This window comes from Catellatospora paridis (assembly GCF_009720365.1).
In the GTDB taxonomy this organism is placed as follows: domain Bacteria; phylum Actinomycetota; class Actinomycetes; order Mycobacteriales; family Micromonosporaceae; genus Catellatospora; species Catellatospora paridis.
On record NZ_ML769315.1, the window covers coordinates 89292 to 146962 of the forward strand.

Annotated in this window: 49 protein-coding genes, 5 tRNA genes and 1 pseudogene (1 of these 55 only partly in view); 26 read left to right on the top strand and 29 right to left on the bottom strand. The window is 70.3% G+C overall.

Features of this window, described 5'->3' with window-relative positions; genetic code table 11:
• Positions 1-57: 57 nt before the first annotated feature.
• The 3 genes from F9C41_RS13205 to F9C41_RS13215 all read left to right on the top strand — a co-directional run bounded on the left by F9C41_RS13205 (position 58) and on the right by F9C41_RS13215 (position 3135).
• Positions 58-768, top strand: coding sequence for a hypothetical protein (locus F9C41_RS13205; RefSeq protein WP_155387083.1), 711 nt, complete (start codon positions 58-60; stop codon positions 766-768).
• Between the two features lie 101 nt (positions 769-869).
• The gene (locus tag F9C41_RS13210) at positions 870-1457 is read left to right on the top strand and encodes a hypothetical protein (RefSeq protein WP_155387084.1); all 588 of its coding nucleotides are present in this window, start codon (positions 870-872) and stop codon (positions 1455-1457) included.
• A gap of 400 nt (positions 1458-1857) precedes the next feature.
• Complete coding sequence (locus tag F9C41_RS13215) at positions 1858-3135, top strand: EAL domain-containing protein (protein WP_196279747.1); 1278 nt, start codon at positions 1858-1860, stop codon at positions 3133-3135.
• A gap of 848 nt (positions 3136-3983) precedes the next feature.
• Here the strand turns inward: F9C41_RS13215 and F9C41_RS13220 are convergent.
• Positions 3984-4892 carry a GGDEF domain-containing protein gene (locus F9C41_RS13220; RefSeq protein ID WP_155387086.1) on the bottom strand — a complete coding sequence of 303 codons (909 nt, stop codon included), beginning with the start codon at positions 4890-4892 and terminating at the stop codon, positions 3984-3986.
• A 14-nt stretch (positions 4893-4906) separates the two neighbouring features.
• Positions 4907-5530 carry a hypothetical protein gene (locus F9C41_RS13225; protein ID WP_155387087.1) on the bottom strand — a complete coding sequence of 208 codons (624 nt, stop codon included), beginning with the start codon at positions 5528-5530 and terminating at the stop codon, positions 4907-4909.
• 676 nt (positions 5531-6206) lie between these two features.
• Between F9C41_RS13225 and F9C41_RS13230 the strand changes: the two genes are divergently transcribed.
• The gene (locus F9C41_RS13230; RefSeq protein ID WP_155387088.1) at positions 6207-7571 is read left to right on the top strand and encodes a flavin monoamine oxidase family protein; all 1365 of its coding nucleotides are present in this window, start codon (positions 6207-6209) and stop codon (positions 7569-7571) included.
• Between the two features lie 222 nt (positions 7572-7793).
• Here the strand turns inward: F9C41_RS13230 and F9C41_RS41205 are convergent, their stop codons facing one another.
• The 5 genes from F9C41_RS41205 to F9C41_RS13255 form a co-directional block, all read right to left on the bottom strand.
• On the bottom strand, positions 7794-7961 hold the full coding sequence (locus F9C41_RS41205) for a hypothetical protein (protein ID WP_230689554.1): 168 nt from the start codon (positions 7959-7961) through the stop codon (positions 7794-7796).
• Between the two features lie 1028 nt (positions 7962-8989).
• The gene (locus F9C41_RS13240) at positions 8990-14392 is read right to left on the bottom strand and encodes an RHS repeat-associated core domain-containing protein (protein WP_155387089.1); all 5403 of its coding nucleotides are present in this window, start codon (positions 14390-14392) and stop codon (positions 8990-8992) included.
• A 54-nt stretch (positions 14393-14446) separates the two neighbouring features.
• On the bottom strand, positions 14447-16777 hold the full coding sequence (locus tag F9C41_RS13245; RefSeq protein ID WP_155387090.1) for an Ig-like domain-containing protein: 2331 nt from the start codon (positions 16775-16777) through the stop codon (positions 14447-14449).
• Between the two features lie 541 nt (positions 16778-17318).
• Positions 17319-17390: transfer RNA gene (locus tag F9C41_RS13250), tRNA-Val, on the bottom strand.
• 206 nt (positions 17391-17596) lie between these two features.
• The gene (locus F9C41_RS13255) at positions 17597-18028 is read right to left on the bottom strand and encodes an SsgA family sporulation/cell division regulator (protein WP_120318938.1); all 432 of its coding nucleotides are present in this window, start codon (positions 18026-18028) and stop codon (positions 17597-17599) included.
• A gap of 293 nt (positions 18029-18321) precedes the next feature.
• Here F9C41_RS13255 and F9C41_RS13260 point away from each other — a divergent pair, with 293 nt between their 5' ends.
• A complete protein-coding gene (locus F9C41_RS13260; protein ID WP_230689555.1) occupies positions 18322-18750 on the top strand; it encodes a TIGR02611 family protein in 429 nt (142 codons plus the stop codon).
• 197 nt (positions 18751-18947) lie between these two features.
• Here the strand turns inward: F9C41_RS13260 and F9C41_RS13265 are convergent, their stop codons facing one another.
• From F9C41_RS13265 to F9C41_RS13285, 6 genes are all read right to left on the bottom strand, one after another.
• Positions 18948-20099 carry a VWA domain-containing protein gene (locus tag F9C41_RS13265; RefSeq protein ID WP_155387092.1) on the bottom strand — a complete coding sequence of 384 codons (1152 nt, stop codon included), beginning with the start codon at positions 20097-20099 and terminating at the stop codon, positions 18948-18950.
• Positions 20096-22501 (bottom strand): DUF5682 family protein, encoded by a 2406-nt coding sequence (locus F9C41_RS13270; protein WP_230689556.1) that lies wholly within the window; start codon positions 22499-22501, stop codon positions 20096-20098. The genes F9C41_RS13265 and F9C41_RS13270 overlap by 4 nt, the downstream gene beginning before the upstream one ends.
• Positions 22498-23586 carry an ATP-binding protein gene (locus F9C41_RS13275; protein ID WP_230689557.1) on the bottom strand — a complete coding sequence of 363 codons (1089 nt, stop codon included), beginning with the start codon at positions 23584-23586 and terminating at the stop codon, positions 22498-22500. Before F9C41_RS13275 ends, F9C41_RS13270 begins: the two co-directional genes overlap by 4 nt.
• Positions 23583-25070 carry a DUF5691 domain-containing protein gene (locus F9C41_RS41210; RefSeq protein WP_230689558.1) on the bottom strand — a complete coding sequence of 496 codons (1488 nt, stop codon included), beginning with the start codon at positions 25068-25070 and terminating at the stop codon, positions 23583-23585. The genes F9C41_RS13275 and F9C41_RS41210 overlap by 4 nt, the downstream gene beginning before the upstream one ends.
• 40 nt (positions 25071-25110) lie before the next feature.
• Complete coding sequence (locus tag F9C41_RS13280; protein ID WP_155387094.1) at positions 25111-26436, bottom strand: SWIM zinc finger family protein; 1326 nt, start codon at positions 26434-26436, stop codon at positions 25111-25113.
• Positions 26437-26531: 95 nt separating this feature from the next.
• Positions 26532-27335, bottom strand: a complete 804-nt coding sequence (locus F9C41_RS13285) for a hypothetical protein (RefSeq protein WP_155387095.1) — start codon at positions 27333-27335, stop codon at positions 26532-26534.
• Positions 27336-27658: 323 nt separating this feature from the next.
• On the opposite strand from F9C41_RS13285, the gene F9C41_RS13290 reads away from it, so the two are divergent.
• The 4 genes from F9C41_RS13290 to F9C41_RS13305 are packed head-to-tail and all read left to right on the top strand — an operon-like array spanning position 27659 to position 31276.
• The gene (locus F9C41_RS13290) at positions 27659-29917 is read left to right on the top strand and encodes a sensor histidine kinase (RefSeq protein ID WP_155387096.1); all 2259 of its coding nucleotides are present in this window, start codon (positions 27659-27661) and stop codon (positions 29915-29917) included.
• Between the two features lies 1 nt (position 29918).
• Positions 29919-30329: a roadblock/LC7 domain-containing protein gene (locus tag F9C41_RS13295; protein ID WP_230689625.1), complete on the top strand. Its 411-nt coding sequence runs from the start codon at positions 29919-29921 to the stop codon at positions 30327-30329.
• Positions 30319-30708: a DUF742 domain-containing protein gene (locus tag F9C41_RS13300; protein WP_155387098.1), complete on the top strand. Its 390-nt coding sequence runs from the start codon at positions 30319-30321 to the stop codon at positions 30706-30708. The genes F9C41_RS13295 and F9C41_RS13300 overlap by 11 nt, the downstream gene beginning before the upstream one ends.
• Complete coding sequence (locus F9C41_RS13305) at positions 30689-31276, top strand: GTP-binding protein (RefSeq protein WP_120318925.1); 588 nt, start codon at positions 30689-30691, stop codon at positions 31274-31276. The genes F9C41_RS13300 and F9C41_RS13305 overlap by 20 nt, the downstream gene beginning before the upstream one ends.
• 57 nt (positions 31277-31333) lie before the next feature.
• On the opposite strand, the gene F9C41_RS13310 is transcribed toward F9C41_RS13305, so the two are convergent.
• Complete coding sequence (locus tag F9C41_RS13310; RefSeq protein WP_155387099.1) at positions 31334-31558, bottom strand: hypothetical protein; 225 nt, start codon at positions 31556-31558, stop codon at positions 31334-31336.
• 139 nt (positions 31559-31697) lie between these two features.
• Between F9C41_RS13310 and F9C41_RS13315 the strand changes: the two genes are divergently transcribed.
• Complete coding sequence (locus tag F9C41_RS13315; protein WP_155387100.1) at positions 31698-32150, top strand: GNAT family N-acetyltransferase; 453 nt, start codon at positions 31698-31700, stop codon at positions 32148-32150.
• Positions 32147-32539: an NTP pyrophosphohydrolase gene (locus tag F9C41_RS13320; RefSeq protein WP_196279749.1), complete on the top strand. Its 393-nt coding sequence runs from the start codon at positions 32147-32149 to the stop codon at positions 32537-32539. Before F9C41_RS13315 ends, F9C41_RS13320 begins: the two co-directional genes overlap by 4 nt.
• Here the strand turns inward: F9C41_RS13320 and F9C41_RS13325 are convergent.
• Positions 32474-33808: a PD40 domain-containing protein gene (locus F9C41_RS13325; RefSeq protein ID WP_155387101.1), complete on the bottom strand. Its 1335-nt coding sequence runs from the start codon at positions 33806-33808 to the stop codon at positions 32474-32476. The two genes, F9C41_RS13320 and F9C41_RS13325, sit on opposite strands and share 66 nt — an antisense overlap.
• A complete protein-coding gene (locus F9C41_RS13330; RefSeq protein WP_155387102.1) occupies positions 33805-34314 on the bottom strand; it encodes a SigE family RNA polymerase sigma factor in 510 nt (169 codons plus the stop codon). Before F9C41_RS13330 ends, F9C41_RS13325 begins: the two co-directional genes overlap by 4 nt.
• 106 nt (positions 34315-34420) lie before the next feature.
• On the opposite strand from F9C41_RS13330, the gene F9C41_RS13335 reads away from it, so the two are divergent.
• Positions 34421-34963 (top strand): RNA 2'-phosphotransferase, encoded by a 543-nt coding sequence (locus F9C41_RS13335; RefSeq protein WP_155387103.1) that lies wholly within the window; start codon positions 34421-34423, stop codon positions 34961-34963.
• A 183-nt stretch (positions 34964-35146) separates the two neighbouring features.
• Here the strand turns inward: F9C41_RS13335 and F9C41_RS13340 are convergent.
• Positions 35147-35219, bottom strand: a tRNA-Gly gene (locus tag F9C41_RS13340).
• A gap of 152 nt (positions 35220-35371) precedes the next feature.
• Here F9C41_RS13340 and F9C41_RS13345 point away from each other — a divergent pair.
• The 7 genes from F9C41_RS13345 to F9C41_RS13375 all read left to right on the top strand — a co-directional run bounded on the left by F9C41_RS13345 (position 35372) and on the right by F9C41_RS13375 (position 39062).
• A complete protein-coding gene (locus tag F9C41_RS13345; RefSeq protein ID WP_230689559.1) occupies positions 35372-36463 on the top strand; it encodes a CapA family protein in 1092 nt (363 codons plus the stop codon).
• A 95-nt stretch (positions 36464-36558) separates the two neighbouring features.
• Positions 36559-36631: transfer RNA gene (locus tag F9C41_RS13350), tRNA-Gly, on the top strand.
• A 27-nt stretch (positions 36632-36658) separates the two neighbouring features.
• Positions 36659-36729, top strand: a tRNA-Cys gene (locus tag F9C41_RS13355).
• A gap of 21 nt (positions 36730-36750) precedes the next feature.
• Positions 36751-36825: transfer RNA gene (locus tag F9C41_RS13360), tRNA-Val, on the top strand.
• 407 nt (positions 36826-37232) lie between these two features.
• The gene (locus tag F9C41_RS13365; protein WP_155387105.1) at positions 37233-37556 is read left to right on the top strand and encodes a hypothetical protein; all 324 of its coding nucleotides are present in this window, start codon (positions 37233-37235) and stop codon (positions 37554-37556) included.
• A gap of 522 nt (positions 37557-38078) precedes the next feature.
• Positions 38079-38489, top strand: a complete 411-nt coding sequence (locus tag F9C41_RS13370; protein WP_155387106.1) for an NUDIX hydrolase — start codon at positions 38079-38081, stop codon at positions 38487-38489.
• A gap of 96 nt (positions 38490-38585) precedes the next feature.
• Positions 38586-39062 carry an HIT family protein gene (locus F9C41_RS13375; protein ID WP_155387107.1) on the top strand — a complete coding sequence of 159 codons (477 nt, stop codon included), beginning with the start codon at positions 38586-38588 and terminating at the stop codon, positions 39060-39062.
• A gap of 77 nt (positions 39063-39139) precedes the next feature.
• On the opposite strand, the gene F9C41_RS13380 is transcribed toward F9C41_RS13375, so the two are convergent.
• Positions 39140-39646 (bottom strand): hypothetical protein, encoded by a 507-nt coding sequence (locus tag F9C41_RS13380; RefSeq protein WP_230689560.1) that lies wholly within the window; start codon positions 39644-39646, stop codon positions 39140-39142.
• 135 nt (positions 39647-39781) lie between these two features.
• Between F9C41_RS13380 and F9C41_RS13385 the strand changes: the two genes are divergently transcribed.
• The 3 genes from F9C41_RS13385 (at position 39782) to F9C41_RS13395 (ending at position 41526) form a co-directional block, all read left to right on the top strand.
• A complete protein-coding gene (locus F9C41_RS13385; protein ID WP_155387108.1) occupies positions 39782-40276 on the top strand; it encodes a hypothetical protein in 495 nt (164 codons plus the stop codon).
• A gap of 74 nt (positions 40277-40350) precedes the next feature.
• The gene (locus F9C41_RS13390) at positions 40351-40542 is read left to right on the top strand and encodes a hypothetical protein (RefSeq protein WP_155387109.1); all 192 of its coding nucleotides are present in this window, start codon (positions 40351-40353) and stop codon (positions 40540-40542) included.
• Positions 40543-40596: 54 nt separating this feature from the next.
• Positions 40597-41526, top strand: coding sequence for a hypothetical protein (locus tag F9C41_RS13395; protein WP_155387110.1), 930 nt, complete (start codon positions 40597-40599; stop codon positions 41524-41526).
• Between the two features lie 1185 nt (positions 41527-42711).
• On the opposite strand, the pseudogene F9C41_RS42165 reads toward F9C41_RS13395, so the two are convergent.
• A pseudogene (locus F9C41_RS42165) lies at positions 42712-43191 on the bottom strand (SigE family RNA polymerase sigma factor); the annotation flags it as partial.
• 204 nt (positions 43192-43395) lie between these two features.
• Between F9C41_RS42165 and F9C41_RS13405 the strand changes: the two are divergent.
• Positions 43396-43770 (top strand): MmpS family transport accessory protein, encoded by a 375-nt coding sequence (locus tag F9C41_RS13405; RefSeq protein WP_155387111.1) that lies wholly within the window; start codon positions 43396-43398, stop codon positions 43768-43770.
• Positions 43771-43800: 30 nt separating this feature from the next.
• On the opposite strand, the gene F9C41_RS13410 is transcribed toward F9C41_RS13405, so the two are convergent.
• From F9C41_RS13410 to F9C41_RS13430, 5 genes are all read right to left on the bottom strand, one after another.
• Complete coding sequence (locus F9C41_RS13410) at positions 43801-44094, bottom strand: hypothetical protein (protein WP_155387112.1); 294 nt, start codon at positions 44092-44094, stop codon at positions 43801-43803.
• A gap of 116 nt (positions 44095-44210) precedes the next feature.
• Complete coding sequence (locus F9C41_RS13415) at positions 44211-45068, bottom strand: isocitrate lyase/PEP mutase family protein (protein WP_155387113.1); 858 nt, start codon at positions 45066-45068, stop codon at positions 44211-44213.
• 127 nt (positions 45069-45195) lie between these two features.
• Entirely contained in the window at positions 45196-45903 is a 708-nt protein-coding gene (locus F9C41_RS13420; protein ID WP_155387114.1) for a DUF998 domain-containing protein, read from the bottom strand.
• A 22-nt stretch (positions 45904-45925) separates the two neighbouring features.
• Positions 45926-46330, bottom strand: a complete 405-nt coding sequence (locus F9C41_RS13425) for a VOC family protein (protein ID WP_155387115.1) — start codon at positions 46328-46330, stop codon at positions 45926-45928.
• The gene (locus F9C41_RS13430) at positions 46330-46689 is read right to left on the bottom strand and encodes a DUF1801 domain-containing protein (protein WP_155387116.1); all 360 of its coding nucleotides are present in this window, start codon (positions 46687-46689) and stop codon (positions 46330-46332) included. The genes F9C41_RS13425 and F9C41_RS13430 overlap by 1 nt, the downstream gene beginning before the upstream one ends.
• Before the next feature lie 162 nt (positions 46690-46851).
• Between F9C41_RS13430 and F9C41_RS13435 the strand changes: the two genes are divergently transcribed.
• Positions 46852-47751, top strand: coding sequence for a LysR family transcriptional regulator (locus F9C41_RS13435; protein WP_155387117.1), 900 nt, complete (start codon positions 46852-46854; stop codon positions 47749-47751).
• A 36-nt stretch (positions 47752-47787) separates the two neighbouring features.
• Here the strand turns inward: F9C41_RS13435 and F9C41_RS13440 are convergent, their stop codons facing one another.
• Positions 47788-48504 carry a FadR/GntR family transcriptional regulator gene (locus tag F9C41_RS13440; RefSeq protein ID WP_155387118.1) on the bottom strand — a complete coding sequence of 239 codons (717 nt, stop codon included), beginning with the start codon at positions 48502-48504 and terminating at the stop codon, positions 47788-47790.
• A 59-nt stretch (positions 48505-48563) separates the two neighbouring features.
• Here F9C41_RS13440 and manD point away from each other — a divergent pair, with 59 nt between their 5' ends.
• Positions 48564-49829 (top strand): D-mannonate dehydratase ManD, encoded by a 1266-nt coding sequence (gene manD, locus F9C41_RS13445; protein ID WP_155387119.1) that lies wholly within the window; start codon positions 48564-48566, stop codon positions 49827-49829.
• A complete protein-coding gene (locus F9C41_RS13450) occupies positions 49819-51924 on the top strand; it encodes an alpha-glucuronidase (protein WP_155387120.1) in 2106 nt (701 codons plus the stop codon). The genes manD and F9C41_RS13450 overlap by 11 nt, the downstream gene beginning before the upstream one ends.
• A 97-nt stretch (positions 51925-52021) precedes the next feature.
• Here F9C41_RS13450 and F9C41_RS13455 read toward each other — a convergent pair whose 3' ends face one another.
• The 4 genes from F9C41_RS13455 to F9C41_RS13470 all read right to left on the bottom strand — a co-directional run.
• On the bottom strand, positions 52022-54055 hold the full coding sequence (locus F9C41_RS13455; protein WP_155387121.1) for a beta-galactosidase: 2034 nt from the start codon (positions 54053-54055) through the stop codon (positions 52022-52024).
• Positions 54052-54735, bottom strand: coding sequence for a YesL family protein (locus F9C41_RS13460; protein ID WP_155387122.1), 684 nt, complete (start codon positions 54733-54735; stop codon positions 54052-54054). The genes F9C41_RS13455 and F9C41_RS13460 overlap by 4 nt, the downstream gene beginning before the upstream one ends.
• Positions 54728-56275 (bottom strand): GH39 family glycosyl hydrolase, encoded by a 1548-nt coding sequence (locus F9C41_RS13465; protein WP_155387123.1) that lies wholly within the window; start codon positions 56273-56275, stop codon positions 54728-54730. Before F9C41_RS13465 ends, F9C41_RS13460 begins: the two co-directional genes overlap by 8 nt.
• A gap of 72 nt (positions 56276-56347) precedes the next feature.
• Positions 56348-57671 carry the 3' portion of an ABC transporter substrate-binding protein gene (locus tag F9C41_RS13470; protein ID WP_155387124.1) on the bottom strand. 311 nt of this gene lie beyond the right edge of the window, so only the last 1324 of its 1635 coding nucleotides appear in the window; the start codon falls outside the window, past its right edge; it ends in the stop codon at positions 56348-56350.

Genomic DNA, 57671 nt, shown 5'->3' on the forward strand with positions numbered 1-57671 from the left:
GGTGCACGCAAGCGGCGGCCACGTCCCAGCGTGACCCCTACGCGAAGGAGGTCAGCAATGGCCACCACCACAGGTCAGGCTGAGCACGCCGGCACTGACTATTCCCGCACCGAGCGGGTCGGCTTCGCCATCTACATGATCGTCGGCCCGCTCATCGTCCTCGCCGCGACGATCATCCATCCGCCGCACGGCATCCGGGTCACGAGCGGCTCGGAGTACTACGGCGCCGCCCACGACCACACGACCCGCTTCTACATCGCGCACACGCTGTTCTTCCTCGGCGGGGTCTTCCTGCTCCCAGCAGTCATCGGGCTGACCCGGCTCGTACGGCGCACCCATCCCAAGGCGGCCTTCTGGGGCCTCGTGCTCTCAGCCATGGGCTTCGTGAGCTGGGGGGCGTTCGACGGCATGGACTTCATGACCTACGTCGCCGGTTCGGAGAAGAACCTCAACACGACCATGATGCAGGGCTACATCGACGACGCGCTGGCCAACACCGCCGTCACGATCCCGACCGGCATCATCTTCCTGCTGCTCGTCACCGGACTCGTCGTCACCTGCGTCGGACTGCACCGCGCGGGCATCTTGCATCTCGGGCTCGCGCTGCTGCTGCCCATCGGCGTGCTCGGCGTACTCAGCTTCCTCAACTATCCGCCGCTGCTGATCGCCTCCGGCCTGTGCCTGTGCGCCAGCGTCGGAACCGTCGGCGTACGCCAACTCCGGACACCGGACGCGGCGATACCCGGGCAGCCGGCACCGGCGTCATGAACGCCCGGCACACGGACTTCCACGCCGAGCAGCCGCCCGCATCAGTCGACAATGCGCCGAGCAACGCCCAGCCAGACTCCGTTGGTGGGCGAGGGCTGAGGATGTCCGGCGGGGCGGTGGTGGTCCGATACTGGGCTGGGTTCGCCTCGTTGGGAGCCGGGCTCATCCACCTCACCGTCGTCTCGGAGCACGTCGCCCAGTGGTGGCTGTACGGCGTCTTCTTCATCCTGCTCGGTGTCGCGCAGATGGGATGGGCCGTGGACGCGCTGGCAGGAGACCTGTTGCCGATCCCGCGCCCGTTCGCGGCGGTGAACGCCGCGGTCGTCGGCCTCTGGCTGCTCACCCGCACGACCGGGCTACCGATCGGACCCGAGCCGTGGCGGGCCGAAACGGTCGGTGCGGCCGACCTGCTGTGCAGCGTCCTGGAGGTGCTCGTGGTCGCGTTGCTCGTGCTCGCGATCCACCGCCCTTCCGTTCAGGAGCCGAGGGCTCTCAGCAAAGAACAGATCGGCTTGATCGCCGTGGGCGCGGTAGCGATAGCTGCCATCACCGTTGCCGCCCTGGCGACCAGCCCACCTCGCGTCGGAGGACACGCCCCCCATCACGGCGCTGCCTCACCCACCCCCGACAGCTCAGCGACGACCAGACCTCCTGCACCAGGCAGCAGGCAACACCAGCCCCCGGTCTGAACGCTCAGCTGGCGGCTCGGCGCGTACATGATGCCGCGTCACCGGCCAGGCAGATCGCGGCACCGATCATGTCGTAGCGGCCGGGTCGGACTCGTCCACGACCATGCCCCCGCCAGGGAGCCGGCGACGAACACCCCTCCATGGGCGGCCAGGTCGACCTCTACCTGTACACCGCAACGAGCGGCGGCTGCGAGTCCGCCCGCTCTTGGCTCGGTGATCCGCTGAAGACCTGGTACCGGGTCGGCACCGAACCCCACGCCCCACGTTCATCGGGGCCTCGGTCTGGGACAACCGGGGACGTCAACGACGAGCCTAACCGTGGGCGATTTGCGACTATTATGTGGCTGGGGCGGGAACGCTTAGTGGTTCATGTCCGATTGGTGTCCTTGCGGAGGTGGCTGTGAGTGTCCCCCAAGCCCGGCCGGACGGGGGCACCGAGTTCGATCAGATCCTGTCCCAGCGTTTGATCCGGCCTGTCTTCCAGCCGGTCGTGGCGCTCGAGGACGGGCTGCCGGTCGGTTATGAGGCGCTGGCTCGGGGGCCTGAGGGGAGCCGGTTCGTCAGCCCGGATGCGCTGTTCACTGAAGCCGAACGGCGCGGGGTGGTGACGCACCTCGACTGGATCTGCTGCTCGGTGGCGTGTGAGGCGGCCTTGCGCGCCGGCGGTCAGAGGTTCCCGCTGTTCCTCAACGTGGAGCCGCAGACGGTCGGGTCCGCGTGTCCGCCCGAACTGGTCGGCATCTATGAGGAGGTGCTCAGCCGGCTCGATTTGGTGATCGAGTTGACCGAGCGGGAGGTCAGGAACCCGGCCGAGCTGATCCGGTTTGTGATCGGTGCGCGCACCAACCACAACCGCCTAGCCCTCGATGACGTCGGAGCCGACCCCGCCAGCCTGAACATGATGGCGCTGGTACGCCCCGACGTCATCAAACTTGACCGTGCTGTGGTCCAGGGCGGGGCGACGTGGGCGCAGTCCTACGTGGTCAACGCCGTGCTTACCGAAGCCGGCCGCACCGGCGCGGTCGTGCTGGCCGAGGGCATCGAGACCCGCGAGCATCTCGACGCCGCCCGCGCCGTGGGCGCACGCCTGGGCCAGGGGTGGCTGTTCGGCAGGCCCGGTCCGCTGCCGGATGTCGTCGAACTTTCGCCCGTGCAGCTTCCCCGCGTCAGTCCCCTTCCGTCGACGAACACCACTCCTTTCGCTGTCGTGGAACAGACAAGCTCGCTCAGCCCGGCGACCCTCGCGATGCTCACGCCCATGCGCCGCCTACTGGAGCAGACGGCGCTGCATACTGATGACGCGACCATGCTGTTCGCCGTCGTACAGGACCGCGACCTCGACGCCGAGACGCGCATGGCCTACAGCCACATCGCCAACCGCGGCGTCGCGGTCACCGCATACGGCCCGGGTTTGCCGCCACTGCCCGGTCCCGGCATCCAGGGTGTGTCGCTAGCCGCCGACGACCCACTGGCAGAGGAACTGGCGGTGCTAGTCATCGGCAGCTACTTCGCCGCCGGACTCATCGCCAGAGCGCGTCCACATGCCGCCGACGACGAAGCGGGGCCGACCTACGACTTCGTGCTGACCTACGATCGGCTGCTGGTGACCGAGGCAGGGTGCACGCTGATCAACCGGATCCCGGAGCTGACCTATGGATTCGGCTCTCCACACAGCTGACCGGCCCGCCAGCAGCTGCGCGGCCTGGCGCATCGCGGCGACGGTCGGGGCGGCGAACAGTCTGTGCTCGACGCCCAGGTCCTCGATGTCGGTGCCGTACTGGTCGCCCCAGTTGTGCTCGGTGGCAGCCCGGCGGTGACCAGCTCCGCCAGCTCAGGATGCTGCTCGGATGGGGCGTGCAGGCCTTCGCGGTGCTGGCCGTACTGCTCGTAGGTGGCCTGTGGGTGCAGGCCGAGCAGGTCGCCCAGCCGCCAACCGTTCACGTCGGCGCCGAGCGTGTCGCGGACCACCGTGGTGTGCCGGGCGTGGGTGGAGTGGGGGCTGGCCAAAGCCGATGACATCGATCCTACGGTTGGCGAGGCCACTCAGGTGAAGACCTCGTTCGACGCGACCCGCGCCCGACCACCTGCGGCCGTTCGTGGACCGGTGAAGTCTGAACGGGCCGTACTGCGGCACCGCGTCGATCCGGGCGATCGACGTACTGTCGACGAGCCTCGCCGGCGCTTATGGCCTCCGGGGCTGCGGATCGGGACGTATTTGTGGCGGCGGTGACTGCAGCGAGTTTTCACCGTCCGTTGGGATCGCGGATCCAGCCACCGAGGTGTGGACCTGATGCCGGCCGGCACTGGTCGCGACGTCGCCGAACACCCTGAGGCCGTACTAACCCCGGGCCTTGGGCTAGCCGAGGGATCCATTGCCTGGAACGTGTCATGGCCGTCCGGACCGAGGTGGATCGGCCTAGCCGTCCTAAACCGTACGCTCGTACGTGCTTGCGACGGACGTCAAGGCGGTCCCTGCAGGTGCAGTGAACCGCCCTTGCCCAGGTATTCGTTCCGACTGACCGAGGATCAGGCCACACCGTCACCGACCGGCCGAGAAGTGTTTTCGGCGTCGGCCGGCGACGTCTCCGATTCCTGCGGGGTGCGGTCGATGACGTACAGACCCGAGCCCGACTCCGCGGGCTTGGCCCGGTACATCGCCAGGTCCGCGTCCCGCAGCAAGGCGTCGAACTGCTCGCCCGAGCCGACCGCCACCCCGATGCTGCCCCCCGGCGACAGCTGGTGACCTTCCACCGCCAGGGGCTGTGACAACGCGGCGTGGATGCGCCGAGCGGTGGCGACGGCACCGGCTGGCGTCGTGCCTGCCAGCAGCACCACGAACTCGTCACCACCCAGGCGGGCCACGGTGTCGGACGGACGGACGCACGCCCGTAGACGGTCCGCGACGGCGACGAGCAGCTGATCGCCTGCCTGGTGGCCGAACTCGTCGTTGACGGCCTTGAAGTCGTCGAGATCAAGTAGCAGCACCGCCTCGTGCCGCATGGACCGGGTGGCATCGTGCATGAACTCCTGCGCACGTTCCTTGAGCAGCGCCCGGTTGGGCAGCCCGGTGAGATGGTCATGGGTGGCCTCGTGCCGCAACCGTTCCTGCAGCACGGCGTTGTCCTGGAAGGCCAGACGCAGACGGGACATCGCCAGTGCCACGACGACGACCGACCCCAGGATCATCCCCCACCCGCGAATGGTCAGGCCCTCATCCCAGAGCTCGACCACGAGCAGGGCTTGAGCGGCCGCGACGGCGATGTAGGGCAGCCGGCTGTAGGCCGGAGGTTCCCGCACGGTCAAGCCGCTGGGCTGCCCGGCGCGCATCTGCAGCCACTGCACCCGGGCGGCCACGGCGATCAGGAACGCCGATAACAGTGGCGCGGCATTCAGCGGCCAGGCATTGGCTTGCCTGAGGCTGAGCAGGTTGAACATCGTCCAGGACCCGATCAGCAAAGCGGCCCGATGCTCAGCCCTGCCCCCAGCGTGAATGGGGCTGAACCGCTCAACAGCAGCTTCACCGCTCCGCACACCGCGATCAGGGCCAGCACGCTACCCACGGTGTTGACGGCGATCTGGCCGGTGCTGCCAGGTGGTGAGCCCCGGGGCAGACACAGATACCAAGCCAACATGGCGAAGGGGCCGACGACCGTGGCCACGTCCAGTCGCAGCCGCACCCGGGCCCCATCGCTGGCCTTGAGTGGGAACGCGAACGTCGCCCAGCCCAGGGCGGCGATACCTATGACGCCGAGGCCCTCCCAGGCGAACTCGAAGGGTTCAGCGCCGGGTTTACGGAGATAACCGCTGAGCAGGACCACGTTGGCCGCCGCGAGGAACGCGGCACCCACGCTCACCGTACGCCAGAACCGGCGTGCGGTCGGGGCGATCTGCGCGCTGGAGGCGACCCGCTGGCACAGCCAGACCCCGACTGCCCACACGCCGGCTTTGACGACCTCCGTGGCGTAGGAGGCCGCGGGCACCGCCACGACGGACACCATCGCTCCGACCACCAGCACGGCAAGGACCGGATCCGGCGTCCAGCGCGCTTGCCCTGCCGGCACGGAACCGCTCATCCATACGCCTCCAACCCGTAGCAAGACTCAACGGTACGCGGGCGACCGTCCGCTGGGATCGCACATAACCCCTGTTGTCGTGACTCATCACCTCGCACCATCACCGATTAGTGAGAACCGTGCATAACTCGCCGAGGCAGCGATCATGTTGTTTGAGGCCAGGCACGACAAGAGAACCGCCCGCAGGCTTTGATCAAACCGGGGCCGACTGAGCTATCGCCTTGTTCGGAGTCCTGTGCAACCTCACGCCGATCGTCCCGAAGCTGGCGAGCAGGAACAGAGCCAAGATGACCAGCGCGACGGGGTAGGCCAAGAGGCTGCCGCGCGAATATGCCTACGAGTATCAAGGCAGCGAGCCATCCGGGAAGTAAGCCGGCACGGGTGAGTCCGACGGCCAGCACGACGAGTCCGGCGATGAGCGCAGGGCGACCACCAGCATGGTCGGAGGCGTGATGGCCTCTGTGTCGAGGGCGAGAGCGCACGTGGAACATGCTGATTCGACGGGACCGGCCGAAGATCCAGGCGACCTTCGCCGGAGAATCCGGCAATCGACGGCGATAAAGCTTCATCCGTCGTAGTCTGGGACATCTCACCGCAGTTCGGCCAAGGATGACCGCCCGCCACGCAGTCGGCAGGGCCGGGCCGACGACGCGCATCTGGCGCAAGGAGAACCACCGTGAACAGCCAGTCCTCGCATGTCGATGTTGTCGTGGTCGGTGCCGGATTCGCCGGCCTGACCGTCGCCCGCACCCTCACGAAGGCCGGTGTTTCCGTGGTCGTCCTGGAGGCCGACGATCGGGTGGGCGGTCGGACCATGCCCGGACGGGTCGCGGAGCAGGTCGTGGACCTCGGCGGGCAATGGGTGGGACCCGACCAGCTCCACCTGCTGGCCCTGGCCGAGGAACTGGGAGTCAGGACCATCCCTCAGTACCTTGAGGGCGAGCACATCCTCGACATCGCGGGGCGGCAGGCCCGCCACACCGAGGACCAGGACCTGCCGCTGCAGCCCGCAGATCTTGCGGAGTTCGACAAGGTGACCGCCGAGCTGGACGCCCTGACCGCCAAGACCGATGTCGCAGCACCCTGGAACATCGAAGGCGCCGGTGCCCTGGACGGCCAGACCTTCGAGACCTGGCTGCGGGGTGCGACGGAGTCGGCGGCGGCGCGGTCGGTCTACCGGCAGTTCGTCAAGACGTTGTTCTGTGTCGAGCCCGGTCAGGTCTCGGTGTTGACCTTCCTTCAGTACGCTGCCGGCAGCCACGGGGTCATCCACATGATGAGCAGCCGCGGCGGCAGCCAGGACAGCATCTTCGAGGGCGGCGTCTGGCAGCTGGCCGGCAAGATGGCCCAGGAGCTCGGCGACGCCGTCGTCATCAACGCTCCCGTGCGGTCGATCGCGCAGACCTCCGACGAGGTGACGGTGACCTCCGACGCCGGAGTCTGGACCGCGAACCTGGCAGTGGTCACGGCTGCCCCGCCGATGGCGGCTCGGATCTCCTACACCCCCGCCCTGTCGGCGCTGCGTGATGGGCTAACCCAGCGCATGCCCATGGGCAGCGTCATCAAGCTGCACGTCGCCTATGCCACGCCCTTCTGGCGCGCGCAGGGCCTGAGCGGACAGATCATCTCCGACCGCACGGTGACCGGCCCGTGGTTCGACAGGTCGTTCCCGGGCGTGGAGACCGGATGCCTGGTGGGCTTCTTCGTCGCCGGTCCCGCCCAAGCCTGGGCGGACCGTTCGCCGGAGGACCGGCGTGCTCGCGCGCTGGAGGATCTCACCACCTATCTCGGCCCGGAAGCGAACGCGCCGATCGACTACGTCGAACGGGTGTGGCCCGCCGCCCCATGGCAACGGGGCGGGTACACGACCGCCGCCGGCCCGGGCGTGCTCACCGCGTTCGGGCCGGCCCTCCGAGGGCCGGCCGGCCGCGTCCACTGGGCAGGCACCGAAACTGCCGACGTCACGCCGGGCTACATCAACGGCGCGATCCAATCCGGCAAGCGAGCCGCCGCCGACTGCATCGAACACCTCAAGCCCTAAAGCCAAATCCGCAGTTCAGCGCGCCGGGCATCGAGCGAAGGCCACCAACGGAAGCAGACCCACCGCGCTCGCTACTCGCGGGTCATGGCGATGCCGTGGCGCTCCTCGGGTGCCGGCAGATGGTGGAATCGGCGACAGCCTCGTCGATGTCGATCTGGATCCCGCAGGGTCTGCAGGTTCACCCCGGCCGCGTCGGCCAGTTCCCCGCTGCGCAGGCCGGCGTCACGGCCTGCCGCGCAGGGTGTCGGCACGGGCGGCGAGAGCAGCCAGCACGTCGGTGTAGGCAGCCGGGACCTCGATGTCGAGAACTGCCTGCCCGGGTGCGGAGACGGTGGTCGTAAAGGCGAAGAACGAGCAGCAGCGGCTTTCGCGAGCGGCCAGATCGCACACGGTCGCCTCCAGGTCGGCTCTGCCAGACAGCGTCAGCCGAAGGTGCGTCGGGCCGACGCGTTCGCCTGGCGCGGACCGCAGCGGCGAACAGTTCGTCGAACTCGGCCAGGCGCAGCGGCTGCTGCGCGGTCGGCAGGGTGCACGCCTGCGGGACCCACGCCAGACCAGGCGTTTGTTCGTTCATGACCCCACGGTAAGCCTGTACTCGGGTACTGAATGCAAGCCCCGAATTGGCCAACGAAGGACTCTTCCCGCCCAAGGAAGCGCGCTCCGCGCCTGAGCCTCCCAAAGGCAGGCCGTTGACCAGGGGCAGCGCACCGGGCATGTAAGGATCAACACCGAGTTGACTCATTGATGCGGGGCAATCGTGGAGCAGATTTGCCCACCGACAATCGAAGAAGCTCGCTAGCGTTGATCGCTAGCGAGCTTCTGACCTGCGTATATCCGTGGACCATACCCGGCAGAATCCGAACCACATTTCAGCAGTTCAGGGACCAGGTATCACCGTCCCTGCCGTCCGGTCGCGCGTACCCGAACGGCGGTGACGTCGCCGGTCGCACTCTGCCTCACCATGTTAGGCGGCAACAGACGACGGGCACCCCAGGTCGACACGGTTGCGGCGCAGTCGCGGGCCACGCCAAGCCCTCGGACCCACTGCACAATGCATAACGCTCAGCCCCCAAACCCAAGCCGAGCGTTATTGCATATGCGATCACATGTTGTGACGATCTTTACGGACGGGCAGCGCGGCCACCGCCGAGCGCCCACCTTTCACTCCGAGAGCTTTCCTCGACCGGAGATACGCCTTGTACTCCGCATTTGGCACGCAAAACCTCAATCTTTGTTGCGTCTTCGCATAGCGAGACTGTGGATTAAGTCCGCAAGATAGGCACCCGCAATCCACCCACCCAGAACAATTAGCGCCTGAGCCCACCATGCGTAATCACCGCTCGGAAGAATTAATACCGCTACCGCTACAACGAATACGAATCCGGCGATTTGTGCCCATACCGGCGTAGAGTTTGACTTCACGACAGAATCCAGCCCCTGTCCTTTGCGAAAGTTCCAGCAGCAGCGACAAAGCAACCCGCTGCTCCCACCCAGCCCCACTTGCCCTTCATCCCCTTAGGGCCCTTGTTCTTGATCGTGTCACCAGTCGTCGTAATGCCCGCGCCCACGGCACACGCTCTAACGTAGCGGTTCTTGGCCATCCCCCGATGCGATGTAGCAAGGATTGCCGAAGCAGCAACAGCGAAAGCGCAAGCACGTGAGCTTCTGCACGAGTTCTTCGCTTTGTGCCATACAGTCATTGCGGCAACGGTGAACAGACATAGGCCAATGCTCCAGACACGGCAACGACCATCCAGGTCGAACTGATTTGCTGGATCCTGACATACATAGTCATACGGGTTGCAGTTTCCACCGACGATGGGATCAACAGAAAGGAAGCGCCCTAAGCGTGGATCATACAGGCGTGCGCCCATTGTGATGACGCCGCTGAGTGCCTCAGCGGAGCGCTGCTTTGCGCCGAGCCAGGCGTATCGTCCTGCGTCCCGTTCGGTCTTGTTTCCGTACTCGTCGTAGTCGTAGAGGATCACGTCGGCGGCGGTGTCGAGGTTGACGCTGAACGCGATGTCCCCGTGCAGGTTTGCGCCCAGAAGGAGTCGCACGCCCGCTTGGGTGACCGTCACGGCGAGGTCTCCGTCAGGTCCGCTGACATTGCGGGTCCAGTTGCCTCCAGCGCCGTCGGTGATCCACCGCGGCATGTCGGAGCTGCCGCCGTAGTGGTTAGTCGTCACTGAGGATTGCGTCCAGGTCGTGCCGTCGAGGGTTTCCGTGGTTGAAGTGCGCAGCCGCTGTGCCGGGTCCAGAGTCCAGCCCTGTCGGACATCTCCGACTGCCTGGGAGGCGATCATGTCGTTGACGTGGAACACGTTCGTCAGCCCGCCTGGCAGGGTCGTTGCACGGCCGAACGCGTCGTAGACGTAGGCACCGAGGGTGTCGGAGACCAACCGGTCTGCCGAATCGTAGGCATAGCTGGTTGTGGTGTCCGCGTCTCCGCTCTGGTCGCATTCGCCGTCGGCGCCTGGTTGCCACACCTTGCTGGCGCTGCGGTTGGTGCGGTCGCCAGAAGTGCCGCTGAACTCGTAGGTGCGTACGGTGCAGTCGCCGTCCCCGTCGACGTGCGCGGCCCTGGTCAGACGGCCGAGTCGGTCATAGGTGAACGCCTTCGACCGGCCACCGGTGTAGGTGTGGGTTGCCCACTGGCCGTGGGCGTTCTCGGTGACCTGCTCAGCGTAGATGACCGTGCTGTCGGACGTGCGGGTGTAAGTCCGCGCTACCGGCTGCAGGTTGGCGTCCAGTGTGTCCTGCCTCGCGATTCCGCCCGGGTAGCCGACAGTGGTCAGCTGCCCGTCCGCCGAGTATCCGGCGGTGAACGTACCCGCGTTGTTGTCGGTCAGCGACGTGAGCATGCCTCGCGGCTCGATAGACCTGTCATAGCCATACGTGACGGTGCCGGTCGGATCAAGTGTCCGTGCCGGGCGGCCGAATCGATCAAACTCCGAGGCGGTTACATAACCATCGGCGTTCGTGTACTTCATTAGTCGGCCCAGGTCGTCATATTCCCGAACGATCGACGCGGCACCCGCCGTCGTCTGGGTGGCCCGCCCGGTGGCCGGGTCATAGGCCGTCGTCACCGTCGGCACGGCTGTCGAGCCATCGTCTGAGTTGAGGCTGACCGTTATGGCTCGTCCCGCCAAGTCGAACATGGTGGTCGTGGTGCGCGTCTTGCCGGCGTTGGCCTCCGTCACCGTCGCCGCGTCGCCCCACCGGTTGTAGGCGGTCACACGGCGTACCGGCAGCGTGCCGGGCATGTTCGCCGGATCATGCCCGGTCACCACGCCGACCGACCTCGACACACAGAGCTGGCCGGCATACTCCGGTCTGTTCCCGCAGGCCGCATCATCGGCGTTGGCCCCTGCGGTGTAGTAGATCGTCTGCTTCGCGGCAGCGTCGTTGCCGTCCGAGCCGATGCCCCATGACTTAAGCACCTTCCCAGCGGCGTCATAGACGACGTACGCGGTGAGGTTGGCACCGCCGGTGCCGGCGTCGGTGATCGTCTTGGTCGGCTGGCGCAGGACCCAACCCGAGGCGCTGCCGTTGATCGACCCGTACTGCTTCTTCGTGACCCGCACGTCGGCGTCGGCGCCCGAATCGTCCACAGTCAGACCGCTGGCCTCCGTCGTGACCAGGTGATAGTTCGTCCCATCGGGTTTGCCCTCGTCATATGCGTACACGGTGTGCGGCCGTCCGACGACGGTCGCTTCTGCCGAGGTCCCGTTGTGGGCGGCGTCGAGCACGGTGCGCAGACTCGGACCAGTGGTGCTCAGCAGGTCGATGCCGTCGGCGCTGTAGGTGGACACGGTCGACAGGGCCGCGGCCCTCGCCTTGGTATCCAGCCCGGACAAGCCAAGCTCGCTGAGCGTGGCGTTCGCCTTTGGGAGCGTCCCGAGGGCCAACAGGCGGTTGGTGGCTTCCAGCGTCGATACGACTTTGCCGAAACGGTTGTACTGGATGGTATCGATATTGCCGTCGGTAACGCCGGCCGCTGATGGTGTTGCCGTGTTGACCTGCTGCCCGGAGGCGTTGAGGAAGTGCACGGTGGCGTAGGTGTAGCCGTTCGGGCCAGGCAGTGTGGGCGTGGCCTGTACCGCGATCGGGTCGTCCTGCGGTCCGAAGATTGCCGTTGCCTGGACCGGCCGGTCCAGCTGGCCCCAGGTGCCGATCGTCGCCGAGTCCATGTCCTGTGGGCCACCCGCGGCACGGGTCAGCGGTACGTTGTAGACGACACGGGTCGTGTTCTCCGGGCCCACCTGGTCCGCGGTTCCGGGCACGAGTGACGCCCGGCGTACCCGATGCAGACGGCCGGCGTTGGGGTCAGCGCCGACGGTGCCGTAGTCGAAGTTCCACGGCAGGTCGGCACCGGCTTGTACCTTAGTCACCCGGCCGTTGACGGCGATGGACTTGCGCACGTCGACGGCGTCGATGATGGTGGTTGGGGCGTTGGGGTTCGGGTAGAACTGCACCCGCAGCTTGTTGTAGGTGGCGGTCGCGGTGATGCAGGTGGCGATGGGAGTCCAGTTGCTACCGACAGGCAGATTCGCATAGGACTTGGTCGAGCCTGTCTGGGACTCGCCCATCAGCCAGAGCACGAAACTGCCGCTGGCGCCTCCTGCGGTGCCTTGCGTGGCGACCTGGGCGGTGCCGCAGAACGTGTCGCCGGGGTTGATGGCCAGGTTGACATCCTGGTAGATGCTGCCGCCGGTCACGGTGGTGTTGGTGGCAGCATAACCTGAGCCTTCATAGGGCTCGTTGCCGTGGACGCCGGGACCGTACACGGCGTAGTTCGTGCCGGCGCCGCCCGTCCAGTTGCTGAAACCGTTGTTGAAGCCGCCGTTGACGGCGAGGGACCGGTGCACGTCGACGGCGTCGATGATCGTGGTTAGGGCGTTGGGGTTCGGATAGAACTGCACCCGCAGCTTGTTGTACGTGGTAGTTGCGGTGACGCAGGTGGAGATAGGAGTCCAGTTGTTGCCGCCGGGCAGGTTCGCGTAGGGCTTGATCGAGTTTGTTTGAGATTCGCCGATCAGCCAGAGCACGAAACTGCCGCTGGCGCCTGCGATGGTGCCCTCCGTGGCAACTTGGGCGGTGCCGCAGAAGGTGTCGCCGGGGTTGATGGCCAGGTTGACATCCTGGTACATGCTGCCGCCGGTCACGGCGGTGTTGGTGGCAAGGAAACCTGAGCCTTCATAGGGATCGTTGCCGGTTTCACCGGGACCGTACACGTGCCAGTTCGTACCGGTGCCGCCCGTCCAGTTGCTGATACCGTTGTTGAAGCCGCCGTTGACTGCGAGGGAGTTCTGCGCGTCGACGGCATCGGTACCGGCTGCCGGGCCGTAGTCGTAGCTTGTCTTGATCGGGTTGGTCAGGCGCGGGTCCCAAACCTCACGCAGCCAGCCGCGGCTGTCGTAGGCATACCGGGTGACCTCGGTCGCGGTCACCGCACCCGCGGCCGGGTCGAAGGCCCAGATCTTCACCGCCGACACCTGGTCCTTGACCAGTCCGAACGTGCCCGCGGTCGTGCCGGTCGCGGTCGTGACGTCGGCGTAGACGTATTCGAGGACCTCGCAGCCCTTGGCCGGGATAGCTGCGGCGCAGTCACCCACGCCCGGTTCGGCCGGGCTGATGACCTTCGTGACGAGGGCGCGGTTGTCGGTGGTGTTGTAGACGTAGGTGGTCTTCGACGAGGTGCTGGTGTCCCAGGTGGCAGTAACGCCGTAGGTGGTGGCGTCGGCGCGCTGGGTGAACTCGGCCACCGTGCCGCCGGTGTCGGTCACCCGGTAGTGGGTGGCGTCGACCTTGGTCAGGGTGAGTTCCTCGGCACCGGGCTCGGGGGTGAACGTGCCGGTCGCGGCGTTGCGGGCGAAGGTGACCCAGCCGCCGTCGGCGGTGACCACATGGGCGAGCTCCGGCGTGGGGAAGGTCAGCTCGGTGTAGTCGGACTCGACCGCGGCGTCGGTGACACCGCCGCGCCACTGCGGCCCGAACGGGGCGACCAGCTCCTTGACCGACAGGTTGTCCCAGTACACCGGTTTGGCGCCACCGGTGCCGTTGAAGCCGTTGTACAGGCGCACGAACGCCTCGCTCGCCCCGGCCGGGATGGCGAAATCGACGGTGAGCTGCTGCCAGCCGTCGACGAACGACGCTCTAGGCGAGGCGAGGTATTGGTGGTTGTTGCCGGTCGTGTAGTAGGCCGCGATCCGCAGCCCGCGCTCGTCGGCCGGGCTCAACCCGGTGGCGGCGGGCACGTAGACCCATCCGGTCGCGCGGTAGCGTTTGCCGGGCTGCATGCCCAGCCGCAGCCCGCCGATGTCGCCGCCGATCGCGGCGAACGAGTCCGCCGACGCCGACGTCGGAGTTAGGGCCAGCGAGTCGGCCGACCCGCCTTGCCCGCGCGAAGTGTCACGAGTGATTGTGGTCGTGCCGAGGCCTGCGACAAACACTGTGCTGTCCGCCGAGACCTGCTGCTGGGCCGGGGTGAGTCGCTCGCCCTGAGGCAGCCAGCCGTCGCCGGGCCGGCGCGAGGAGGCGACACGGTTGACCGACACCCCGAACTCGTCGACGTCGGTGGACGACAACGTGTAGTCGCCGGTGAGCAGGTTCACCGATCCTGGACCGACGTCGGTCGACGCGGCACCGTCGGCGTCGGGGTCGGGGTCGAGGGTGAAGGTCACATAGTCGGTGTAATAGGCCGGATCGAGATCCGAGCCGGTCAACAGCAGTGCACGTACCTGCACCACACCACCGGCCGCGCCCAGCGTGTCAGCGACCCGCCACACCGCGCCGCCGCCGAGCGACGAGATCGACACCGGGAACCCGTTCGACGCGCTGATCGCACCGCCCGTGGCCGTCGTCAGATTCGACTAGGGCACATCCTGCTCGCTCGCCCCCGGACCACGGCGGTACAGGTAACGCACCCGGGTCAACGTCGAGTCGGGCATATCCAGCGACAGCAGCACCGTCGCGGCGACCTGCGCGCCGTCACGCGGGGCGGCGATGGCTGCACGGCCGACGCTGAACGCGTACGACTTCGCCGCGCCGAGGTTGCCGGCCCTGTCTTTGGCCTGCACGGTCAGCGTCCGGTGTCCCTGCGACGTCGGTGTGATCGTGACCGAGGCGCTGCCGCCGGTTGCGGCGAGGTCTGTGGCAGTCGTGTCGGTGTCGAGCTTGTAGGTGTAGCCGACGACGTCGGAGTCGCCGCTGGCCGGGGTGAACGTGAAGTTGCCCGACGCCGCCGTGCTGGGTGTGTCCGAGCCCTCCGGATACTGCGGCGAGGTCACGAACGGCACCCCGGGCGCTGCGGTGTCCACGGTGAACTCGCACCACGGCGCCCACGTGTACGGGACAAGCCCGTCACCGGACCACATGTGATTGTCATCGGCGGCCGAGTGCCAGCGGTAGGACTGCCCGTTGACAAGTTTTCCCGCGGGAACCTGGTAAGTCGCGGTAGAACCGGACGGCAACTGCCCCGTCGTGGCGGTGGGAACGACCGTGCTCGCGCCGTCGAGGGTCTGGACCTCGAAGCGCGCATACATCGACCCGCCGAGCGGATTGGTGGTAACCGCCTGCAGCGTCGGCGTCGCCGAACCGACGAAGGGCCGGCCAGCACCGGTGACGCAGGAGGCCGCCGGAGCCGACGGCATCGCCACCTGGCTGGTCACCTTCGACAACGGCCACCACTTCACGTTCACATACGGCTGCACCGTGGCCGGGTTGTAGCCGTGCGGCCGGAACTGCTTGAACGCGTTGCCGTCGGTCTCAGCCTGCGCCTTCACACCCATGAAAGCAGTGCTCACACCGCTGTCGGAAGCGTGCTGGAAGAAGGTCGTGGCGTTGATCGACACATAGCCGTCATCGCCGTCGGCGCAAGAGCCGGAGTAGCCCTTCGTCTGCGTCGAGGTGGCCTCAAGCTGCGCCCATGCCGGCATCGTCGCCCAGGTGACACCCCAGTTGCCTGTCAGCCACCAGATCTCCCACGCCGCCCGGTCACACGACCCGGACCAGAAGTTGAACAGATGAGCCGTCGCCGACTCCACGAACACGCGGTTGCCCGACCCCCACGGCACCGGCCACTTGATCAACGTACGGTGCTTGGCCCCGCTGACCCAACCCATCCGCAGGTCCGCCGCGCCGGAGAAGTCCACGCCCGAGCCCTCGATCACATACGTGTCGGCACCCGAGTAGTACGTCACCACCTCCGGATCGATCGTGATCGGGAACGTACGCGCCGCATCACCCAACCAATCAGCGTCTGGGGTCAGCTCCAGCGCGACACCGCCCGCACGGGCCAGGACCTGGTCTGCCGCACGGTCGTCCTGCGCAGGCGGCCGGAAGCCGCGCGCCGCGGCCCGCCGCGACGCCGACGCCGCGACAGCCGCCTCATGCCGAGGCAGGCCCCGTTCGTCGACAGCCGCGTCCCACATCCTCGGCGCGGGCACCTCCGCCACCGTCACACCCTTGGCATCGCGCAGCACCGTGACACCGTCGGCACTGACCGTGTGCGAGGCCACCGCCGGACCGGTCACCGCCAGCCGCACCTCGTCCACCAGCGCCACAGCCGCACGGTCCTTGACCACCAGCAGCTGCTCGAACCCGACGTTCGTCGCCTCGACCACCAGGTCCACGCCCGGCTCAATCTCGCCGAACGTGGCCCTGCTGCCCTCGAGCACCGGCTCCGGCAGCCGACCGGTGAACGTCATCTCGACCCGCCGCTCACCCACACCGGAAGCGGCCAACACGTGCTCACCGGCATCCGGAGCGGCGCCGCTGATACGCAGACCGTCCGGATGCGCCACCGGCTCAACAAACCCGTCCGGGCGACGGACCAACGTCAGATCGACCGGCACGAACGTGCCGTCGGCCTTACGGGCGCGAACGGGGGCGATCGCCTGCTCGGTCGACACCGAACCGTCAGCGTTGACCCAAGACCGCGACACCTCCGACGTCGCCCCGGTGACCTCGACCTGCCCACCACACAGCCGCGCCGACACCGCAGCAGACGCGAAGTCCTCCCGCGAATCCGGGCACTTCGGCTTAGCCAGCGCGGCGGCAGCAGCCGCGGCGGCCGGCTCGGGAACCCACGTCCCCGAAGACGCGACCAGCGCCACCGACACCACGATCGACAAAGCCAGACGCCGTGTCGAGACTCGCTTTCGGGCGGGGAACAGCAACGACAGCACGTCGCGAGACGACATCAAGGGGCTCCATCGTGGGGCTGAACAGCAGCGGCGCACACCGTAAGCCCTCGGCACCCAATTGCGGGGACCCGTGCCAGGCAGCACGGCCTGCAGCTAAGCCACCGCCGCCATTTGCATCAACCGATCACAAAGGCTCCCCCAGCAGCGGAGATGACCATCGCTAACACAGGAGTCAATCGACGACTACGAACAGTAACGGAGCCAGAGGTCGCCCGACCCGTTGTCCAATCGTTATCAAGAACGGCCCGGGAGGCAGCCCCGGTCACCGGCGGTGACAGCCGAGCGCCCGCTACATCAGACCCGCGCGGGCCCGTCGGTGTCGCTTCGAGGCCCAGCAGGCCCCTCCTTCTGTCCGAGCCATGAGTTGCCGGTCGACCTCAGCGATGCCGCCCCGGCCGGGCGCGGCCTACATAGGCGCGCCGACCGCGCACAGGGAGTCGGTGATACGGTGCAACGAACCGCACCTCAAACACGAAAGGCCCAGCTCAGCGAGCCAGGCCAATCGATACATTCGGACATATCAGCATATGTCCGGCGGTGGGCGATACTGGGATCGAACCAGTGACCTCTTCCGTGTGAAGGAAGCGCGCTCCCGCTGCGCCAATCGCCCGCAACGGAATGGAACTCTACAGCACCCGCGGCACCCGACGCATCTCGGTACCCCTCCCGCGTGTCGCAGCGGACAAACCACCCCGAACAGCACGAGACGAGGTGCTCATCGCGAGCACCTCGTCGGAGTGCTGACCGGGTTTCCGGCCGGAGTCGCCTAGCTCAAGGGAGTGATCATCCTGCTGACCGCCGCTGGTCAGCAGTTGATCATCGTCCGGCGAGCAGTCGGTTGACCGCCGCGTCGACGTCGAGGTGGTCGGTCTCGCGACCGCGGGGAACCACGACGTAGGTGCGGCGCAGGAAGCGTACGAGGACGCTTCGTGGGACTTCGAAGAGCGCGTTGCCGTCGGGCGACGACAGGGCGAGCGCGACGAAGTCTCCGCGCGGGGTGGCCCAGGGCCAGACCCGCACGTCGCCGATGCCGGCCGGTTCGTCGAGTCCGGTGACCAGCAGTTCTCGGGCGAACGACCAGCTCACCGCCTCGCCGCCGGCAGACTCGGCATGGAAGAGCACATGCACCGCGTACGGGTCGACCGGGTCGTAGCGAAGACTCGCCCGCACCGGAAGCGAGGTCGCGTCGGGCGCGACCAGCCGCAACGATGTCTCGACCTCGACGGTCGTAGGACGGATAGCACTCATGGACGTACTCCCCCCGGCACTGCGGCGGAGCTTGACCGCCCCGCCCCTCCCATACTCAAGGTGACCCTCCCCTATACGCTCCGTCATCGTTCGATCTCACCCGATAGCGGGAAGATCGAGGATTACGCGGGCACGGACCCACCTACAGGGAGTAAGATGCCGTGCTTTTGCCCGGTATTGCCGATACTGCGATGCCGGCCAAGACCGTCGACACACTCCGGTAACGTCCAGTCATCGGGGTTGGTGACGGGTGATTCCGCGACCCCGGCGACATGGGCGACAAGGGTGGGGAGATGAGCGACAAACCGGACTTTCCGCAGGGCTCCAGCCGCTGGCGGGACCGGGCACGGATAGCGCATCAGACCGTTCGGGCTAATCCGACCGGGGCAGCCGTCCTCAAAGTGATCATCGGAGCGCTGGGCGCCGTGGTGGTGGCGATCGGCATCCTGCTCATCCCGCTGCCGGGGCCGGGCTGGCTGATCGTGATCGGCGGCCTCGCGATCTGGGCGATCGAGTTCGCGTGGGCGCGCCACCTGCTGCAGTTCACCAAGGACAAGGTGCGCGGCTGGACCGAGTGGATCAAACGCCAGTCACTGCTGGTCCGGATGCTGATCGGCCTGGCCGGGCTGGTGTTCGTGGCCGCGGTGCTCATCACCACGCTGCGTTACAGCCTCGGCATCGACGTGGTCAGCCAGGCCTGGGGCTACGTCAGCACCCACTGACCGCGCGAAGACATGCCTGAGCCAGCACCGAAACCACCGGTGAGCGGCCGCGGCAAGCGCTCCGGACAGCACGGCCCGTACGTCCGGAGGACTTGACCGGACGCCCGGCAGGCGGTGTGATCAGAGTGATCCGGCCGCGCCCGTCAACCTCCCCAGGTCAGCGCGGCCGGGTCCGTGCGTTGTGGCTGATCCGCGGCTCAGCGGCCCAGTTTCTCGATGACCGGCTGCAGGTCCCGCCGTTCGATCGCCGCGGCCATCAGCTCCGGGAAGGCATCCGGTGTGCACGCGAAGGACGGCACTCCCATCGCCGCCAGCGCCGAGGCGTTGCTGTGGTCGTACGCCGGCTGTCCTTCATCGGACAGTGCGAGCAGGACGATCACCTGCACCCCGGCGGCTTTCATGGTGGCTACGCGGCGCAGCATCTCCGCGCGCACCCCGCCCTCGTAGAGGTCGCTGATGAGGATGAAGATGCTGTCCCGCGGCCGCGTGATCAGGCCCTGGCAGTAGGCGATGGCCCGGTTGATGTCGGTGCCGCCGCCCAACTGCGTGCCGAACAGCACCTCCACCGGGTCGTGCAGCTGGTCGGTGAGGTCGACGACCGCGGTGTCGAACACCACCAGCGACGTACGCAGGCATTTCATCGACGCGAGCACCGCGGCGAACACTCCGGAGTAGACCACCGACGCCGCCATCGAGCCGGACTGGTCCACGCACAGCACCACGTCGCGCTGCACGGACCGGGTCTGCCGGCCGTAGCCGATCAGCCGCTCCGGCACCACGGTGCGGTGTTCGGCCTGGTAGTGCTTGAGGTTGGCGCGGATGGTGCGGTTCCAGTCGATGTCGCGGTGGCGCGGCCGATTGATCCGGGCGGCCCGGTTGACCGCACCGGTGATCGCGGCGCGGGTGCGCTGCGCGACGCGGCGTTCCAGCTCCGCGACTACCTTCGCCACCACCATGCGCGCGGTGGTGCGGGCCTTGTCGGGCATCACCTTGTTCAGTGACAGCAGTGTGCCGACCAGGTGCACATCGGGCTCGACCGCCTCCAGCATCTCCGGCTCGACCAGCAGCCGGGTCAGGTTGAGCCGCTCGATCGCGTCGGCCTGCATCACCTGCACCACGGTGGACGGGAAGTACTGCCGGATGTCGCCTAGCCAGCGGGCCACCTTCGGCGCGGAGCCGCCCAGCCCGGCGCTGCGGCCGGGGCCGCCTTCGCCGCCGCCGTCGCGGTAGAGCGCGGCCAGGGCCTCGTCCATGCCCTTGTCCACCCCGGCCAGCGTCACGCCGGTGCCCTCGGCGCCCTCGCCGCCGAGCACCAGCCGCCAGCGGCGCATCCGTTCGTCGTCGCTCACCGTGCTCCCCTTCCCGCTGCCAGCAGCAGTTCCAGCGTCGGCAGCACCCGCGCGACCCGCGCCGGGTCGAGTTCGCCGAGTTCGTCCACATCAGACGTCGTACGCGAGCCGCCGGTGCCGAGGCGTCGGACCTGCTCGCCGACCGCGCGCCGCTCCGGGGCCGCGAACGCGGCGAAGGTGCGCCGCAGCAGCGGCAGCACCGCCGTGAACACGTCCGGGGCCAGGCCCGCCAGCCAGCGGTCGGTCAGCGTCAGCAGCGCCTCGTCGTGCACCAGCAGCAGCCCGCCGCCCGACAGGAAGCCCTCGACGTAGCCGGCCGCGGTGACCGGCGGCACGCCGACGGTCAGCGCCCGGGACAGCCGCAGCTCGGCCGCGTCTGCGTCGAGGGTGCCCGCGTCGCGCAGCAGCCGCAGCAGCCGCCCGGCGAGCAGGCCGGGCAGGTCCGCCCGGTCGACGAGCCGGGCCAGGGTGTCCAGCCACTCCGCCCGCAGCGGGAGCCGGTCGGCGAGCAGGTTCAGCGCCTCGTGCGTGGCGTCGAGGTGCTCGCGCATGGCGCGGGCCGCGTCGTCGTCGAGGCCGGTGAGTGCGCCGGGCAGGCCCAACCGGATCCGGGTGACCAGGCCGGTCAGCACCTCGGCGAGCGCGTCGGTGCTGGTGCCGCGTACGTCGCCGTAGCGCAGCGAGCGGGCCAGCGCCGGCACGGCCGCCATGAGCTGCGCGACGTCGGTGTCGAGGGCGGCCCGGTCGGACAGGGTGCGCAGCACCGCGGGCTGCGCACCGGGCAGCTGCGCGAGCAGGCACGACTCCAGCAGGCCGGTCAGCGTCGCCAGGTCGGCGTCCGCGCTGGTCTCGACGACCTTCGCGGTCGCGGCCCGGGCCACGGTGGTGCCGTAGGCGCTGGCCGCGATGAGGTCGACCGCGTACTCCGGGTGCCATTGCAGCTGCCAGGACTCCCAGAAGGTGCCCTTGCCGGACTTGCGCTGCACCGGCGTGCCCCAGCCGACGCCGAGCAGCCGCAGCCGGTGCAGCAGCCGGCTGCGGTCGAGGTCGGTGGGTTTGCGCAGGTCGAGGTCGTGGTCGCTGACCAGGGCCTGCTGGGCGAGCTTCAGACGGCGGGCGGTGGCGTCCAGGTCGCGGGCCAGCGGCACCGCCGGGGCGTCCGGGGGTACGGCGCCCAGCCGCTCCCCCACCACGACCCTGCGCTGGACCAGCTCCAGGCGGGTGTCGTCGCCTTCGCAGAGCACCGCCCGGGTCGCCTCGGTGACCTCGGCCAGGCCGGGCAACGGCCGTCCCCGCAGCACCGCCAGGGTGTCGGCCAGCCGCACGGACTCGATGACATGCGCGCTGGAGACCGGCAGGTCCTCGTCGCGCAGCACCCCGGCGACGCCGACGAGCCAGCGCTCGACCGGGGAGTCCTCGGCGGTGAACAGGTGGTGGTACCAGCCGGGTGCGGTGACGCCCGCGCCGTAGCCGCTCCACGAGGCGAGCCGCCCGTGCGTCCACGGCACCCAGGTGACCGTCGCCGGCACGCTCGGCAGGCCCTTGAGCAGGGCCGCGTCGTCCTTCGCGGGCGGCAGTTCACCGGCCAGCGCGGGCACGTGCCACGCGCCGCAGACCACCGCGATGCGCTGGTGCCCCTCCTTCAGGGCGGCGCGCAGCACCTGGCGCATGTACGCCTCGCGCACCAGGTCCTCGGTGATCGCCGGGGCGGTCTCGCGGACCGCCGCCATCGCCTCGGCGACCGCCGCGAACGGCGGCACGTCGCGCCGGTGCTCGATGACGTCCTCCCACCAGCGCTCCGGGTCGTCGTACCCGGCCGCCTGGGCGAGCCCGGCGATCGGGTCGATGCGCAGCTCGTCCTCGGCGCTGTCCGGCGTCGCGTCGCCGGGCACGGCGTCCCCGGACGCTGCCGGCACCACGGCCTCGGTGCCGGCATCCGGTCCGGCGGGCGCGGCGACCGGCTCCTGACCGGTGCCGGCTCCCCCACCGTCGGGCGTCACGGCCGCAGCCGGGTCCACTCGTCCGGTCCCGTCCAGCGGGCCGGCCGGTTCGGCGGCGCGGGCCGCGAAGCGGTGGCCGGCGGGCAGGTCGCAGAAGCGCAGCGGCACGTCGTGGGCGACGGCCCAGCGCAGCGCCTGCCACTCCGGGGAGAAGACCGCGAAGGGCCAGAACGACGCGGTACGCGCGTGCTCGCCCTTTGCAGCGTTGGTCGGATACGCCAGCAGCGCCACCGGCGGTTCGAGTCGCTCGTCGGCCGCCAGTGCCACCAGTCCGTCCGCCTCGGGCGGCCCCTCGACCAGGATGACGTCGGGCTTCAGCTCGTCCAGCGCCCGCACCAGGGCCCGGGCCGAACCCGGGCCGTGGTGGCGTACGCCGAAGACGTGCACCCGGTCGGTGCTCACTCCGCCTCCCGGGCGGCGCGGTAGAAGTCCTTCCAACCGTCGCGCTCGCGCGCCACGGTCTCCAGGTACTCCCGCCAGACGACGGCATCCGAGACGGTGTCGCGGACCACCGCGCCGCGGATGCCCGCCGCCACGTCCGCGGCCCGCACCGTGCCGTCGCCGAAGTGCGAGGCCAGGGCCATGCCGCTGGTCATCACCGAGATCGCCTCGGCGGTGGACAGGGTGCCGCTGGGGCTCTTCAGCTTGGTCCGCCCGTCGGCGGTCAGCCCCTCGCGCAGCTCCCGGAACACGGTCACCACCCGGCGGATCTCACTGATCGCGTCGGGCACCTCCGGCAGCTCCAGGGCCCGGCCCAGCGACGCGACCCGCTGCGCGACGATCTCGACCTCCTCCTCGACGGTGCCCGGCACCGGCAGCACCACGGTGTTGAACCGCCGCCGCAGCGCGCTGGACAGCTCGTTCACGCCTCGGTCGCGGTCGTTGGCGGTCGCGATGACGTTGAAGCCCTTGACCGCCTGCACCTCCTCGCCGAGCTCCGGCACCGGCAGCGTCTTCTCCGACAGGATCGTCAGCAGCGTGTCCTGCACGTCGGAGGGCACCCGGGTCAGCTCCTCGATCCGGGCGATCGCGCCGGTGCGCATCGCGCGCATCACCGGGCTGGCCACCACCGCACCGGCGGTCGGGCCCTCGGCGAGCAGCCGGGCGTAGTTCCAGCCGTACCGCATCGCCTCCTCGGGCGTGCCCGCGGTGCCCTGCACCAGCAGCGTCGAGTCGCCGCTGATCGCCGCGGCCAGGTGCTCCGACACCCACGTCTTGGCGGTGCCCGGCACGCCGAGCAGCAGCAGCGCCCGGTCGGTGGCCAGCGTCGCCACGGCCACCTCCATCAGCCGCCGGGGTCCGATGTACTTGGCGCTGATCTCCTTGCCGTCGCCGAGCAGGTACGTCACCACGGCCTGCGGGGACATCCGCCAGCCGGGCGGGCGGGGCAGGTCGTCGGCCGCGGCCAGCTGCTCCAGCTCCGCGGCGTACAGCTGCTCGGCGTGCGGGCGCAGCACCGTGGGCGTGGCGTCGATGGTGGCGGTCATGTCAGCTCCTGGTGGATGTCGTGTCGGATCTGCAGCATCGTGGTGAAGCGGGCCAGCAGCTGCTGGTCCGGGATCGGAAGGGAGTCGTGCAGGGCGCGGGCCCGCGGCGCGTACGCCGGGTCGAAGCCCCATTCGGCGTGGCGAAGCAGCTGCCACCAGCCCGAACGGCGGCGCTCGGTGTCGGCCAGGCACTCCAGCACGGCGTCGGCGACCGGCGCGGCCCACGGCTGCGGCAGCACGTCGAGCAGCCGCACCACCGCGTCGACCTTGCGGCGCAACTGCGCCGCGATCAGCTCGGCCAGGTCCTGTTCGGGCATGACCGCGGCCAGTTCCCGCAGCTCGTTCATGTCCCGGCGGCCGAGCCCGTCGTGGATCAGCACCGCGGCCCAGGCCCCGTGGCGTTGGGTGATCGCGGCGCGGACCAGCCCGGCGCGCAGCACCGGGCCCCAGGTGTCGTCGAACTTGCGGCTGAGCAGCCCCGCCGGGGTCTGGTCGTAGGCCGTCCAGCAGTCCAGCGGCGCGTACTCGATGATCTGCCGCAGCCAGTGGGTGCGCTCGCCGACGCTCTGCGGCGGTTTGACGCTGATCCCGTCGCGGCGCATCGCGTCGTCGCACTCGGTCGGCGCCGTCGCGACCAGCCGCCGGTCCGCGACGTGCACGCAGGCCAGTGCCCGGTCGGCCATGCGCTGCCGGTACGCCGAGCCCGGCAGCGCGCCGAGCAGCCGCGCCGCGGCCTCGCGGACCTGACCGCGCCGGTCGTCGAGGGCCTTCTCCAGCCAGGGCTCGTCGTCGGGCCCGAGCCCGGCGCCGCACGCGGCGATCAGTGCGGCCAGGTCGGACGCCTTCTCCTGTGGCCACGCCGCCAGCAGCAGGTCCCGCCCGGCGGCAGCGTCACGGGCTCGCAGCTCGCCGAGGTAGCGGAGCCGGTCGGCGGGCCGGCCGGTGTCCCAGTCGGACGGCTGCGCGGTCTCCTCCTGCTGTACGGCCCAGGCCCAGCGGCCCGGCCCCTGCAGGGCGAGCCAGCCCAGCCGCGTGCCGCCGACGGCCCGCACGGTCGCCCGGATCGAGGAGTCGGAGCTGCCCAGGTCAAGCAGCGCGACCAGGATCGCCGGTCCGGCGAGCAGCCCGCGCCCGGCGGCCAGGCGCAGCCACTCGGCGGCCAGCTCACGGGCCGTGGTCCGGTCGATCTCGGCGTCCCCGCCGGACAGCAGCGCCGCGAGCCGCTGCTGCGCGGCGACCGGCGCGTACGGCTCGGTCTCGGCGGCGGCGGGCTCCGGACACTGCGGCCGGGCGGCGGCCTGCCCCGCGCGGCGGGCCACGGTCACCGCGCCCGCCGCGGCCAGCAGCCCGTCGGGATCCAGCTCCGCGCCCAGCGACGCCAGCACCCCGGCCAGCGGGCCGTCGGTGCCGGGCAGCACCAGTCGCCGCCGGTCGGTGCCGACGAGCGCGCTGGACATCAGGTCGGACCAGATGGTGGTGCTCATGCTCGCTCCCCCGTTCGCGTCGCGCGGTAGTGGTACGGCCTCATGCGCGGGCCACCTCCGTGCCGTCGTACACGGCCAGCGGGCGCAGCCCGGCCGGGCCCCACTCGGCCGCGAGGGTGATCTCGTGTCCGCCCGCGACCGCGGCCAGCCGCCACGGCTCGCCCAGCGCCGGGTCCAGGGGCAGCGCGTCGCCGTCGGGGTCGACCAGGTGCCAGGGGCTGCCGGGGGCGAGTACGCCGCGCAGCAGCACCGGCCACTGGAACAGCCACGGGTCGCCGGCCAGCGCGGTGCTGACCTCGTCGAGGGCCTGCGCGACGGTCTGCGCCGGGCCGGGCACCGGGCACGCGCGGGGCGTGCCGTGTCGTGCCGCGACCAGGGCGCGCAGCGGGGCCGCGCCGGGGTAATAGGTCAGATCGGCGTCGAGTTCGGTGCCCAGCACCAGGTCGACGGGCAGCGCCTGGCCGGGCATCGCGAACGACAGCACCAGCGCGGGGCGGCCGGTGTCGCGTCCGCGCAGCCATACCCGGCGGCTGGTCAGCTTGTCCTCGGTGTCGTCGCGGGTGCCGACGACCTGCCACCGGTCGCGCACCGGCGGTCCGGCCAGCACCTGCTCGGTGGTCACGGCGTGGCCGACGCGGCTGCTCACCGTCGCGGCCAGGTCCTCGGGCAGCGCGTCGGGGTTCGCGGCGGCACCGGCCAGCAGGTGCAGCAGCGACAGCTCGGCCAGCAGCCGCTGCTCCCAGCCGGGGCCGGAGCTGGGCACCGGGGCCAGTCGCCGCACCGCGGCGGCCAGGCCGGGGGCCTGCGCGTCCACGAGCCGTGCCGCGACCTGCTCGAACGGCCGGTAGCCGGCCTGGTCGAGCCCGGCGATGCCGTGCCGGACCTGATCGGACAGCCAGGTCCGCAGCTCGGCGATGCCCGCGGCGACGGATTCGGCACGTTTGTCGGCGCGGCGCTGCGCGGCCCGCTCCTGCGCCTCGGTGCGCGGCGCGGTGGCCTGCTCGGCCTTCTTCACCGCGCGCGCCCCGCGCGAGGTGGTCCACTCGGTCATCCACGACGGCGGCTCGTCGGCCGCGACCTGGCCCGCGGACCAGCGCAGCAGCAGCGCGAGCGCGTGTTTGCAGGGGAACTTGCGGCTCGGGCAGGAGCAGCGGTAGGCGGGCTCGGTCAGATCGATGCAGATCTGGTACGGGTTGCTGCCGCTGCCCTTGCACAGGCCCCACAATCCCGCCGGGCTGCCGCCGTGGCCGGTGGTGCTCCAGCCGGACGCCCCGGCGAGCTTGCGCGCGGCGGTGAACGACGACGCGTCGGGGGCCAGTCCCTGGACCTGTTCGGCGGTCCAGGGCGGCTCGGTCGGTTCGGACATGCGCGCCACCGTAGCCACCCCGTCCGACAACGACGGTCGCGCCCCGGCACACCGTCGATGCGGCAGCTTCGGCGGGCTCGGTGAGCGGTGCCCGATCAGAACGTGGCGGGTGCGGCCGCCGTGCTCTGCGCCTGGCCCTGCGGCGGAACGATCTCGCCCAGCTTGGCGCGGTGGACCGGGAGGCGGGTGTGCGACGGGTCCAGGAAGTCGATCAGGTCGATCAGGGCGTGCTGGGCGCGCAACAGCCGCTCGTTACCCGCCCGGTCGTGCTCCACGATCTCGACGACGTCGTCGAGCAGCCGGCGGAACCAGCGGCGGAACTCGTCGCTGTTGTCCAGCTGTGAGCAGAACGCCGGGTAGGTCATGCTGTCGGCCCGGCCGTTAGCCGTCTCGATGAGCAGTTCGCCGATGGCCCGCTGCTGTCCCTTGAACAGCCGGAAGTGCGAGCCCGGTAGCTCGAGCTTGGAGAACGCCGTGCTGACCAGTGTCAGGTGATGGTTGAAGGTGCGGTTGCTGTCCTCGTCACCCAGGTCCAGGAAGCGCAACTCTCGGCGGATGATCTCGACCCAGCAGAAGTAGTCGGCCAGCACGTAGACGGTGTAGTCGCGGGCGTAGCGGCGCTCGTCCTCATCCTCGTGGTACAGGAAGTGCGGCAAGTAGGTGCCGCCGACGGCATTGTGCAGACGGGACTGGAGATTGAAGGCGGCCAGCAGCAGCGGCTCGCGGTAGCGGCTGATCACCTCCTGGGCCTGCTCGGCCTTGCTGGCCTCGTGGCGTTCGGCGGCCAGCCGGTGCTCGAACATGGCGTTGCGGCGGGCCGACCAGGTGGTCATGACGCCGGCGACGATCGCGCCGAGCACGGACAGTGCGGCCGAGACCACGGTGACGATGTCGCCCATCGATGATCCTCCAAGTATGACGCCGATACAGTGCGACAGTGTGCCGGGCGGCCCATGAGCGTGCCAAGCCCATACACCCAGCGCAAGCACTCCATCGCCATAAGTGACCTTGTCCACAATGGAGATTCACCGCAGTGGACAGGAACCCCCACCGCCGACTAGGTTCACTGCCCGGAGGCATTGTCAGATAGCGACCTGTGGCGTGTCATGGTTCCGCTTCGTGCACCGGTTGGCCCCCGGATCACGATGTTGACGTCGCGGTGAGCCGTACCTTGGACGTGGTCAGTGTGAGAAACCGTGGCTGGAGCATTCGCGCCAAGATCATGACCCTGGCAGTGGTGCCATTGGTTGCCATCACCGGCCTCTCCGTTTTCGGAGTGGCCGTCAGCGCGGGCGATGCGCTCAACCTTCTCGCCGCCCGCGACTACGAACAGGTCTTCGGCGCATACGGCGAGCGCATGATGGTGCAGCTGCAGAAGGAGCGGCGGATCTCGGTCGCCGAGAAACCCGGCTCGCCTGCGCTGGCCGAGCAGCGGCGTGCCACCGACGAGCGCGAGCAGCAGTTCCACACCCGACTCGCCGACAGCAAGCTGCGCGACGACCTGCCCCCCGACCAGCTCAAGCAGGTCGACGCCTTCCTCGGCAAGCTGGCCGGGCTGCCCGAGCTGCGCACCGACGTGGACGCCGGCAAGATCGACCCCAGCATCGTGGTGCGCCGCTACTCCGACATCATCGACACGCTGTACCAGGCGTTCACGCCGATGACGAAGCTGGCCGACCCCGACCTGGCCGCCCTGGCCCACAGCATCTTCGCCATCAGCCGGGCCCGTGAGCTGCTCGCCCGCGAGGACGCCGTGATCACCGGCGCGGTCGTCGACGGCAAGCTGACCCTGGCCGAGCAGGGCCACCTGCTGCGCGCCATCGGCGCCCGGCGCCAGGTGCACGACGAGGCCGTCGCCGCCCTGCCGTCACCGCACCGCGAGCGCTTCCTGCAGATCTTCGACAGCGACACCTACGGCACCCTGTTCGCCATGGAGGAGACGCTCAGCACCTCCCGCCCCGGCAAGGTGCTGGTCGACGCCGCCACCTGGCGCAGCGCCAACGACGCCATCTACGAGCAGATGGACGCCACCGAGGGCGCGGCCGCCGCGGCCACCTCCGACCTGGCCAACGAGCTGGGTATAGCGGCCTTCGCACAGACCATCGTCGCCGCCCTGCTGGGCCTGCTGTGCGCGGCGATCTCCCTGGTCCTGGCCCTGCGCACCGGCCGCTCCGTGGTCCGGCGCCTGGAGCGCCTGCGGGTGTCGGCCCTCGAGGTCGCCCACGAGCGCCTGCCCCGCGCCATCGCCGCGCTGCGCCAGCCCGGCGCGCTGGTCAACGACCCCTCGCTGACCGACGTGCCGCTCGTCGCCGTCGGCACCGACGAGGTCGGCCAGGTCGGCCACGCCTTCGGCGCCGTGCAGCGCACCGCGGTGCGGGCCGCCGTCGACGAGGCGGTGCTGCGCCGCGGCATCAGCGAGGTCTTCCTCAACATCGCCCGCCGTTCGCAGGCGCTGCTGCACCGCCAGCTCACCCTGCTGGACCGGATGGAGCGGCGCACCACCGAGCCGCAGGAGCTGGAGGACCTGTTCCGGCTCGACCACATGGCCACCCGCATGCGCCGCCACGCCGAGGCGCTGGTCATCCTCGCCGGCGCGGCTCCCGGCCGCGGCTGGCGGCACCCCGTGCCGGTCATCGACGTGGTGCGCGGCGCGACCTCCGAGATCGAGGACTACCAGCGGGTCACCATCGACCGGCTGCCCGACGTGAAGATCGTCGGCCGGGCCGTCGGCGACATCATCCACCTGCTGGCCGAGCTGCTGGAGAACTCGACCTCCTTCGCGCCGCCGCACACCCGGGTCCGGGTCTTCGCCGAGCAGGTCGGCAACGGCCTGGCCGTGCACGTGGAGGACCGCGGCCTGGGCATGAGCGACTCCGAGCTGGTCGAGGCCAACAGCAAACTGGCCGAGCCGCCCGCGTTCGACCCCGCGAGCAGCGCCCGCCTGGGTCTGCTGGTGGTCGCCCGGCTGGCCGCCCGCCAGGGCATCACCGTGCGGCTGCGCCCGTCGTCGTACGGCGGCATCACGGCCGTCGTGCTCATCCCGGCCGAGCTGGCCCTGACCGACCCGACCGACAAGGGCGAGCCGCTGGGCATCTTCGCCCCGCGGGCACCCCGCGCCGTCGAGGCGGCGCCGGCCGCCCCCGTCGAGGAGCAGACCGTCGACCTGGGCGCCGGCGGCGACGAGACCACCGCCCTGCTGCCCAAGCGGGTGCGCAAGCCGGCCGCCGAAACCGTTGCGGTCGCATCCGCCGACGAGGAGACCACCGTCTCGCTCGGCTCCGCAGAACCCGCCGCGGTCCCGCGCCAGCGCAGCGCCGACCAGGTCCGGACGATGATGTCCGCGTTCCAGTCGGGTACCGTGCGCGGGCGCGCGAAGGCGAGCACCGAGAGCACCGCGAACGGGGATGCACCCGCCACAGCACAGACCCCGCAAGACAGCGCCGGTATGGAAGACAGCTCCACCCTGGAAGGACGTGCCTGACGTGGTACCGACGACGACCCGACCCGCGACCGACTGGCTGCTCGACGACCTGCTCGCGCGAGTTCCACAGGCCCGCTGCGCCGTCGTGCTCTCCGTCGACGGCCTGCTCACGGGAGTCTCCAGCGCCCTGTCGCGCGACGACGCCGAGCACCTGGCGGCGATCGCGTCCGGGTTCTCCAGTCTCGCCACCGCCACCGGCCAGCGCTTCAAGGGCGGCCAGGTGCGCCAGACCATCGTCGAGATGGAGGAGGCGTTCCTGCTGGTGAGCACGGCGGGGCAGGGCTCCTGCCTGGCGGTGCTCGCCGACCCGGACAGCGACCTGGGCATCCTCGCGTACGAGATGGCCATGCTGGCGACCCGGGTGGGCACGCATCTGGCCACGCCGTCCCGGACGGGCACCGATGTCCACTGACCCGCTCGACGGTGTCGAGGAAGGCCCGGCCTGGTGGGACCACGAGGCCGGGCCCGTGGTGCGCCCGTACATGGTCACCGGCGGGCGGGTGCGTCCCACCACCGTCGACTTCGACCTGATCACCTACCTGGTGGCCACGGCGACGCTGGCCGCGGACACCCCCAGCCCGGAACACCAGGCGATCCTGGCGCTGACCCAGGAGCCGCGCGCGGTGGCCGAGGTGGCCTCGCGCGTGGACCTGCCCCTGGGTGTGGTACGCGTGCTGCTGTGTGATCTGCTTTCGGACGGGCTGATCTCCCGCTACGATCCTCCCGCCACTGACCATCTCCCCAACGTCGAAACCCTGCAGGCGGTGATCCATGGACTCCGTGCGCTCTGACACCGCGCCGGTCCCCCAGGCGCTCAAGATCCTGGTCGCCGGAGGCTTCGGCGCCGGCAAGACGACCCTGGTCGGCGCGGTGAGTGAGATCGCTCCACTGCGGACCGAGGAGGTGCTGACCACCGCGGGCGTCGGCACCGACGACACCACCGGGGTCGCCACCAAGACCACCACGACGGTGGCGATGGACTTCGGCCGGATCACCATCAACCCGAGCCTGGTGCTGTACCTGTTCGGCACCCCCGGGCAGAACCGGTTCTGGTTCCTCTGGGACGAGCTGGCCACGGGCGCGCTGGGCGCGGTGGTGCTGGCCGACACCCGCCGGCTGGCCGACTCGTTCGCCGCGATCGACTACTTCGAGCAGCGCAACACGCCGTTCGTCATCGCGGTGAACTGCTTCGACAACGACCAGCGCTACACCGCGGAGCAGGTGCGCGAGGCGCTGGACGTCGACGGCCACGTGCCGGTGCTGCTCACCGACGCCCGCGACCGGATGTCGGTGAAGAACGTGCTGATCACGCTGGTCGAGCACGTGCTGACGATGGTCCGCAGCTCCGTCCCGGCCTGACCTGCCACGACAGACGCCGGTGGGCGCGCCCCGCGCGCGCCCACCGGTGTCTTCGCATCACTTCTTGCGGCTGCGCATCACCAGGAACACGACGCCGACGATGATCGCGACCACGACCAGGCAGCACAACAGGCCGAAGATGCTGCCGAAACCGAAGCTGCTCTTCTTCTTGCGCAGGACGTCGGCGACGCCCGTCTCCTCCGCCCACGCGGTGGCGGGGATGAGCACGGTGGCGAGGAAACCGGTGACGACAGCGGCCCAGACACGAGAGATACGTTCCATGCGGGCCAGCGTAGAGGGCGTGCGCCACGGTGGGTCCGCACTGCGTCGGCGTACCTTCTCCTCGCGGGGCTCGTCGAAGGCACCCCCGAGCCCGCTGATTCACTCGCTCCGCTCACTCATCCTGCTACCGTCGGGACTTGTGAGTGATCTTGAGATTCGTCGTGCCGTCCTCGCCGACGTGCCGCTCATCGTCGCGATGCTCGCCGACGACCCGCTCGGCGCGACCCGCGAGGGCGACCCGGCCGATCCCGCGTACGCCCAGGCCTTCGCCCAGCTCGACGCGGACCCGCAGCAACTGCTGGCCGTCGCCGAACGCGGCGGCGAGGTCGTCGGCACCCTGCAGCTCACCGTCATCCCGGGGCTCAGCCGCCGCGGCATGCGCCGCGCCCTGATCGAGGCCGTGCGGGTACGCGCCGACCAGCGCGGCCACGGCACCGGCCGGCAGCTGGTCCAGTGGGCGATCGACCGCGCCCGCGCCGAGGGCTGCGGACTCGTGCAGCTCACCACCGACCGGTCCCGGACCGACGCGCACCGCTTCTACGAGAGCTTGGGCTTCGAGGGCACGCACCTGGGTATGAAACTGGCACTGTGACCGCACCCGCGCCCCGCCCGCTGCTCGTCGTCGACGCCGCCAACGTCGTCGGCTCCGTGCCCGACGGCTGGTGGCGCGACCGCCAGGGGGCCGCCACCCGGCTGCGCGACGCCGTCGCCCGGCTGACCGGCACCGGGCTGCCGCAGCTGCCCGGTCCACTCGACATCGTGCTCGTCGTCGAGGGCGCGGCCCGCGGCGTGGCGGAAACACCGCAGGTGCGGGTGCTCGCCGCGCCCCACAGCGGCGACGACGCGATCGTCGACCTCGTGCGCCACGAGACCGCACAGCGCCCCGCCGTCGTCGTGGCCACCGCCGACCGCGGCCTACGCGACCGTGTCACCGCCCTCGGCGCGCAGATCGTCGGCCCCCGCACCCTGCCCTACCCCTGACCCCCGTAGCGCCCGCACGGCCCGCCTGCGGCGGCGCAGCGCCATGACCATCAGCAGTGGTGGCACCACGCACGCCAGCACAGCCGCGAACGCCCACAGCGGCGCGTCCAGCGGGTTCGCCGTCCGGCTGCCGAGAGTCCCGTGCTCGACGAGGTCCCGGGGCACGTTCAGCTCGCTCGCGCCCAGGGCCAGGGTCAGCAGCACTCGCGCCGAGCCGTCCGCCTCTGCGATTACCAGCCTCGCCGGGTCCTGCGCGCCACGCTGGTCGACGAAGACCGGTTTGCCGTCACGCCAGCCCACCAGCCCGCGCGGCCGGCCCTGCCGCGCGGGGGCCGCCTCGTCGACGAACTTCCCGGAGACCGGGTCGACGTACTGCAGCCGCCAGCCCCACAGGCCGTCCGGCCCCACCTCGCAGGACGCCCAGACGCACCCGTCCGCGGCCACCAGCATCACCGACCGGCCGTCCGGCGTCCACGCCGCCTCCCCGGCCAGCCGTTGCCGGTCCGTCAGCTCGAACAGGATGTTGGGCGTGCCGCTGACAAGGTCGACAACCGTCAGCGTCTGCGGCCGACCGGCCTCACCCGTGGTCACCGCGACCCGCTCGCCGTCCGGCGAGAACGCCCCCGCCGGGGTGTCCGCCGCGGTGAACAGCACAGCCTTCACCCCGCCGGTGTCCAGATCGAAGTACGCCACCTCGTCCAGATCCCCCGATCGCTGCTCGATGACGCCGTCGTCGCGATCGAGCACCAGGAGCAGCCGCCGGCCGTCGGGTGACCACGCCAGCGGCCTGGCCCTGTCGACGGTCGGGATGCCGCGCCCGGTGACCAGGTCCACGATCTCGGACCGGCGCGCCAGATACCGGCCGTCCGGCGAGACGAAGCCGAGGTCCTCGCCCGGATCCATCGGAAACAGCCGGTACGAGCCGTCGCGGCCCACCAGCACCCCCGTCGCCGCCAGGTAGACCGTGTGCGGGTCGACGAACGCGGCCGCCACCGGCCCGTTCAGGTCCTGCTCGTACGTCAGCTGCCACGGATACGGCCGCCCCAGCACCCCCGGCACCGGGCCACCCGCCGTTTGCAGACCCGCGCCGCCCGTGCCCAGTCCCGGCACCGCCGCCAGCCCCGCGACCAGCAGCACCCCGGCCAGTGCCGTCGCCGTCCGGCGCACCCGCCGCCGGCGGCGGCCCCGCCGCCACACCTGCCCGTCGAGCCGCGGCGCCGGCGCGGACTCCGCGGCCCGCCGCAGCGCCTCGCGCAACGTCTCGCTCACCGGTTCACCTCCACCAGCGACCCCGACAGCTCCGGGGCGATCACCCGCAGCCGCGCCAGCGCATCCCTGGTCTGGCTCTTCACCGTGCCGACCGCGATGCCCAGCACCGCGGCCGTCTCCGCCTCGCTCAGATCCTCGAAGTAGCGCAGCACCAGCACCGCCCGCTGCCGTGGCGCCAGCCGGCCCAGCGCCTCACGTACCGCGAGCGCGGTCACCGTCTCGCCCGCGAAGTCCGCCGCCGCCCGCTCCGGCAGCACCGCGACCGGCAGCGCCTCCCGCCGCACCCGCCGCCACCAGGACACGTGCTGGGTGTACAGGATGCGGCGCACGTACGCGTCCGGCTCCCTGGCCGCCGACACGTGCTCCCAGCGCGACGCCAGCCGCAGCAGCGCCAGCTGCACCAGGTCGTCGGCCTGGTGCGGGTCGCCGGTGAGCAGGTACGCCACCCGGGCCAGCATCGGCAGCCGCGAGCGCACGTACTCGTCGAACGACTCGGCGTCGGTCATCGCCACCTCCGCCTCGTACACGCGCCGGACGGGCCGCGCGGAGGGGTCCCCCGCCCGACCTATTCGATCGACGGAACACGCCTGCGGCGCTAACGTGAGCCCCGACATGGACGTGAAGAAGATAAGCAAGCAGCTGGCGTACGTGCTGCGCCACCGCCCCGACACCATCGGCATCACCCTCGGCCCCGACGGCTGGGTGCCGATCGACACCCTGCTGGCCGCGATGCGCGCCCACGGCAAGGGCATCAGCCGCGCCACCCTCGACGCCGTCGTCGCCGACAACGACAAGCAGCGCTTCGCCATCGAGGGCGACCACATCCGGGCCAGCCAGGGCCACTCCGTGCAGGTCGACCTCGGGCTGACCCCCATCACCCCGCCCGACCGGCTCTACCACGGCACCGCCCGCCGCAACCTCGACTCGATCATGGCCGATGGGGTGCACCGCGGCAGCCGCCACCACGTGCACCTGTCCGGCGACCCCGGCACCGCCCACAACGTCGGCAGCCGCCACGGCGCACCCGTGATCCTGATCGTCGACGCCGCCGCGATGGCCGCCGACGGCCACACCTTCTACCGCAGCGCCAACGGCGTATGGCTCACCGACGAGGTCCCCGCCACCTACCTCCGCGGCGAAACCCCACCCGCCTGACACGCACCGCGCCAGCCCACCACTGCGCGACCAAGATCGCCCGACTTGCCAGGCAAGCGGGCGAAAGCGGGTCAAGATACGCACAGGTGCCCGGCAAGTCCGACGATCATCGCGAGCCGCGGACGGGGCCGGAAAGGGGAATCGCCGGTGACCCTTGGGGTCCCGGCGATCGTGGGGTAAAAGAGCGGATGACGAGATTCGAACTCGCGACCCTCACCTTGGCAAGGTGATGCGCTACCAGCTGCGCTACATCCGCACGTCGTTCAGCTGGCCTTGCGGCTCGCTGCCTGACAGGAGAGAACTTTAGCGGGTCGTCCGGCGGCCCCGCCACCGGGTATCCCCCCGGACGCCGCGAACCCGGTCGAGACGGTGATGCGAAACGCCCTCACCTGCCCGTACCCTCGTGCCGTGACCTCCCCCCGCGTCCCCCGCGCCGCGCGTCTCACCCTGGCCCTCACGCTCGTCGCGGCCCTGGCGGCCTGCTCGGCCGACGAGCCCGCCGTCTGGCAGCAGCCCGCGGGCACACCCCCGGTGCCCGCGCCCGCCGACAGCGCCGCGCCCAGCAGCCCGCCGGCCGAGGAGATCACCCTGGCGTTCGCCGGCGACGTGCACTTCACCGGCCGCACCCTGCCACTGCTGCAGAACCCCGACACCGCCTTCGGCCCCTACGCCGAGCAGCTGCGCGCCGCCGACTTCGCCATGGTCAACCTGGAGACGGCGGTCACCGACCGGGGCACCCCGCAGCCCAAGGAGTTCCACTTCCGCGCGCCGACTACGGCGTACGCCGCGATCCAGGCCGCCGGGATCGACCTGGTCTCCATCGCCAACAACCACACCCTCGACTACGGCCAGGTCGGCCTGCTCGACACCCTCGACTCCGCCAAGGCGGCCGGGATGCCGATCGTCGGCGCGGGCCACACCACCACCGAGGCGTACGCGCCGCACCTGGTCACCGTGAAGGGCGTCCGGCTGGCCGTCGTCGGCCTGTCCCAGGTCCACGAGCTCAAGGAGCAGTGGAAGCCCACCGCCACCCGCCCCGGCATCGCCATGGCGTTCGACAGGAAGCTCTCCGTGGCCGCTGTGCAGCAGGCCCGCGCGCAGGCCGACGTGGTGATCGCCTTCATGCACTGGGGCACCGAGGGCCAGGGCTGCCCCAACGGCGACCAGAAGAGCATCGCCAAGGCCCTGTCCGAGGCCGGCGCCGACCTGATCATCGGCACCCACGCCCACGTGCTGCTCGCCGACGGCTTCCTTGGCGGCGCCTACGTGCACTACGGCCTGGGCAACTTCCTCTGGTACTCCACCTCCAAGAGCACCGACACCGGCCTGCTGACCGTGACGATCAAGGACGGGAAGGTCAAAACCCGGAAATTCACCCCCGGTGTCGTATCGGCCAACGGCCAGCCCAAGCCCGTCACCGGAGCCGCGCTGACCGCCGTACAGGGCAGGCTCGAACAGGCCGCACGCTGCACTGGGCTGGCCCAGAGCCCCGCGCCGTGACGCGCCGGGGGACCCCGGTTTGTCAAGACCTCGCCGGACCGGCTAAAGTTCTCATCCGTTGGGCAAGCACGCCGGAAGGCGGGCAAACCTTACAAGCGGATGTAGCGCAGCTGGTAGCGCATCACCTTGCCAAGGTGAGGGTCGCGAGTTCGAATCTCGTCATCCGCTCGGAGAACCGCCGCAAGGCGTCACCACGGTGGAGTGGCCGAGAGGCGAGGCAACGGCCTGCAAAGCCGTGTACACGGGTTCAAATCCCGTCTCCACCTCGTAGTACAGCACGACAGCACGGGCGATTGGCGCAGTGGGAGCGCGCTTCCTTGACACGGAAGAGGTCACTGGTTCAAACCCAGTATCGCCCACCAGCAAAGAGGGCCTGTCCGATCATCGGACAGGCCCTCTTTCATGTCTGAGTGACTACGGCCGAAACCAGCTTCCCGGTCGGCCAACGCAACTGTTGCCAGCCTCCGGTGACGAAGTTGCCGATTCGCCCACTTAGAGGATCAAGGGGCCGCGCAAGCGCGGCCCGCGCGGGGGACGCGGCGCGCAACCGTTTGCGAAGACCCGGATCAAAGCCATCTCGGATGCCCGTCGTGGCCCCGACCGTCCCTCCCGTGACGCCGCCACCTCCGCGCGCCTACCGCAGACTTCCGGTGGACCACCGATGTACAGTGCAACCCCGCTTCACGATTGGATGACACCCGTCATGCGTTGGCCCTGGTCGATAGCCTCCCGGCAGAACCGTCAACCAGCCGGGGAGCATCGTCACGAGATGTTCCGGCACCTGCCTTTTCCGTTCGAGGGCGACACATTCCCGCACAACCTCGGTGCCGTCATCCAGCGCACGGTCTTCGACGGCTTGGAGCCGGCGCGCGAGGTCGGCCACACCGCTGACAACTCGTGGTTCGTCGGCGACGACATCAACGACCCCAACCTGCCGGGTGCCGCCATTGCGGCCTGTATCTGGCACGCCATCAACCAGAACTCATCGATGGCAGAGCTGGCAAACCTGCCGTTGGGCCACGTGGCGCGTAGGGACCACCCAGGCTCACCCTGGATCGTCGAACCCCACGTCTGGCGAGAGAACGACGTCTAACCGACCTCGTAGCCGACACCGCGCAGCCCATTCCCGGGGCGCTGCCCCGGACCCCGGCCACCGCTGCAGAGATCCGGCCGGAAGGGCCGGCTATTGGGGTGGTCCGGGTGGTGATCTCCTCGCGGCGACGCCACAAGGGCGCACCGGTGAACCTCGGACCGGTCAAGGGCCAAGCCGCTCCGCGGTCAGCTCCGCTGCGCCCCGCCGAGCCCTTGCCCGCTCCGAGAACCGCCGGCTCGGTCGGAGACTGCCGCCGCAATGAGATCACCACTCACGTCCTGCTCAGTCGCCGTTGACGACGAGGTAACGGTGTGGCCGGACAGCGGGGAACCTGGGTTGCTGACAGGCATCGGCTCACCGCGCCCGAGCTGCGCCCGACCGGATCACGAGAAATGCCGATCAAGGACGGACCTGGCTTCCCAAGCTGACAGTCACAGGTGGTAGCTAGGGCCCTCCTGCGGATCAGGTTGTTGGCTCCTGTGAGGTCCCTTCCATGCATGCCGTGTATGGCACGATCTTGCCGTGGGCACCTATGACATCGCACTCGTGCTGCTCGTCGACCCCTCAGGCGCGGTGCTTCTGCAGCACCGCGACGAGAGCATGACCGCCTCGCCCAACCAATGGAGCCTGCCCGGCGGCCGCGTCGAGCCCGGCGAGTCGCCCGAGGAGGCGGCCCGCCGGGAACTGCTGGAAGAGACGGGTTTGACCGCGGGTGAGCTGCACCTGCTGTGGAGTGGTCCGCGGCCGTACGAGGCCGACTTCCCTCACACCGTGACGGTCCATGTCTTCCGCGGCACCACCAAGGCGCGGCAGGAGGATGTGGTGCTCGGCGAAGGGCGAGCCATGGTGTTCATTCCCCGGCAGCAGGTTCTCGACCGTGAACTGGCGATCACCTCTGCGCTGGCCCTTCCTCTCCACCTCAAGGAGGCATGACACGTGCCAGATGGTCAATACAGCCTCAGCAGTAAGCGATGAGCACGAGGTAAGCGCGACAGCCTACGGCGCCGCGCGTATCAGTAAGGTGGCCCGATGCAGATCACGCACGAGCCAACCGGATACCAGTGTCCGTTCTGCGATCTTCTGGCGGGCCAGGGCGACCGGATCAATGCCCCCGAGGACATCGTGCAGCGCACCGAGCACGCGGCGGCCCTGATCGCGCCCCGTTGGTGGCCCAAGAACCTCGGACATGTGCTCGTCGTCCCGACCGACCACCACGAGAATCTCTATTCCATCCCGGCCGACGCGTATCGGGCTGTGGGAGATCTGGTGCGCGAGGTGGCTGTCGCAATCCGGGAGACCTACGACTGCGAGGGCGTCTCCACTCGCCAGCACAACGAACCCGCCGGCTATCAGGACGTCTGGCATCTGCACGTGCACGTGTTCCCCCGCTATGCGGGAGACGAACTCTACCGATCGCGGCCACGGGCCGGTTGGGCGACGTTTGAGGAGCGTCAGGTCTACGCCAAGCGGCTGACAACGTACTTCGGCGAGCAGACCGTCGCGTAAGTACCGACTCGAGGGGCTCAAAGAGTCCAAGAGCAGCGGCCCGGCCGGCTGCGAACGCCTCCTCCTGGCCCGGCGTGTCAGAAGTTCCAGCAGGTCGGCAGGTCTGCGTCGCACACGGCACAGATGAAGTCGTCCTCTTTGACGATGTTGCGCTCCCCGCACTTGGGGCAGCACCGGAAGACGTACCGCTGGGTGAAGCCGGCCGGGTGACGTAGTCCTGCGGCGTCCAGCGCAGCAGCCACGGCCGTCCACGAGTCCAGGTCCGGGCAGTATCCGGTGGACTGGTTGGTGACCTCATCGACGGCCCAATCCGCCTGGTCCCGGGAGAAGAGGATCTCTCCGGCCGCCAGGACGGCAGCGCCAGCCGCGCAGGCGACGTGCTCGCTGCGACGTGGGGCCAGGCGAAGAGTGCCATCGAGATCGACGACAAACGTGAACGCCTCCCCGAGGTCGGCTCGGTGGCAAATGTCCAGCCAGGCACCGACGTCGGCGGCGGAGCGGATGCGATGGCCACCGATGGCGTCGGCCGCGAGATGCAGAATTTCCTCGGGACCGACGTATGAGTAGCGCCTGTCTGCCGTCACGCCGCCAAGATAGTCACGGCAGCCCCATCACACCTCGCTATTCCGGGGCCCGATGGTCCTCGACGGCCACGCCTGCAATCCCTGTGCCCTGGCGCAGGCCCACACGGCGACCAACTTGACCACTACCATGCGCCGGTGACCACCGAGATCAGGCCGCCACGCACCATCGCCGTCGCCGCAACTCTGCTGCTCGTCAACTATGCGATTCCTGACGTCGTCAGCCTGATCAAGTACGGCTCGATCGGCACGGCCAGCAGCTCGGGGTGGGTCGTCTACCTCGTCGCCACGCTGCTCTTCCTCGGCTTGGCGCGAATTCTCTGGCTCGGGTGGCCGTTCAGCCGAGTACTTGCCGTCATCATCATGGCGGTGAACCTTTACCACTCCGTCCCGCTTTATGACGAGTTCGCCCACAGTGGGTTGGTGGCCCTGTGGCTCGAAGACGTCGTGATCAGGGTTGTCATCGTCGGGCTGCTGATTGCTCCCCCCGCATCGCGGCGGTGGTTCGCGCAGGTGAGACCGGGCACTGCCGAGGTGGCGCCCTCGGCCGCCGACGAACCCAGTGGGGCTGCGCCCCCAACCCCGTCCGCCGCTGCAGAGATCCGCCCGGCCGGGTATGGGCAGGGTGCGTGAGTGGTGGTGTCCTTGCGTTGGCGGCTCAAGGCAGGGCCGGCGGTTGCTGGCACCCCGCTCGTACCCTTCGCACCGTGAAGACGACATCGAATTCTCCGATGAGCATCCTGGGCGGCCTCGCCATCGTGGTGGCCTTGTTCATGCTGCTCAAGCTGTTCACGACGAACCTCGGACGAGATGGACAGGTGGCTGTGGCCGGAATCCTTCTCGTCGGCGGTGCGCTGATGCGCATCGAGGCCGCGATCAGGAAGAACAAACCCGAGTAACCCGCTCCGCAACGATGCCGTTCCGACGCGGACAGCAGAGCGTAAAGTCTCGCCATGCGCCCCCGCCTGATCCGCGAAGTGCCGAACGACGACCTGCTCCCCGTCGTCGCCGGGCCTGGTCAGGGACGGCTGCGACTGCGCCTGTTCGACGATTGGCTGCTTCCCCTGGGCGAGCTGGATCTGCCCCCACTCGACCCGCGCCTGCGCTTCGCGCCACTGCCCGGCCACACCGCGTTCCTGATAGCCGCGGGCGACGAGGTCATGCTCGTGGAACGCGACGGAACCGTGCGCTGGCGACGCCGCGAAGACCAGGACCCGGAGCATCCGGAGCAGGCCACGCCGTTCGCCGACCCGGGCGGCACGCTGTGGCTGTGGCTGCCCGGCAAGGAGGACCGCATCGCCGTCGTCGACCCGGCGTCCGGCGACCACCTGGCCGACGCCGACGACGAGAACCCCTACGGCGTCGCCGCGTTCTCCCACGGCAGCGCCGCGTTCTTCGCGCACCCGGGCGGCGCCTGGACCGGCCTGCACATCGCGGCGGGAGACCAGGGGTCGGCGAGCTTCCGGATCCGGTACGCCGACGGCCGGATCACCGCCCACGAATGCCTCGGCGAGGCGCTGGCCGGCTTCGACACCGCGGGCACCCGCTACCTGGCCACCCACCACGACGACGACGAGTTCGCCATGCGCTCGTTCCCCGACGGTGAGGTGCTGGCCTCCTGCGACCTCGATGACATTCCCGGCTACCGGCCCGGTTGGCCGTACCGGATCGAGAACGGCGCCTTCATGATCGACGATGACCTGGTGCTGGCCTGCGCCGAAGGCGACGAGCTCGTGAACGACGTGCTGCTGTCCAGCCATACCCTGCACTGGGTCGACACGGTCGACTACCCGTCCGCATCCGGCCGACCGCGGCCGTCGGCGCGGCCCGGCCACTGGCTGACCCGCAACAACCACGTGACGAGGTTGTGGTCGCTGCCGTGACGGCGCTCGCCCGGCCGTCGGGCGTCGATCTCGCGAGCGCACGCGCAGCGCGATCGGTCATGGCGTGGGCACCGTGCGCATTCCGGTCTCGGGCCGGCAGCCCGCCAGGTGATAGACGAAGTAGGGATGCAGGTCGAAGACGGCCACATCGGTCGCGCCGGACACCGTCTGGTGCAGACGCCTGCCGTCGTTCCACGACACGATGTCGCCCTGCAAGCACGGATAGGCCGCCGGATCAGCCAATTCGGCCCGCGAGCCCAGGTCCAGGCGACGCAGCGGGCTGCCGTCCCGCAACGAGATCTCGATGAACGCCGCAGGATGCAGGAAGCGGCGGGAGTAGACCTGTACCGCGGCGACACCGTCGCGGACCGGCACCACGTCCGGGAACCCGCCGCCGTTGCGCACGTGTTCGTCGGTGCCGAGCAGCGCGCCGACGTCGACGCTGAGCCGGCGCAGCGCGCCCGTACGGGGGTCCACCACCGCCAGCGGGAACGCCCGGTCGCCGCCGGTCCGATTCGCGTCGGTGCGCAGCACTTCACCGCTGTCGAGGACGGCGCTGGCGTCGTTCCAGCCGGCGTTGTCGGCGACCACGTGCGAGGCACCGCCGGTCAGCGAGATCAGCTGCGGTCGCCCGGGGTAGTTGTTGCCGACCAGCAGCCAGTCCCCCAGCCGTGACCAGCCCACCACCTCACCGGGCACGCGCCGCCGCTTGCCGGTGGTCAGATCGTGCACGACAGCGGTGGTCCGCCGATCACTCCAGGACAGCCAGCGGCCGTCGGGCGAGAGCACGATGTACTGCGAATCGGCCGGCAGGCGCAGCCCGAACCAGCCGGACTCCGCGGCGATCTGCAACTGGACGTCACTGCCGGACCGCTTGGACCGGATCAGCGCCGCCCGCCCGACACCCCGGTCCTGCGGCAGGCCGGGCAGCACGGCACCGGCCGCCGGCACGCTCTGCGGCAGCATCGGCGACGCGCCCGGCGGGGCGGTCCACGGGCTCGGCGAGACGCTCGGCGACGGGGTGAGCGGTGGCGGCGCCGTGTCGGAGAAGCGCAGCACGTAGACGGTGATGCCGAGCAGCAGCGGAACCAGGATCAGCGCGGCCGCGGCCGCCGACACCCGGCGGGTGCGCCGCCGCCGGGCCGTGGCGACCGCGACCTCGGCGTCGGCGTACTGGCCGGCCTGGTCGGCGAAGTGCGGCAGGGCGAGGCGCAGGTTGTTGAGGGCCACGCTGGTCTGGCTCTTCACGGTCCCGACCGAGCAGCCCATGGCGGCCGCGGTCTCCGCCTCCGACAGGTCCTCGTAGTAGCGGAGCACGAGCACCGCCCGCTGGCGCGGGGTCAGCGTGGCCAGCGCCTGCCCGAGGGCGAGCCGCTCGACGATCTGGTGCGGCTCGTCAGGCCCTGGCTGCTCGGGGATCCACTCGACCGGGTTCGGTGGACGCCTGCGCCACCACGAGATCCGCTCGTTGACGATGATCCGGCGTACGTACGCCTCGGGCTGGCCGTTCTCGGTGATCTGCCGCCACCGCTGTGCCGCTTTGGCCAGTGCCGACTGCACCAGGTCCTGCGCCGTGTGATGGTCACCCGTCAGCAGGAACGCGGTACGTGACAGCGCCCCGCCGCGCGCGAGAACGAACTCTTCGAAGCCGTCGTACCTGTCCATCCGCCACCTCCGCAGACCTACACGCTGGTGCCCGCCCGGAAGTTGGGGCAGTCGGATGGCGCCGTGCGACTGTCGCTCGGATACCCCCTCTGAGCAGGGGAAGTTCGGGATGTCCTAAGCTCCTGCGCCGTGACCTGCTCTCCCCCGGTGGCCGTCCCCGCGCCGGCCCGCCGACGCCACCTCATGATCGTCTCGGCTGCCGCGGTGACCGCCGTGGCCACCGTGGCCGGTGTCGGATTTGCCGTGTTCGGCGGCGAAGACCGTGCACTCACCCTGGAGGTGACCAGCCCATACGGCTACGCGGCGCACGTCAGCTGGGTCACGCCCGACGACGGGTACGCCGAGCACGGGTGGGGCGACATGATGCATGCCTCGGTCGAGTTGCCCTGGCGCACGACGATCGAGGTGAAATCGACCGAAGGCGCGGTCTCGGTCGGCGGCATGGCCGTGCGCGGCGAGGCGATCGGCTGCCGGATCCTGCGCGGAGACGTCGTGCTCGCCGAGAAGTCGAGCGGGATCGCCGCCGGCTGCATCGTCACCCTCCGGAGGGCGTTCGGAGCGGGCCGGACCGACGGCTAGCTGCGCTGTCCCGTGAGTGGGGTATCCGGGTCAGGCCGACACGAAGGCGTGCGGAGGGTAGAGCACCGCCTGGTCCATGATGCCGACCTCCGCCATGAGGGGCATGAGCTTGTCGGCGAAGCGGCGGCAGGCGTCCTCGGACTCCCATACATCGACGACCCGGAACCCTTGTTCGCTCTGGCCGGCGACGTGCACCAGCAGGCCCTCGACGGGCCAGTCGGCGATCGACTCCATGCGGCTCTTGCCGCCGGTGAGCCTGCGGACGAGTTCGTCGTACCGCTCCTTGGTGACGGTAGGTCCCTCATGAACAAGCACGACCGGCATAGCGATCCCCGATCCCCATCTCTATTTTGACCTGTGACATCAGTATATGTCCGGTCATGACCGCTTACCGGCTGTTCGCGAGAGCGCGCTGCCCCGTTCGGCGTCGAGCGCCGGGTTCAGCGGGCGGGGCCGCGGAAGATGTCGTTGAGGTCGTGCTGGCTGACCTGGTCGTCGGCATAGGTGAAGGTGCCCTGCTCGGCGAGTTCGCGGGCGGCGCGCATGAGCTGCCGGTACACGCTGCGGGCGATGCTGCCGCCGACGGTGACCCGCCGCACGCCCAGCTCACGCAGGTCGTCCAGCGCCAGCGCGTTGCCGCTCAGTCCCATGACGACGTTGAGCGGGCCGTCCAGCTCCTGCACGAGCGCGGCGATGGTCGCGGCGTCGGCCGCACCCGGCACGAACGCGCAGTCCGCCCCGGCGGCCAGGTAGGCGTTGGCCCGGCGGACGGCGTCGTCGAGGCGGCCGCCGACCAGCAGCACGTCGGTGCGCCCGACCAGGGTGAACGGTATTCCGCCGGCATCGGCCGCCGTCCGGGCGGCACGGATGCGGTCGGTGGCGATCGCGAGGTCGTACAGCGGCTCGGCCCGGTCACCGGTGAAGTCCTCGATGTTGCCGCCGCACGCCCCAGTCGCCAGCACGGCCGAGATCGTGGCCGCCACGTTCTCGGGCGCTGAGCCGTAGCCGTCTTCGAGGTCCGCGCTCACCGGCACGGCAACCGCCGCGGCGATCTCGCGGACCCGGTGCAGCATCGTGTCGCGGTCGACCCGGTCGTCCGGCGACTGCTCCGCGCGGTAGTCGTGGTCCGGGTGGCCGAGGGAGAACGCGATGCCCGCGCTCGTCGTCGCGACGGCGGGAAAGCCCACGGCCGCCAGGATCCGGGCGCTGCCCGCGTCCCAGGCGTTGGGCAGCAGGAAGCAGCCTGCCCGGTGCAGCTCGGCGAAGCGTTGTGCACGCTGCCGTGTCTCGCCGTCCATGTGGTGAACCTCCGGTGGTGAGCGACCGTCGTGACCGTACACGGCACCGGGCGAGACGGGCTGAACGGCGACGTGCCGGAGCCGCCCGAGTGGACTCTCCTCGGGCGGCAGCGGCAGGCTCGCAAGGTCAGCGGCCCGTGCGGTCGGCGATGAGCCGTGCGGTGACGGCCGATGCCCACAGCCAGCTGATCGCGCCTCCGGCCAGCATGAGCCGGTAGTCGGGCAGCGCGATCCCGACCACGGTCAACCCGGCGTACGCTGCGGCGACGGCGTGACCTGCCACGGCCCACGCCTGACGGCCCGTGCGACGGAACCGGCGACCGAAAACGAACGTGGCCGCGACCAGTGCCACGCCCATCAGCGGCGACGCGAACACGTGCAGGGTGCCGTGCCAGGTGAGCTGCGCGGGCGGCCCGTCCGGGGCGCCCACGGGGTAGCCCATGCCGGGGTCGACGATGAAGACCCCGCCGGCCAGCAGGGCGACGCCGTACGCGCCGATGAGGCCCGGCCCCCAGGTGCAGGCCGGGCCGCCGCGCAACGCCCGCCGCAGGCCCGCCGCCGAGGCGAGCACGAGCACACCGGCCACCACGAAGTTGGTGATCTGGAGCCAGCCGGCCGCGCCGAGGCTGAGCATGCTCAGCGGATGGATCCGCGGGTCCACGCCGGTCTTGGCGGCGAACTGGACGACGGTGGCGACCAGGAACAGCGGGCCCGCGACCACGCCCGCCGCGAGCAGGGCGTCGGTGCCGCGAGTGCCGGGCGGGGCACCGGCCAGGGGTGTCGCCGCCGGGTCGGCGGGAGCGGTCCGGGCGGCAGGGACGGCGGTCGAGGTCATGCGGGCTCTCCTTGGGGGTCGGTCAGGCAGCGGACGGGGATTCGGCTTGCGCCGGATACCAGCGCAACTCGACGGTGTTGTGGTCGGGGTCCTGGACGTACAGGGAGGTGGCGGTGCCTCGGGCGCCGAAGCGGCTGACCGGTCCCTCCAGGACGGTGAACACGCCGGAGGCGACGACGGCGTGCCAGTCGAGGGGGTCGACGACCAGGCAGAGGTGGTCGACGTTCGACTCGCCGCGAGGGCGCCGGACCAGGTCGATGATGGTGTCGGCGGTGACCCGCACCGAGGGGAAACCGACCTGCCCGGCACGCCACTGCTCGACCCTGACCGGGGCGAGGCCGAGCAGCCCGCAGTAGAACTCCAGGGACCGCTCGACGTCGGTGACGTTGAGGACCAGGTGGTCGAAGGCCTTGACCCGCAGCGTCATCAGTTCGCCTCCAGCGCGCGGGCCTGGCGCAGCCAGTCGGCGAACAGGATCGCGTCGATGTCGGCGGTCGAGCGCAGCTTCACCGCGGCCATCTGCCGGGAGCCGGGTTCGAGTCGGCCGGACGGGTCGGTGATCTCCTGGCCGCGCCACAGGCCGAAGGTGACATGGGAGGTGTACGCCTTCAGCAGGCAGATCGGCCGGCGTCCGGGGACGTCGCCGAGGCCCCACACGGGGTGGCCGTGCCACATCGCGCTGCCGGCGTCGGGCAGCGCGGCGTCGATGACCGGCCGGGTCTGCTCGCCGACCTCGCGGAGCGCGGCGTCGAGGCCGGTCAGGTAGTCGGTGATGTTCGTCGTCATGGTCGTTTCCTCGTCGGGGCGGTGGTTCGGGGCGGGCCGTCTGCCCTGCTCCGGTCTGTCCGGTGACCCGGTGACGTCCTCTACGATTCGCCATTCGGCGGATCCGACCAAGCCGTGATCGGGCTACGATCGTTTACTCGGATTCAACGAACCGGAGGCGGCATGCTGGAGCGGCACGAGCTGGAGACGTTCCTGACGCTGGCCGAGGAGCTGCATTTCGGCCGTACGGCGGAGCGCCTGCACGTGACGACCGGCCGGATCAGCCACGTGATCAAGAAGCTGGAGCGGCGCGTCGGCGCACCGCTGTTCGAGCGCACCAGCCGGGTCGTCCGGCTCACGCCCATCGGCCGGCAGCTCGCCGACGACCTGGCCCCGCTGGTCGCGCAGCTGGACGAGGCACTGCGCCGGGCCGTCGACGCCGGGCGCGGGGTGGCGGGGCGGCTGCGGGTGGCGTTCCTCGGCGAGTACCTGGCGCCGGTGCTGCTCAAGGCGGTCAACCTGTTCACCGCACGGCATCCCGAGTGCGAGGTCGACGTGCACGAGGTGCAGCTGTACAACTCGCGGGCCAGCCTGCTCGACGGCTCGATCGACATCCTGGTCGCGGCGTACCCGTTCGACGGGATGGCCCGCGGCCCGGCGCTGATGGTGGAGCGGCGGATGCTGGCCGTGTCGGCGGCGCATCCGCTGGCCGGCCGGGAGTCGGTGCCGCTGGAGGTGCTCGGCGACCACCCGGTGATCCAGTACCCGGCGGTGACGTCGGCGGAGTTCAAGCGCGACCGCACGCCCGAGCACACCCCGTCGGGCCGGCCGGTGCCGAAGGGGCCGTCGGGCAAGACGTTCTCCGAGATGCTGTCACTGGTCGCGCTCGGCCGCGGGGTGCTGCCCGTGGGCGAGCAGACGCGGCAGTACCACCCGCGGCCGGACATCGCCTACGTGCCGATCTCCGACGCGCCGCCGATCGAGCGCGGGCCGGTCTGGCTGGAGTCCAACACCACCGCCCGGGTACGCGAGTTCGTCCGCGCCGCGACCGACGCCAACCCGGTGACCATCGCGCAGGGCTGACCGGGCTCCGTCCAATCGTGCCCTCCCTTCGGGAGGTCAGCCGGTGGCTTGCCTGCCGTCGTTCAGCTCGTCGTGGATGTGCTGGGTGAGGGCGGTCATCGCGGTCTTGGCGCGTTCGCCGTCGCGGCGCTGGATCGCCTGCGCGACGTCGGCGTGCAGGGTCAGCGCGCGCTGATCGGGGTGATGCGGCATGAGGTGGTGGTGGTGGCGGCCGGTCAGCGACTCGGCCACCAGTTCGTGCAGCCCGGCGAACATCTCGTTGCCGGAGTGCAGCAGCACCCGCCGGTGGAACTCGATGTCGGCGCTCAGGAAGCCGGGCTCGTCGCCGGACTCGGCCGCCGCCCACAGCTTCGCGGCGAGCGCCACCAGCTCGGCGGCGTCGGCCGCGGACGCCCGCCGCGCCGCGAGCAGCGCCGCCTGCGGCTCCACCGCGGCCCGCAGCTCGGTCAGCGAGCGCAGCTGGGCCAGCCGCTCGTCCGACGCCAGCCGCCAGCGGATCACCTGCGGGTCGAAGACGTTCCAGTCGGCAGGCGGTCGGATCCGGGTGCCGACCCGGCGGCGCGCCTCGACCAGGCCCATCGAGGCCAGCACCCGCAGCACCTCGCGGACGACCGAACGCGACACACCGCACCGTTCGACCAGCTCGTCGACGTAGAGCACGGTGCCGGGCGGGAACGTGCCGCCGCAGATCGCGACGCCGAGCTCGTCGAGCACGCGGGCGTGCAGCCGGGATGCGGTGGGGGGTGTGTCCATCCCATACAACATACCAGTTTGCGGGTTGGCCTTGATTACGTCTGATTTATGGGCCTAGCATTTCGGGTCGGACCCTCTCGCACCGTCCAGAAAGGCGCCCCGTGAAGATCGTCGCCGCGGAAGTCATCGTCACCAGCCCCAACCGCAACTTCGTCACGCTGAAGATCACGACGGAGGACGGGATCACCGGCCTGGGCGACGGCACGCTCAACGGCCGCGAGCTGTCCGTCGCCTCATACCTGACCGACCACGTGGTGCCGCTGCTCCTCGGCCGCGACGCCCACCGCATCGAGGACACCTGGCAGTACCTGTACCGGTCGGCATACTGGCGGCGCGGGCCGGTCACCATGGCCGCCATCGCCGCCGTCGACGTGGCCCTGTGGGACATCAAGGCCAAGGCCGCCGGGATGCCCCTCTACCAGCTGCTCGGCGGCGCGTCCCGCAACGGCATCATGGCGTACGGGCACGCCTCCGGCCGGGACCTGCCCGAGCTGTTCGACTCCGTACGCAAGCACCTCGCACTCGGCTTCCGGTCCATCCGCATCCAGACCTCCGTGCCCGGCATCGACGCGGTCTACGGCGTCGCCGCGCAGACCGAGGGCGAGCGCTACGACTACGAGCCCGCCCAGCGCACCCCGCTGCCCGTCGAGGAGGACTGGGACACCCGCGCCTACCTGCGCCACCTGCCCGGCGTCTTCGAGGCCGTGCGCAACGAGTTCGGGCCCGAGCTGCCACTGCTGCACGACGGCCACCACCGGATGACCCCGATCCAGGCCGCCCGGCTCGGCAGGGACCTGGAGCCCTACGACCTGTTCTGGCTGGAGGACTGCACCCCGGCCGAGAACCAGGAGGCGCTGCGGCTGGTCCGGCAGCACACCACCACCCCGCTGGCCATCGGCGAGGTCTTCAACACCGTCTGGGACTACCAGACCCTCATCCGCGAGCAGCTCATCGACTACGTGCGCAGCGCGGTCACGCACACCGGCGGCATCACCGCCATGCGCAAGCTGCTCGACTTCGCCGCGCAGTACCAGATCAAGTCCGGGATCCACGGGCCGACCGACATCTCCCCCGTCGGCATGGCCGCCGCGCTGCACCTGGACCTGGCCATCCACAACTTCGGCATCCAGGAGTACATGCAGCACGGCCCGCTGACCGACGAGGTGTTCCGGCAGTCGTTCACCTTCGCCGACGGCTACCTGCACCCCGGCGAGCAGCCCGGCCTCGGCGTCGAACTCGACGAGCAGGCCGCCGCGCGCTTCCCGTACGTGGCCGCGTACCTGCCGGTCAACCGCCTTAAGGACGGCACTGTCCATGACTGGTGACCTGCCCGCTCCCCACCCGGCCTGGCTGCCCGACGAGGCGTTCCGGGCGATCGGCTCCCGCCGTGTCCTGGTGTGCGCCGAAGGGCCGCTCGCGCAGACCGTCGTGCAGGAGATCGCACAGGTCGCCGAGCAGCACGGTGGCAGCCTGCGCCACCGGCCGACGGGACAGCCGGACGACGCAGCCGGTGCGGGCGGGTTCGACCTGGTGTTGGCGCTGACGAGCGTGGACGGCCTGCCGGATCCGGCGGCGATGGTGCTGGCCGAGCTGGACCGGCGGGCCGGGCAGGGCACGCTCGGCGCGGAGGGCTTCGCACTGGGGCGGCGCGACGGCGTCACCGTGGTCCTGGCCGACGAACCGGCGGGGCTGCTCTACGGGCTGTTCCACGTCGTCCGGCTCGGCGAGGCGGCGTTCGGCACGACGCTGCCGATCGAGGTCCACCACCCGGTGACGGCGCGCCGGATGCTGAACCACTGGGACAACATCGACACCCACCCGGTGATGGGCCAGGTCGAACGCGGCTACTCCGGCGGTTCGATCTTCTGGCGGGACGGCGGGCTGACCCCGGACCTGGACCGGGTCCGCGCCTACGCCCGGCTGCTGGCCTCGATCGGCGTCAACGCGGTCACCGTCAACAACGTCAACGTGCACGCCACCGAGGCGCACCTGCTCACCGACCGGCTCGGCGACGTCGCGGCGCTCGCCGGCGTGCTGCGCCCATACGGCATCCGGACCCACCTGTCGGTCAACTTCAACTCCCCCGCCGCGCTCGGCGGCCAGCCCACCGCCGACCCGCTCGACGACGGCGTGCGCGCCTGGTGGGCGGCCACGACCCGGCAGGTGTACGCGGCGATCCCCGACTTCGGCGGGTATGTCGTGAAAGCCGACTCCGAGGGGCAGCCCGGCCCGTTCGGCTACGGGCGCACCCACGCCGACGGCGCGAACACCCTCGCCGCCGCGCTGGAGCCGTTCGGCGGCGTCGTGCACTGGCGCGCGTTCGTGTACAACCACACGCAGGACTGGCGCGACCGCACCACCGACCGGGCCCGCGCGGCGTACGACCACTTCGCCCCGCTCGACGGGCGGTTCGCCGGCAACGTGATCCTGCAGGTCAAGTACGGCCCGATCGACTTCCAGACCCGGGAGCCGGTGTCGCCGGTGATCGCCGCTATGCCCGGCACCCGGCTCGCGGTGGAGTTGCAGGTGACGCAGGAGTACACCGGCCAGCAGCGGCACGTGTGCTACCTCGGCCCGCTGTGGCACGAGGTGCTGGCGTTCGAGCCGTGGGGCGGCGGGCGGACCGTGGCGTCGGTGGCCGCCGGGCTGGGCGCCGACAATGGCCCCACGGGGTTCGAGGGCGGGCTGGTCGCCGTGTCCAACGTGGGCGACGACCCGTTCTGGACCGGGCATCCCCTGGCCCAGGCCAACCTGTACGCCTTCGGCCGGCTCGCTTGGAATCCCCACCTCGACCCGACCACGGTCCTCGACGAGTGGATCGACCTGACCTTCACCCCGTCGGCGACCGCCGACCCCGAGCTGCTGCGGCAGACCCTGCACGAGGTCATGGACGACTCGTGGCAGGTCTACGAGTCCTACACCGCGCCGCTGGGCGTCGGGTTCATGGTCCGGCCCGGCAGCCACTACGGCCCCGACGTCGACGGCTACGAATACACCCCGTGGGGCACCTACCACTTCGCCGACCGCGACGGCATCGGCGTCGACCGCACCCGCGCCACCGGCACCGGCTTCACCGGCCAGTACCCGCAGCCGTGGTCGCAGGTGTACGAGTCGGCCGGCTCCTGCCCCGACGAGCTGCTGCTGTTCTTCCACCACGTGCCCTACACCCACCCGCTGCACAGCGGGAGCACCGTGATCCAGCACATCTACGACACCCACTTCGCGGGCGCGGACCGGGTCGTCGCGATGCGGTCGCAGTGGGCGCGGCTGGCCGGGCTGGTCGCCCCGGACGTGGACGCCCGGGTGCGCGAACGCCTCGACGAGCAGCTGCGCTGCGCACAGGAGTGGCGCGACCAGATCAACACGTACTTCTACCGCAAGTCCGGGATCCCAGACGCCTCAGGTCGGCGCATCCACTGACGCGGCGTCACGCGGATGCGAAGTCCCACACCGCACCCGCGTGACGCCGCGAGACCGGCGACCCGCGCCCACGGGCCGCCGCGCGGCCTGACCGTCGTCAGGCCGTCTCGCGCAGCACCACGACACCGAGCGGGTCGAGGGCGAGCGGCTGCCCGGCCTCGACCCGCTCCCCCGTCAGCAGGTCGACCCCGCCGGCGCAGGCGGTCACCGTGACCTTGTCGGCCCGGTGGTTGAGCAGGAACCGCAGGCGAGTCCCGTCGGGGGCGACCCGCACCGCCGTCTCCAGATCGGCGACGTCGGCGTACGGCCCGATCAGGTCGTGGCGGGCCAGCACCTGCCGCATCACCCACGCCACGCCGTCCTGTTCCAGGCCGGCGGCGACATACCAGCCGTGCCCGTCGCCGAACGTGTTGCGAGTGACGGCGGGCGTGCCCGCGTAGAAGTCGGCCCGGTAGGTGCCGACCACGTCCGCGCCCTGCGGGATGACCAGCTCGAACAGCAGCCGCGACGCGACTTCGAGGCGGTCGGCGCCGGACTCCAGCAGCACCGGGTTGACCACGTCGGCCTCGCGGGCGTCCCACTCGTCGACCCGCACGCCCATCAGCGGTGCGAGCGGGCCGGGCACGTCGGTCAGGAACGCGTTGTCGTCCTCGTCGACCCGCCCGGACAGGAACGTCGTCACCACCGAGCCGCCGCGCGCCGCGACCGCCTCCAGCCGCCGGGCGAGGTCGCCCTTGACCATGTGCAGGGCGGGCGCGACGACCACGTCGTAGCGGCACAGATCCGCGGTCACCGGCACCACGTCCACGTCGGCCCCGGCATCCCACAGCGCCCAGTGGTAGGCGAGCACGACCTGCTGGTAGCGCACCAGCCGGGACGGGCCGTCGGAGATCTCCAGGGCCCACCAGCTGTCCCAGTCGAACAGCAGCGCGACCCGGGCCGGGGTCCGCGCGCCCAGGCTGGCGCCGCCGAGCCGGTCCAGTTCCGCGCCGAGCTGCGCGACCTCGCCGAACACGCGGGTGTCGGAGCGACCGGCGTGCCCGATGACCGCGCCGTGGTACTTCTCGGACGCGCCCCGCGAGGCCCGCAGCTGGAAGTACAGCACCGCGTCCGCGCCGTGCGCGACCGCCTGCCAGCTCCACAACCGGTTGATCCCGGGCCGTTTGAGCGGGTTCACGTCCCGGCAGGCGGTGACGCTCGGGGTCTGCTCCATCAGCCAGAACGGCTGCCCGCCCTTCAGACCGCGCATCAGGTCGTGGGTCAGCGCCATCCGGGCCGCGGACCGGTCGTCGGGCGGGTAGTTGTCCCAGGACGCGAAGTCCAGGTGCGCCGACCAGCGGTGGTAGTCCAGCGGCCGGTACATGCCCATGAAGTTCGTGGTGACCGGGGTGTCGGGGCTGGACTCGCGGATCGCGGCCTTCTCGTCGACGAAGTTGGCCAGCATCGCGTCGGACATGAAGCGCAGGTAGTCCAGGGTGATGCCCTGGAAGGCGGTGTGGTCGGGGCCGCGCCAGTGCTCGGTCAGCGCCGACGGGGCCTCGATCTCGTCCCAGCCGGTGAACGTGTGCGACCAGAACGTGGTGCACCAGGCGTGGTTGAGCCGATCCAGGGTGCGGTACTTCTCGCGCAGCCAGTCCCGGAACCCGGCGGTGCACAGCTCGCAGTAGCAGGCCCCGCCGTACTCGTTGCCCACGTGCCAGGCGACCACCGCGGGGTTTCCGGCGTAGCGGGCGGCGATGCGGCGGGCGAGTTCGGCCGACAGCCGCCGGAACACCGGCGAGCTGGGGCACGAGTTGTGGCGCTGGCCGAACCGGTGCCGGCGGCCCTCGAAGTCGGTGCGGGTCACCTCGGGGTGGGCGCGGGCCAGCCAGGCCGGGTGCGCGCCGGTGCCGGTCGCCAGGCAGACGGCGCGGCCCTGCGCGGCCGCCCGTTCGACGATGGCGTCCAGGATGGTGAAGTCGTACACGTCCGGCGCGGACTGGGTCAGCGCCCAGGTGAACACGCCGACGGTGACAGTGTCGATGCGCGCGGCGTCGAACAGCCGGTAGTCCTGCGTCCACACCTCCTGCGGCCACTGCTCGGGGTTGTAGTCGCCGCCGTAGGGGATCTTCTGGGTGGCGGGCAGGGTCATGCCGTGAACTCCCTGGAGATCTGGCCGACCATCGGGCGGCAGTTGCGCAGCAGCACGAACACCAGCAGCGCGCCGGACAGGGTGAGCACCGCCTCGGACAGCAGCACGGTGAGCCCCGCCGCCGCGACTAGCACGCTGAGATTGCCGAGGGTGACCGCGGGACGGCGGACGAGGAAGTACGAGGCGAGCCGGGCGGCGTCGCGCACCCGGAAGTCGAACAGCGACGTGATCACCAGCAGGTTCGTGCCCCACAGGGCTGCCGCGACGGCGAGCACGACCAGCAGCGCCGCCCACCAGCGGGGCACGGCGGCGGCGTCGAGGTGGGCCAAATTGACGGCGACGACGGCCAGCCACAGCAGCAGCGGAGCCCAGACCCGCAGCACCGGCCCGACGTTGAGCCGGTAGCCGCGCCAGAACGCCGTCGCGGGGGTCAGGTCGGCCAGGTCGGCGCGGTGGTGGTGCAGCGCGTACAGGGCGGCGGCCACGGCCGGGCCCAGCGGCAGCGCGCAGGCCGCGAACAGCGGGATGTTGCTGGCGTCGCGTTCGAGCAGCACCAGCGGCACCAGGCCCGGCAGCGTGGTCGCCAGGAGCAGCAGCTCCACGACGAGCAGGCTGTAGACCAGCGCCGCGGCCCGGGAGAGCACGCCCTGCCCGAACCGGCCAGCGGCGAGGTCAGCCATCGCTGCGCCCCGACGGCTGCGGGGCGGGGCGGCTCAGGCCGAGCAGCCGGTTGTCGTCCCACCAGGGCGGGGTCTCGTCGACGACCGGGGTCAGCTCGACCAGGGTCACCTCGTGCCGGGACAGGACGAGGTCCAGCTCGACGCAGCCGCCGATCCGGGGCAGGTTGCGGTGGCTGCGGGCCGGTTCGGCGGCCTCGTACAGGTCGGCGAGCTCGCGCGGGCGGGGTGAGGCCGGGCGGCCCATCTCGCACCAGGCCGTCCACGCGTTGCCGGCGTCCTCGCTGACCGAGGAGCGGTTCAGGTACACCGACGGCGTGCCCGGTCCGCCGACCGGGATCGACAGCCGCACCGTGTGGCCGTCGACGGGCGGGCCGCCGGTCACGTCGACCGGGGCCCAGGCCAGCACGGTGACCCGGCCGGTGTCGTCGCGGGTCACCAGGTGGTCGGCGCCGCGGGTGAGGACCTGGTCGCCCATCCGGGCCATGAACGCGTACAGGTGGTAGGTGGGTTTGCGGATCTGCCGGTGGGTGAGCAGGCCGAAGCCGCCGTGGAACAGCGACGTCGGCACGCCGACCTCCTCGAACATGTCGCTGAACGTCCAGTACGAGAACGAGTCGACCAGGTCGCCGCCGCTGGCCAGCACCGGCGCGAGGTATGCCGCGTGCAGGGCCGTGTCGTGCACCGGGTTGTCGGGCCGGTAGGAGGAGTTGAACTCGGTGATGTGCACCGGCAGCCCGGCCAGACCGGTGGCGGCCAGCAGCTCCCGCGGGCTGGCGAACTGCTCCAGCAGCCGCTCGGCCGGGGCGAGGGTCTGGTGCACCCCGAACGGCACGTGCTGGGCGGGCCCGGAGGTGTACGCGTGCTTGCTGACGAAGTCGACGGGCACCCCGCGTCCGTCCGTGAACTCCGCGAACGGGATCAGCCAGTCGTCCGCCCCGGGTGAGATCGCCGGCCCACCGACCTGCAGCGACGCGTCGACCCCCTTGACCGCATCGGCGCTGACCTCGTACAGGCGGTGGTAGGCGTCGCGGTCGGCACCGGCCCAGAACTCCTTGAGGTTGGGCTCGTTCCACACCTCGATCGGCCAGGTGCGGACCTGCTCGATGCCGTACCGGTCGACCAGGTGCGACACGGTCGCCTTGACCAGGTCGGCCCACTGGCTGTTGGAGCGGGGCGGGGTGACGTTGCCGCCCCACCAGAACACGGTCTGCTCGCCGGAGGCCAGGGCCGCGGGCATGAAGCCCAGCTCCACGAACGGGCGGATGCCGAGGTCGAGGTAGGCGTCGACGACCTGGTCCACGTAGGTGAAGTTGTGCCGGACGCGGCTGGCGCCCTGGTACTCGTACGGCCGGTACACGCCGACGCCGTCGGACAGCAGGCCGTGCCCGCGGATGTGCCGGAAGCCGATGTCACGCTGGATCATCGCCAGCGAGTCCTGGTAGTCGCGCCGCAGGGCGAGCTCGAAGCGGCCGGTGCCGACGCAGAAACGCCAGGCGTCGGTGAGCCGGCCGGAGGCGGTCTCGGGTACGTGGATACGCATGGCGGTCCTCTGAGTGCACGAGCGGGGGGCCCGGCCGCGCCGGGGGTACGGGGCGGGGCCGGGCCGGTGGGGTCAGCCCCGCTGCTTGGCGAAGCGGTCGTGGGCCTTGTTCACGAGCTCGATGTAGGCGTCCATGTTCTTGGCCTTGAGCTCGGCGACGTAGGCGTCCCATTCGGACAGGTCACGCTGGCCGAGGATGAACTTGAGCGTCATCTGGGACACGTGGTCCTTCAGCGGCGTCTCCCAGAGGGTGGCCTGCTCGGCCTCGGCGTCCTCGTACGGGTGCGGCGGCGGCACGGGCAGGATCTTCTTGGCGTCCATCGCCTTCTGGTATTCCAGCTCCTCGGCCGAGAACGTCGACTGGAGCAGCTGGGTCGTGCCGCCGTAGGCGAACACGCCGTTGCCGAAGCCGAAGTCCTTCTGCAGGTGCTTGGTGCCGGTCGGGTTGAGCTTGACGTAGTCGACGTCGGGCGCGAGCGTGAACTTGCCGGACGCGTCCTTGTTGTAGGTGGTGCCCGGCACGCCCCACTTGGCGAACTCCTGGCCCGCGTCGGAGTAGTACAGCCAGTCGATGAACTGCATCATCGCGACGAAGTTCTTGCTGTCGCGGGCCTTCTTGGAGATCATGACGCCGTTCTCGAGGCGGCTGCCGGCCTTGACCTCACCGGCGGGGCCGGTCGGCTGCGGGATCTTGACGATCTTCGCGTTCGGCAGGGTCGCGGCCATCGTGGTCCGGTACTTGTTGACCAGCTCCTGCGCGTTGGCGCTGATGACGAAGGACTTGCCGGTGGCGAGCTTCTGGATGGCGGTGTCGTCGTCCTGGGTGAAGCTCTCCGGGTCGAGCAGGCCCTCCTTCACCAGCTTGTTCAGGTAGGTGACCATCTGCTTGTAGCCGTCGGTCGCGCCGGTGAAGACGAACTTCTTGGCGTTGGCGTCCCAGTAGTCGTTGCGGTAGCCCCAGCCGCCGTTGGTGCTGAACGCCCCGGCCATGTAGTTGAACAGCGCGCCGCCGGGCGTGGGCTTGCTCCACCGGTCCGACATCGGGTACTGGTTCGGGTACGCCGCCTTCATCGCCTTGAGCATGGTGTACACCTCGTCCCAGGTCTTGGGCGCGGTGAGGTTGAGCTGGGCGAGGATGTCGGTGCGCACGCCGAGCGAGTAGTCCGTCCACACGTTCTCGTGTATGCCGGGCAGCAGGTAGAACTTTCCGTCGAGCTGGCGCAGCTGGTCGACGTCAGGCTGCAGGTTCCACTTGGCGATCTTGTCCTTGAAGTTCGGCATCAGGTCGAGGTAGTCGCTGACCGGCAGGATCGACCCCGAGGCCACGAACGGGGCCTCCGAGCCGGGGTAGGTCTTCGGGATGATCAGCGGGGCGTCGCCCGCGCCGATGAGCAGG

Excerpts from the sequence above, each read along its gene's own strand:
- F9C41_RS13300 (WP_155387098.1), top strand. The coding sequence starts at position 30,319 with ATGTCCACTGACCCGCTCGACGGTGTCGAGGAAGGCCCGGCCTGGTGG.
- F9C41_RS13425 (WP_155387115.1), bottom strand. The coding sequence starts at position 46,330 with ATGACGCTGCGGGTCAAGGCCTTCGACCACCTGGTCCTCAACGTCACC.
- F9C41_RS13225 (WP_155387087.1), bottom strand. The coding sequence starts at position 5,530 with ATGAGCGGTTCCGTGCCGGCAGGGCAAGCGCGCTGGACGCCGGATCCG.
- F9C41_RS13290 (WP_155387096.1), top strand. The coding sequence starts at position 27,659 with ATGACCCTGGCAGTGGTGCCATTGGTTGCCATCACCGGCCTCTCCGTT.
- F9C41_RS41210 (WP_230689558.1), bottom strand. The coding sequence starts at position 25,070 with ATGAGCACCACCATCTGGTCCGACCTGATGTCCAGCGCGCTCGTCGGC.
- F9C41_RS13420 (WP_155387114.1), bottom strand. The coding sequence starts at position 45,903 with ATGACCTCGACCGCCGTCCCTGCCGCCCGGACCGCTCCCGCCGACCCG.
- F9C41_RS13310 (WP_155387099.1), bottom strand. The coding sequence starts at position 31,558 with ATGGAACGTATCTCTCGTGTCTGGGCCGCTGTCGTCACCGGTTTCCTC.
- F9C41_RS13205 (WP_155387083.1), top strand. The coding sequence starts at position 58 with ATGGCCACCACCACAGGTCAGGCTGAGCACGCCGGCACTGACTATTCC.
- F9C41_RS13465 (WP_155387123.1), bottom strand. The coding sequence starts at position 56,275 with ATGCGTATCCACGTACCCGAGACCGCCTCCGGCCGGCTCACCGACGCC.
- F9C41_RS13285 (WP_155387095.1), bottom strand. The coding sequence starts at position 27,335 with ATGGGCGACATCGTCACCGTGGTCTCGGCCGCACTGTCCGTGCTCGGC.
- F9C41_RS13335 (WP_155387103.1), top strand. The coding sequence starts at position 34,421 with ATGGACGTGAAGAAGATAAGCAAGCAGCTGGCGTACGTGCTGCGCCAC.
- F9C41_RS13435 (WP_155387117.1), top strand. The coding sequence starts at position 46,852 with ATGCTGGAGCGGCACGAGCTGGAGACGTTCCTGACGCTGGCCGAGGAG.
- F9C41_RS13410 (WP_155387112.1), bottom strand. The coding sequence starts at position 44,094 with ATGCCGGTCGTGCTTGTTCATGAGGGACCTACCGTCACCAAGGAGCGG.
- F9C41_RS13280 (WP_155387094.1), bottom strand. The coding sequence starts at position 26,436 with ATGTCCGAACCGACCGAGCCGCCCTGGACCGCCGAACAGGTCCAGGGA.
- F9C41_RS13365 (WP_155387105.1), top strand. The coding sequence starts at position 37,233 with ATGTTCCGGCACCTGCCTTTTCCGTTCGAGGGCGACACATTCCCGCAC.
- F9C41_RS13220 (WP_155387086.1), bottom strand. The coding sequence starts at position 4,892 with ATGTTCAACCTGCTCAGCCTCAGGCAAGCCAATGCCTGGCCGCTGAAT.
- F9C41_RS13305 (WP_120318925.1), top strand. The coding sequence starts at position 30,689 with ATGGACTCCGTGCGCTCTGACACCGCGCCGGTCCCCCAGGCGCTCAAG.
- F9C41_RS13460 (WP_155387122.1), bottom strand. The coding sequence starts at position 54,735 with ATGGCTGACCTCGCCGCTGGCCGGTTCGGGCAGGGCGTGCTCTCCCGG.
- F9C41_RS13450 (WP_155387120.1), top strand. The coding sequence starts at position 49,819 with ATGACTGGTGACCTGCCCGCTCCCCACCCGGCCTGGCTGCCCGACGAG.
- F9C41_RS13415 (WP_155387113.1), bottom strand. The coding sequence starts at position 45,068 with ATGGACGGCGAGACACGGCAGCGTGCACAACGCTTCGCCGAGCTGCAC.
- F9C41_RS13455 (WP_155387121.1), bottom strand. The coding sequence starts at position 54,055 with ATGACCCTGCCCGCCACCCAGAAGATCCCCTACGGCGGCGACTACAAC.
- F9C41_RS13375 (WP_155387107.1), top strand. The coding sequence starts at position 38,586 with ATGCAGATCACGCACGAGCCAACCGGATACCAGTGTCCGTTCTGCGAT.
- F9C41_RS13440 (WP_155387118.1), bottom strand. The coding sequence starts at position 48,504 with ATGGACACACCCCCCACCGCATCCCGGCTGCACGCCCGCGTGCTCGAC.
- F9C41_RS13260 (WP_230689555.1), top strand. The coding sequence starts at position 18,322 with ATGAGCGACAAACCGGACTTTCCGCAGGGCTCCAGCCGCTGGCGGGAC.
- F9C41_RS13395 (WP_155387110.1), top strand. The coding sequence starts at position 40,597 with ATGCGCCCCCGCCTGATCCGCGAAGTGCCGAACGACGACCTGCTCCCC.
- F9C41_RS13245 (WP_155387090.1), bottom strand. The coding sequence starts at position 16,777 with ATGTCGTCTCGCGACGTGCTGTCGTTGCTGTTCCCCGCCCGAAAGCGA.
- F9C41_RS13255 (WP_120318938.1), bottom strand. The coding sequence starts at position 18,028 with ATGAGTGCTATCCGTCCTACGACCGTCGAGGTCGAGACATCGTTGCGG.
- F9C41_RS13275 (WP_230689557.1), bottom strand. The coding sequence starts at position 23,586 with ATGACCGCCACCATCGACGCCACGCCCACGGTGCTGCGCCCGCACGCC.
- F9C41_RS13330 (WP_155387102.1), bottom strand. The coding sequence starts at position 34,314 with ATGACCGACGCCGAGTCGTTCGACGAGTACGTGCGCTCGCGGCTGCCG.
- F9C41_RS13210 (WP_155387084.1), top strand. The coding sequence starts at position 870 with ATGTCCGGCGGGGCGGTGGTGGTCCGATACTGGGCTGGGTTCGCCTCG.
- F9C41_RS13430 (WP_155387116.1), bottom strand. The coding sequence starts at position 46,689 with ATGACGACGAACATCACCGACTACCTGACCGGCCTCGACGCCGCGCTC.